This window comes from Sphingomonas faeni (assembly GCF_023195535.1).
Classification (GTDB): Bacteria; Pseudomonadota; Alphaproteobacteria; order Sphingomonadales; family Sphingomonadaceae; genus Sphingomonas; species Sphingomonas faeni_B.
Genome location: NZ_JALPNF010000001.1, coordinates 1 through 57,479 on the forward strand (window position 1 = coordinate 1; position 57,479 = coordinate 57,479).

Here is a 57,479-nt window from a genome sequence, read left to right on the forward strand (position 1 = left end):
CGCTCGTGATCGAAAACCATCCGTACCGCCCGCTCGCGGACTTCGGGCGCAAACTTGTTCGTCGTCTTGCTCGTCATGGCTCCACCTTCTCAGGAGTTGGAGCCTCCGACAAACCCGGCGCGGTTCAAAGGCCTTGGCCAGGAGATCGTGATAGACGCGACATGCACCACAAGTACGGCAGCTTGAAAAGAAACTGATGCGGATCTTCTCTGCGTATGCTTCGGCGCCGAGCGACGTGCGAAGTGCCGCAACCTTGCTGCGTAACCGGTCCACAACCACCGGGTGTGGAAGGGAAGCCTTATAGTTGCTACACCTCCGTAGACGAGGAAGCGGGGCTCGGAGTTGGGTTGGAATACGCGCATAAATGGCGTGGGCTCCGTGACACGGCAAATCCCGACGGAACCTTCGACGAGGTCCCGCATGAAGACAGCCTCACGATTGTAGTGGCAAAGACTTTCTCGCTGACGGGCAACTGATGCTGAGCGGACACCCGCAGCACGATTGAACGCATCAAAATTGTCGGCCAAACAGCCGATTGACCCGCGATTGCGGCGGTGTGGGACTGCCTGCTTTTGGTAAATGACGGCAAAGAACAAGCGGTCCTCAATCGGCAAAAATTCAGTCTCCACGAAGGCTAACTTGGCCGCTTTAGGAAGCCCGGTTTCCGCTAAACCGGCCATTCCCCGGTAAAGGTGACGATCGGCAGGAAAGTCCCAAACCCTGCCGCTCCGACGATCGCTGCCGCAATGTAAACGAGCGGCCGAAGTTGGGAGCTAAAAAGAGCTTCTGAATGTTTGGGATTAGGTCAGTTTTCTAACGGGTGACCACGTTCGGCTTCATTACCGCAAGCTTGGCGAGGAAGGCGTTTTGGGCTGGAAATGTCACACCCTCGTGACGCATGGCGGCCTGAAGGTTTTCAACCAGCGCATTCATGTCTTTGGCCTGGATCCCGAGGTTCTTGTGCGCAGTCGCCATATCGCGACCGGTGTAGTGGCAGCTGCCGTTCAATAGGACGCAAAACTGCTCCTTCAGCGTGCGGCGGAGGCGGATCATGTCCTGCCCCTTGAAGATGTCGCCGATCCGCGGATCGCCTTGGCTCGTCGTTACCAGATCGTCGACGATCCGGTCGATACCGGCCACGCCGTGAAACGCCTCGAGCATGGCAACTCCCTTGAACCGACTGCCGCCGGCATTGGTATCGCTAACTGCATAGGGCGCGACCGGATCCTCGCCCGTCGGCGCGGGTGCCGTCTGGATGAGGAGGAACAGGGCAAGCAGAAGCATGGGAAACGTCCCTTAGAAGGCGGTCTGGAGCGATAGGAAGCCGCCGCGTTGGCGCTCCGCCGTCGCGATCGATCCGAGATCGACATAGGCCGCAGTCGCGGTCACGTTTTTGTTGATCGCATAAGCGGCATAGGCGGTCTTCCACTCATTCTCCTTGGCAAACCCTAGATTGTCGGGTTTCGACCTGTATTCGCCACCGACGATTAGTTGGCGCGAGATCTGATAGCCGAGCGTGCCCTCGACCTGGATGGTGCGGTTTGCGCCGCGATCACCACCGAACCCGAGCAGGCCGTTCTGGTTGGCCTTGGTGTAGCGGATGGTGGTGCCCAGCAGGATGCTCTGCCGCAGGAGGAGCTTGGTGGCAGCCACATAGATATCGGTGCCGCTGGCGTGGCGCCCGCCGACCGCGGCGACAATCTGCGGATCAAGATTGTGCTTGTACTGCACGCCGATCGCGATCTGCGGCAGGTAGGCGCTGCCATAGATTGCATCTCCGGCGACACGCAGCTTGGCACCGAACACGTCCTGATTGAGCGTATAGCCACGGCCGATACCAAGCTTCTCACCGACGTCCCGCGTGTCAAGATTCTGTCGGGCATAACTCAGTTCTAGCCGGTCGCGAATGCCGATAGCCGCGCCATGGCTTTCCCACCGGTAGTCCGGCAGCAGGATGGCGGAGACGTGCGCGGACCCGCCGATCCCATCGACGGTTTCGTTACCGGCGATCACCGCCCAGGTGGAGATGCCGCCGCCCGAACTGCCCTCGATCGAGCTGACGCCGTTGGTCAGCATCAGCTTGCCGCCCGCGCGACCCTCGTGCGCCTCGGTTGGGGTCGCTGTCACGACGGCGGTCGCCACTACGGCCTTGGCGATGTACCCGGCGACGGTCGAAGGCGAAATGCGAATCATCTGGCATCCCATGGAGACCATTGGTTAATTCTCGGTCTCCCATGCCCGGCCATCATCGCGTAGCTTGGTCAAAAATGACGAGGGCGAGCATCGATGACGTTTACGGGTTCGCAATCTTCCGACCGTTAGAGGACGGTCTATGCACGCTTCCGTCTTCCGTCTGATTTCGATGATCGCCGCGCTTGCGTTGCCCATGGCTGCGCATGCCGCCACGGTGGCGATCGATGTCCTTGGCTTCGACGGGAAGCCTCTGATCGGCGCGGTAGTCACGATCGAGACGCCTAAAGCGCCGGGGGTGACGGTGCGCGGGCCTTATCTGATCGAACAGCGCGACATCGCGTTTCAGCCGCATGTGCTGATCGTCCCCGTCGGCGCGACGGTCGGCTTCCCCAACCGCGACCGGGTCCGTCATCACGTCTATTCGTTTTCCAAGACCAAGAAATTCGACCTGAAACTCTACGGGCGGGAGGATGCGCGGACTGTCCTCTTCGATCGTCCGGGCGTTGTCCCGCTCGGCTGCAACATTCATGATTCGATGAGCGGGTTCGTGTTCGTCACAGCCACGCCGTTTGCCGCACTGACCGACCAGGCGGGGCATGTCAGCATTACCGGTATACCCGCGGGGATTGGCACGGTCCGCGTCTGGCACCCTTCGATCCGCGCGCCTGGCAGCACCGCGTCCCAGCCGATCGACGTCGCCGCCACCGGCTTTGCCACGACCTTCGTGCTGCACCGGTGATGAGCCTGCGCCTGCCGCGGTTCCGCCATCTCCGGACCAAGCTGTCGGTGCTGTATGCGAGCCTGTTCGCGGTGACCCTGGTGCTGCTCGCGGGCGTCGCTCAGGCGATGATCTGGACGCACGCGCGTGATTCCGTGCGTCAAGAACTTATTGCCAGCGGCAGCGTCTACGACCGGATCTGGACACTCAGGTCGCAGTCGCTGATCGCGTCGGCCGACCTGTTATCACGAGATTTCGGATTTCGCGCTGCGGTTGCCAGCGGGGATCAGCCGACGATCGCGTCCGCGCTCGTTAATATCTCCCACCGGGCCGAGGTTACCGCCGCGTTCGTGGTCGATCAGGACGGTCAGGTTACCGGCCCCTCAGGCGCACTTGCGGCGACGGTCGCCCGGTTTCCCTTCGCGGTTCCGGACGGACGGCGCGACGCGGTGGTGGTCGTGGCGGGGCAGGTATACCGACTGATCCTGTCACCGGTGATGGCACCGACGCAGGTGGGCTGGGTGGTGTTCGCGGTGCGACTCGACGCCACCGAGATGCACGCGCTCGAACGGCTGTCCGCGATCCCGCTGATCGCGACCATTTTGCGCAGCGATGGTGCAGGGCGCTGGCACGCGGCAGACAGGTCGATCGGATCGGCGTCAGCGATCGACAATTTGGTTGATGCATCGCAATCGACGCGAACGCTTGCCACGCTCAACCTGTCAACCGGCCGCGCGTTCGCTATCGCCAAGCCGCTGGCCGGTCTGACGCGTCGACCGCAGGCGGCGATCCTGATCCGCTATCCGCTCAACGCCGCACTGACCCCGTATCTGCCGTTGCAGGCGGGCATCGCGCTTGCAGGGCTAGCCGGCCTGATCCTCGTCGTGCTCGGCAGCCGGCGTCTGGCAAGGGGGATCGCCGGACCGATCGCCGCGCTGGACGCCGCAGCGCGCGCGCTGGAGGAGGGGAGTCGAGCCAATATCGTCGTGAAAGGTCGCGACGAGATCGGCAGGCTCGCCGCCAGCTTTAATCGGATGTCGGTCGGTATCCTCGAACGTGAGAACCGGATCACGCATCTCGCATTCCACGATGTCCTCACCGGCCTGCCAAACCGGACCTATTTTCGCCAGTCGCTCGACCAGGCAATCCTTCAGGCCGGGCGTACCGGCGGAGGGATAGCGGTGCTGTGTCTCGATCTCGATCGCTTCAAAGGCGTGAACGACACGCTCGGCCATCCGGTCGGCGATGCGTTGCTGAAAGCGATCGGCACGATGCTGAGCGAGGTCGCGCCCGACGGGCTGGTCTCGCGGCTTGGCGGGGACGAATATGCGGTGATCCTGTCGGGCCAGTTTGATGCCGATCGGCCGCGCGTACTAGCGCAGAGCATTCTCGACATGATGCGCCAGCCCGTCGAAGCCGATGGCCACCAGATCGCGACGGCGGTCAGCATCGGCATCGCGATCGGTCCGGTTGACGGCAAGGACGCAGATGAACTGCTCAAGAATGCCGACCTCGCGCTGTATTTTGCGAAGGAAGACGGTCGCGGTGTGTTCCGCTTCTTCGAACCCGCGCTCGACGCCGCGGCGCGCTGGCGTCGGCAAGTCGAACTCGACCTTCGCGAGGCGATCAAGGAAGGCCAGTTCGTCCTCAACTACCAGCCAGTGTTCGACCTGAAAGCGGACCGGATCGGCGGGTTCGAAGCACTGGTGCGCTGGCATCACCCGCAGCGCGGCATCGTTCCTCCCGTCGAATTCATCCCGATCGCCGAGGATACCGGGCTGATCATCGCAATCGGCGAATGGGTCATGCAAGAGGCCTGTCGTCAGGCGATGCACTGGCCCGAGCATGTGCGCGTCGCGGTCAACGTTTCGCCGCTGCAGTTCCGCAACACCGGATTCCAGGCGATCATACTTCAGGCGCTCGCCCATAGTGGCCTGGCGCCCGACCGGCTCGAGATCGAGATCACGGAATCGGTGTTCCTCGACGGCGAGGGGCCGGTGATTGCGTTGCTGCACAAGCTGCGGGCGATGGGGATCCGCGTCGCGCTCGACGATTTCGGCACCGGCTATTCGTCGCTCAGCTACTTGCGCAGCTTCCCGTTCGACAAGATCAAGATCGACCGCTCGTTCATCACCAGCATCGCCAGCGATCCGAGCGCCGCGGCGATCGTCCGCGCGATCGTCGACCTGGCGACCGCGCTGCACATGGAAACGACCGCAGAGGGGGTCGAAGATACCCACCAGCTCGACCTGTTGCGCGGCGAGGGCTGCGGTAACATCCAGGGCTACCTATTTAGCCGGCCAGTTGAGAGTTGCCGTATCGCCGGGCTGCTCGAGAATAGAATCAGCCGGGCAGCCTAGCGGATAGAGAAGCGAGCATCCCATGCAAGCGACGCACGGCACCTGACACTGGTAGAATCGTTGACCACAAGCGATCACGACTTTTTACTACAAGTTTGCAAGCGGGTAAGGGCGCCCAAATTCCCGCAACTGGGTCCATGCGGCCTTTAAGTCGTTCGTCGAGCCATAAACCACGCGTCGGACCTGGCGCCCCTCGGCAGATTTGATGCTGCTACCCCTGTCGAACGCTCACCCTGCGCGATTGGATGACAGGCGGAGCAGTCGCCCGCCAGATCCGTCTTCCAGCAGCCATAGCGCCCCGTCTGGGCCGGCCATGACCGCGCGGATCCGCGCGCCCATCGTCCACCGCTCCGCTTCGCTGGGGACCACGCCGTCGAACGCGATGCGGATTAGCGCTTCAGATGCCAGTCCACCGACGAACGCGGAGCCGCGCCACTGCGGAAACATCGTGCCGTCATAAAAGGCGAGCCCGGCCGGAGCGATGATCGGGGTCCAATACAGCGCCGGCTGCTGGAATTTCGCCTTTCCGACAGGAGAGACGATCGGCGTGTCGTCGTAGTTCTTGCCGTACGACACGACCGGCCACCCATAGTTCTTGCCCGGTTCGATCAGGTTCAACTCGTCACCGCCCTGCGGACCCATTTCGGTCGACCAAAGGCGACCTTTCGCATCGAACGCCAGCCCGTAGGGGTTTCGATGACCGGTCGTCCATGTCTCCGCCTGGGTCAGGTTCGGGCCCGGTATCGTGGCCCTGCGCACCGGCGCGGTCGCGGCGGAACCGGTATTTGCCGGCGGATCGATGATGCCAATCGTCGTGGCGCCAACCTTACCCGCGCCGGGGTTGCCGGGCGCAGGCTTGCCGTCCAGCGTCAGTCGCAGAATCTTCCCAAGCGCCTGGTCGGGGTCCTGCGCCGGGGTAAACCGCTGCCTCTCGCCGGAGGTAAGGAAAAGATAGCGCCCGTCCGGTGAGAACGCGATGTAGCCGCCGAACTGCCCGCCATTGCCGCGGGGCAGTTGCCGCCATAGGACTTGAAGGCCTTTGAGCGTCGGTCGAGCCGCGCCGAGATCGAGCGTTGCCCGGGCAAGCGCCAAGCCATCGCCGCCTTCGCCAGGTTCGGAATATGTAAGATAGATTTGCCGGCTCTGCGCGAAGTTCGGCGCAGTGGCGACGAACAGCAATCCGCCCTGTCCTTCAAAGTGTACGCGCGGCACGCCAGTGATCGGCGTTTTTACGCCCGCCGCGGTGACCAGCCACAACCTGCCGGGTTTTTCGGTAACCAGCATTCTCTGATCCGGCAGAAAGGCCAGCGCCCAAGGCGAATCAAACGAGGCGACGGGATTGATCTTAAAGGGCTTGGATGCGGTGGGGGTCGCCGTCCCGTAGTTGACCGGCAACGCGGATGTGTCGGGGCCGGCTGGCGCCGAGGCGGGGGCCGTCGGCCCACACCCGATCAGCAGCACCAGCGGAGCCATGGATATTCTACGATAGTCAGGCACAGGCGATCCTCTCTCGGTGGGCGGGTCTGTGCCACATGCACTTCCGCGACCCGCAATTATTCGTCGAAGGCGTATTGTGGCGGTTTAATTCGATGCCCGTCCAATCGAGGCCCGCAGATCGCGACCGCCCGGCGTCTCATCGACGGCTGCTCACGATCCGCCGACGTCCGGTTTCACGCGAGGCTGGGGTAATGACCAGTAACGAGACGCCTTGGCGCGGCAGGTCGAACGTCAGCTTGGCGTCACCACTGCGAGCCATAAGCTGCTTGGGTTTGGGGTTCATGGTCGCGAGTTCGGCGGCCTTCAACAGCGCGGCACGCTGTTCGTTCGTCGGGGCGAGCGGCGATCCCATGGCCTGCCAAACGGCGAAACTGTTCGAATGGCTGGCGTCGATCCGGTAGTGGGTCATCACCGCGCCCCTGGCAAAGACGCCCGGCAATCGGTGAAGCCGCAGTTGTACCGCCGCTTTCGGCCCCGGTAGATCATCGTCGTGATAGTGCCAGACGAGGACCGACAGCGCGTCGCCGTCGAGGCTGGCGATGCTGCCGACATCCGCGATGCCGCGCACGCCGTCGCGCATCACGGTGTCCAACGCGACCTGATGGTCGGACACGGCCGGCACGTACCGACCTTTTATTCGCGCGAACATCTTGAACATGTTCATGATCGGCAGGTCGATGCCGTTCGAAGTCAATTGGCGAAAGCGTGCGAACGGTGCCTGATCCTCGAACTCGAAGGCCCATGACAGGATGCCTTCGAGTTTGAGGTGACGGCGCTCGGCAAGCGCAAGCAGCCGCGGGAACGATGCGGCGGTGTAGCTCGAATACATGGTTCCGTTGCGGTAAGCGTTGGCCGGCCCCTGGCACGCCGCGCAGCCTTCAGGATCGGATTCGCCGATGACGATCGGTTTGTCTCTGAATGCCGGGTTGGCGCTGATCGCCGTGAACTCGTGCTCGGCGGCTTTGAGGTGGGTGTTCAAGCCCATGCGGACATGACCGCCAGTCCCATCCTCGACGAGTAGGGGCTGACCCTTTGCATGGAAGGACAGAAAGTCGGTGGGCGTGCCCGACGCCTGTACGTGTGCCATGAATGCCGTAAGAAAATCGTCGCCGGCGCCGGCATTGTCCGGTCCTCCGACGCGCGCCTCCGGCATCGCCCGCCGGACGCCGCGGACCGCGGCATCGTGAAGCCGGAAGAATTCCCCACGCGTACCGCCCCAGTAATATTGCGGCAGATTGGCTTCGTTCCAGGTCTGGAAATACCAGCTCGCGACGTCTTCGCGGCCATAGCGGTCGATGCAGTGACGCACCCACTGATAGATCAATTCCTCCCACCGTCCGTAGTCGCGCGGCGGATAGGCCCAGCCGGTGCGCAACGCGCCGCTGCCCGGCCGCCAATCATGCTGATAGGGGATCGGCTTGGTCGACATCGCCTCGGGCATGAAACCGAGCTCGACATAGGGTTTGACGCCACGCGCGCGGTACGTGTCGAAAATCCGATCTACCACGGTCCAGTTGTAGACTGGGCGGCCGCGCGAATCTTCCGAATAGATACCAGTGGACCCCCATTTCAACGCAGGGGTGCCATCGCCGGAGGTGAAAAGGTTATGGGCGCGGAAATATACGTGTTCGGGCGCGAGTTTGCCTAGCGTCGCCAGCGTCGTTCGCCCGTCCTTCATCGTCGCATAGTTCGGCTCGTCTGCGCCGAAGAACCGCCACACCGGTTCGACGGGCCGTTCTGGGCGACCGGCATCTACCTCTACGACCACGGAAAACGCGTCGGCTGCATGGGTCGGATCGGCTCTTGCGGGCGCGAAAACGGCGATCGCCGCAGCACCGAACATCATCATCCGCATCATGATGCCATCACCTGTTCCTGCGGAAGCAAACACGATGCGGACGATGTCGTCTTCGACCACGCGAACATGTCGACGGCGGACATCATGACCCGAACTGGATACTGGAATGGACAGCGGATTTCACGCGAGTTGCCGAAGTCCGGCAATGCCGGTGCAGTGGTGGAGACGGCAGGGCGCGGCCCGGGATGCTCGGTCCGATCGAGCGGTACCATCTGCACCTCACTTCGCCGTTCGGGGAGCAAGCCAGCCGCCGTCGGCCAGCCAGTCTTGCAGGCGATCCGGCCAATGCAGGATCGAGATTCGATCCGACTCGTCGAGGTTGAACGCATGGCCGCTATCCGCATACATGTGCAATTCTGCCGACACGCCGCTCTTCCGAAGCTGTTCGTAGAGCGCGACCGTGGGTGCCGCACAGCAGGGATCGCGACTGCCGGCGACCAGGAAGGCCGGCGGCGCGTTCTTGACCGCGGCGGCTGGTATCCCACGCGGTCCGGGGAAGACGAGCACCTGGAAATCGGGGCGGGCGGATTGTTTGTCGACGGCATCGACGGCGGTACGTTCCGAAGGCGCCGGATTGTCCGCGATCAGCGACACGAGTTCTCCGCCGGCTGAAAAGCCCATCGCACCGACGCGCGCCGGGTCGATGCCATAGTCAGAGGCATGTGCGCGAACCCAGCGCAGCGCACGCCGCGCATCGTCCGCAGCGTCGCCCTCGACCGAGTATGTCGAGCCAGGCTCGTTCGCGAGCCGGTATTTCAGCACGAACGCGGTAACGCCCATGCGATTTAGCGCGGTCGCGACCTTGGTGCCTTCATTGGTCCACACGAGCAATTTGTGGCCGCCGCCCGGCATGATCACCACCGCCGCCCCGTTGCGATGCGCAGGTGCGGCGGGGAAGGCGATCAGCGACGGATCGTGGATGTTGCGAACCCAATAGTCGCGCGCGATCTCGGCCTCGCCACGGTGCGCAGATGATCCCGGCGCGCCGTTGGGCCAGAGCTTGATCACAGAGTAGTGCGGCGGTTGCTCGGGAGCGGGATCCTGCGCTCCCAGCGGCGCGCTCACCAGCAGCGCAAGTGCGACGAACACGGCCCGTGTCACTTGGCTTCACCCGTTGCGGCCACTGCGGCACGCGCGGTCAGGGTAGAAGCCTGGGTCGCGCTTGCTCCGGGAAGTCTACCCGTACCAATGACGAGCGGGTCGGGCTGCGCCAGGGCGGCGATAGAAACCATGACATGCGCCTGCGCCGGCGCGGGCGAGATCGTGCAAATCGTCAAGGTAGAGAGGTACGAAAAAGGGAGCCCAATCCATCGACCGACGGCTTTCATGCGGGTGCCGAATCCCATAGCCGCTCTCCCACTATTATCGTTTTTTCCATAGATATCGATAGCGCTACCATAGTCCAATGGTTTCTGATCATTTCCGAACGATGATGACTTCACTGTCAACGAATGCCACTTGGGATCTACCGCCCAAGCGGGAGGGCTACCGCGACACGTCCTCAAACGACCGCACTGGCCGCTATCCTCGCAGTCACGATAGTAATGACGGAGAGAGAAGCAGCCAAAAGCATCATGGCGCGAAGATGAACGAGCGTCTGAAGTCGCGAAGCGCGTGAGGGCGTGCGAATGGCCGACTATGGTTCAGCCGTTCCGGCTATCCGGTCAGCGTATGGAGATAACTGTTTTACGGACCTGATCCCGTCGCCGTTAAGAGCAAGAATCCTGTTAGCGGAATTTCGACCATATCGACCGACGTGGCTCCTTCACGTTCAGGATTGAACCGGGCCTCAGCCGAGACGCCGGTTGGCAGTTACCTAGTCGACGCCGATTTGATTCCAATGATCACCGAGCAATTCGTCCAATCGAGGCGGATCGAACGGATCAAGGCCTGAGCCGGGGTAAAATGTCATTTCGCCAAATCGGGGTATGATGCCTGCGTCGTAGAAGTCGACACGGACGAATTCGAACCCGCGTCCCAAGGCTTCTGCCCCCTCGACCATGAGTGGCAAGCTGATCGGCGGCCGGACATCGAGACGATCGGCATCGGTCGACATGCCGCGCCAATCCCGATCGAAGATCACCCATCGGTGGCATGTCTCACGAGCGACGTGAACCTGGATCGCCTCGACCCTGCCGTGAAACACGTAAAGCTTGTAATCGATCGGCAGCGCTGGTCCCTCGCCGACAAAGGGTTCGATCAATATGCCGCGCGGCACATCACGATAGCCCCATTCGTCGAGCCAGAGGCCGTAGGGCCGTCGCATCCATGCCGCTGCCGCCGAGCGGACGGCGTTCCAGTCGTCCGCCGCATCCCGGACGATGCGGCACTGGTTGCAGCCGTGACGCGATTTCACGACGAACGGGCCGGGGAAGGGGATCTGGTCAGGCAGTATTTCGCCCGACCAGAGGGTGGGGGTCACCCAATCCGCGCCAAGCATGGCGGCGACGAATGGCTTTACGGTTATCTTGTCGATCATCTGCGGGATGCGAGGATCGCGATCGACCAATTTGCGTCGCTGTACGAACTCGGTGAACCGTCGCGGTCGGTCGATCGACAATTGCCGCCGGTGCCGCCACCAATAGGTCAGGTGCACGCGGACCCACGCGGCGAGCGCTGGCGCCGGGCGCGCTTTCTCGCCGAAGCCCGCCAGCGAAGACGTTCGCGACCAGGTCACCGCAAGCGGTGCAGTGGTATTGGGGATCACGTCCGTCTGCATCGATGATCAGAGGGCCGGGTCTACGCGTTCGGCCTGCATGGCGGGCGCGCGCTCCCGGACCAACCAACGATACAGGCTCGGCAGCAACAACAGCGTCAGCAGCGTCGACGTGACGATCCCGCCGATCACCACGGTCGCCAACGGGCGCTGTACCTCGGCGCCGGCTCCGCTCGCGATCGCCATCGGGACGATGCCGATCGACGCCACCAACGCGGTCGACAGCACCGGGCGGAGGCGATCGCGTGCACCTTCACGGACCGCGTCGTCGACGGTGCGCGGGTCGCCGTCGCGGCCGTCGCGCAATGAGTTGATGTGGTCGACCAGCACCAGCCCGTTGAGCATCGCGATCCCCGACAGAGCGATGAAGCCGATCGCGGCGGTGATCGAGAACGGCATCCCGCGCAGCCACAGCGCGAGCACGCCGCCGGTCACCGCGAACGGGATGCCGGTATAGACGATCGCCGCTTCCTTCACGCTGCCGAGCGCGGCGTAGACCAGCAGGAAGATCAGCACGAGCGCAGCAGGCACGACGATCGACAGGCGCTTCTGCGCGGCTTCGAGTTGGTGGAACTGGCCGCCGAACTCGATCCGGTAGCCCGGCGGCAGCTTGACCTGGCCGTCGACCGCGGCGCGCGCTTTCGCAACATAGCCGGCGAGATCGCTGGTGTTGAGCGTCACCATCAGCGCGGCGCGACGCTTGCCGCCGTCGTGGAGGATCGGCTCGACCTTTGGCGTCACGCGCAGCCGGGCGACGCGCGACAGCGGCACCATGCCATACTCGCCGACGCGCAACGGCAGAGCGAGGATCGCGGTGGGATCGGCGCGTAGGCTTTCGGGCATGCGGACGACGATCATGTGCCGTGCCTCGCCTTCGGGGATGAAGCCGACTTCGGCACCGGCGATCGCATCGGTGATCGCCGTGTTCACTTCAGCGGTGCCGAGGCCGAGCCGCAGCATCGCCGCGTGATCGAGTTCGACGACTATGCTCTTGGGACGGCCCGCAGTTTCGAACTCGACATGCTCGGTGCCGGGTTGCTTGTCGAGGATCGCCTTGGCTTGCTTGGCGGCGCGTTCGAGCACGTCGTAATCCTCGCCGAAGATCTTCACCGACACGTCGGCGCGCACGCCTTCGAGCATCTCGTTGAAGCGCATCTCGATCGGTTGCGCGAACTCGAAGCTCTGGCCCTTGTAGACCTGCCGGCCGATCTTCTCGATCCCCGCGACGAGTTCGTCCTTGGTCTTCGGCTTGCCGTCGCTCGCCGGCCAGTCCTTTTCGGGTGCGTAGAAGATGTAAAGATCGTTCTCGTTGGGTGGCATCGGATCGGTCGCGACCTCGCTGGTGCCGATCCGCGAGAAAATGTGGCTGACCTGCGGGAATTGGCGGCGGATCCGGCGTTCGGTTTCCTGTTCGATCGCCAGGCTGCGTTCGAGCGACATGCCCACCGGGCGATAGACCATCGCGGTGATCGATCCCTCGTCGAGCTGCGGCGTGAACTGCGATCCGAGCGTCTTGAACACGCCGAACGTCACGGCCAGCATGACCAGCGCGCCGATCACCAGCAGCTTGGGATGCGCGAGCGCGCGCTCCAGCGTCGGCGCATAGCCGCGCTCGGCTAGCCCGATCAGACCCTCGTGGCGGGTGTCGTCCTGCTCGCTCGCGGGGGCGCGGAGCAGCCAGGCGGACAGCGCGGGGACGACGGTGAACGTCCAGACGAGGCCGGCGAAGATCGCCAGCATCACCGCCTGCGCCATCGGCTGGAACAGCTTGCCCTCGACCCCGCCGAGGCTGAGCACGGGCACATAGACCAGCGCGATGATCGCGATGCCGAACATCGTCGGACGCGCGACCATCCGCGCGGCGTCCGCCACGGTTTCGCGGCGTTCGTCGGGCGTGAGGTCCTCGCCCTTGGCGCGGCGGCGTTCGGCGAGCAGCCTCAGGCTGTTCTCGACCACCACGATCGCGCCGTCGACGATCAGCCCGAAATCGAGCGCGCCGAGACTCATCAGGTTTCCCGACACGCCAATCGCATGCATCCCCGACACCGTGACAAGGAAGGCGAGCGGGATGACGATCGTTACGATCAGCGCCGCGCGCCAATTGCCCATCACCAGCAGCAGCACGAGCGCGACGAGCAGCGCGCCTTCGCCGAGATTATGCTCGACCGTCGATATCGTCCTGTCGACCAGATCGGCGCGACTATATTGCTGGTGGACGACCATGCCCTTGGGCAGCGCCGACTGGATATCGGGCAGCGCCTCTTGCACCCGCAGCGCAACCTCGCGGCTGTTCTGCCCGACCAGCATCATCACGGTGCCGAGCACGGTCTCCCGCCCGTTCTGCGTCGCGGCGCCCTGGCGCGGGGCCGATCCGATCACGACGTCGGCGAGATCACGGACCTGGAGCGGGAGGATCCCGCCCGCGAACTTGACCGGGATCGCGCCGATATCGGTCGCGCTGGTCACGCGGCCGTTGGTGAGTACGGTGAAGCGCTCGGCGCCGCGCGCGATAATGCCGCCGCCCGCATTCTCGACGTTCTTGCCGACCGCCTGCGCGAGCTCGGCCGCGGTCACGCCGTGCATCGTGAGGCGGCGCGGATCGGGCTCGACGACGAACTGCTGTTCGAGACCGCCATTGGTGTTGACGTCGGCGACGCCAGTCACTGCCCGCAGCATCGGCCGAACCGTATATTCCTGCGCCTCGTACAGTTCCATCAACTGGCGCTGCGCATCCATGCCCGCGGGCGCGTGCTTCCATTCGAGCGTATAGTAATAGATCTCGCCGAGCCCGGTGGTGATCGGCGCGAGCTGCGGCGAGGCGCCGGGCGGCAACTGGTCGCGGACCGCGTTCAGCCGCTCGGTGACGAGCTGGCGCGCGCGCATCTGGTCGGTGCCGTCCTTGTAGAGCAACGTCACTTGGCTGAGCCCGGTCTTGGTCAACGACCGCGTTTCCTCGAGCCCCGGCTGGCCCGCCATCGCGCGCTCGATCGGCAGCGTCGCGAGCCGCTCGATCTCCTCGGGTGCGAGCGCGGGGACCATGGTGTTGACCTGCACCTGGACCCCGGTGATGTCAGGGATCGCGTCGATCTGGAGATTGGCGAACGACCACAGGCCGACCGCCGCGATCAGCGCGGTCACCACCGCGATCGCCAGCCGGCGCCGCGTGACGAAGTCGAGCAAGCTGGCGATCATCGGGCGAGCGCGGTGCCGCCGTTGAGCGCACGCAGCTGGAGCAGCGCCTCGATCGCCTCGCGCCGCGTGTCGAGCACGGCGTTGGTCGCCTCGATATAGGATTGCTGCATCTGCATGTAGATCGCGAGCGGGATCGCCCCGAGCTGGAAGTTGCGGTTCGCCTCCTCGGCGGCATCGGCAAAGCTGCGCGGCGTGTTGCCATCCCATTTGCCGAGCGCGGATCGCTTCGCCTCATATTGCGCGGCCTGGTCGAACACGTTGCGCGCGATCCGGCGTTCGGCATTGACCAGCGTTGCGTTCGCCTGCGCCTGGCGTCCCTGCTCGACCGCGACCTCGCCGGCCTGCCGGTTCCACAGCGGGATCGTCGTCGAAAGGCGCACGCCGTAGTTGGTCTCGCGGATGTCCGATCGCGCACGGTCGTAATAGGGGCCGATGCCGACGGTCGGGATGCGCGCCTTCCGCGCGAGATCGACGCGCAGGCCTTGCTGCTCGAATTGCGCGCGGAGGGCCTTCAGCTCGAAATTGTTCGCGGTGGCGTTGGCGGCCAAGGTCGTGCCCGAGGGGAGATCGGGGAGCGACATGTCGGGGCGGACGATCCGCAGCCGCGCGGCGAACGGCGCGCCGCGCAACTGGTTGAGTTCGTACAGCGCCGAGTTCGCCTCGGCATCCGCCATCGCCGCGGTCCGCTCCGCACTGATCGCGCCGGCCTGGAGCGAGGCGGCTTCGAGGCGCGGCGCGGGGCCGGCGGGATCGCGCGAGACGATCACGCGCGCCAGTGCCCGCATCCGCGTCGCGACTTCGCGCGCGACACCCGCCTTCTCGTCGGCAGCAAACAGCGCATAGCCCAACGTCCGCGCCCGCGCCGCCAGCGTCGCGTCGAACTGCTGGAGACCCATCTTGGCGAGCTCCACCTGCCGTTCCGCAATCGCCCGGCGCAGCGCGATGCGGCCGCCGAACTCGATCGGCTGGACCACCGAGACGGCATAGGTCAGCCCGTCGCCGAGGGGCATGCCGGTGGTGCGGTCGTCGGCGCGGCGCTGGCCGAACTCGACGACTGTCTCGGGGTCGGCCCAGCGTCCTGCGGCGGAGCGCTCGACGCCCGCGGTCTCGATCTGACGCTGATAGAATTGCCGTTCCGGATTGTTGGCGACGACGTCCTGCGCGAGCCGGTCGAGCGAGATCGCGGTGCCGGCCGGGGTCTGCGCAGACGCGGCGGTCGGCATGACGGCGCCAGCCATGAGGGCCAAGGCAACAATCCGCATTACGTGCTTCTCCAAGGACATATCCCTGGAAAATCGGTAGCGGAGCGGTCGGCGGCGCGTCGATTAAATCCGCGTTCAGAGTCTGAACTGCAATTCAATTGACGGCGCGTCCCCCGGACTGCGAACTGGTCGCATGACGCATATCTTGCTGATCGAGGACGATGCCGGCACCGCGCACGAGATCACGCTCGAGCTGGCGGCGAACGGCTATGCGGTGACGCATCACGCGCTGCTCGCGGACGGTTTCATCGCGGCGCAGGATGACGGCGTCGACCTGTTGATCGTCGATCGCCAGCTTCCCGATGGCGAGGGGCTCGACCTGATCGCGCGGCTGCGCGCCGAGGGCAGGCGGACGCCCGCACTCGTGCTCAGCGCGCTCGGCAGTCTCGACGACCGCGTGCGGGGGTTGCGCGCGGGCGGCGACGACTATCTCCCCAAGCCGTTCGCGCTGGTCGAACTGATCGCGCGCGTCGAGGCGTTGCTGCGGCGGCCCAACGAAACGCGCGACACACGGTTGATCGTTGGCCCGCTCGATCTCGACCTGCTGGCGGGGACCGCGACGCGGTCGGCGCGCGCACTCGACCTGTTGCCGCGCGAACTGAAGCTGCTCGAATATCTGGTGCGCCGCCCCGACCGGATCGTCACGCGGTCGATGCTGTTGCGCGACGTATGGGGCTATACTTTCGAGCCCAACAGCAACGTCGTCGACGTCCATATGGGCCGGCTGCGGCGCAAGATCGACGGCGAGGGCGAGCCGCAACTGATCCGCAACGTCCGCGGGCAGGGGTATGTGTTCGATGTCCCGCTCTAACCCGCGCGCGCGCGCGACATGGCGGTGGGGCGGGGCGATCGCGGCGTTGCTGATCGTCCAGTCGCTGGTCGTCGCTGGGCTGTTCTGGGCGCTCGCCAACGGCAGTCACCGGCGCATGGCCGAACGCGGCTTCGTCCGCGATTGCCGCGGTCTCGCCGCGATGGCCGCGCCCGCGCGACGGTCCGAAGTGCGCGCGATGCTCGGCCGCGATATCCACCGCGATCGCTTCCTCGCGCTGTTTGCCGCCGATGGCACGTTGATCGACGGCAATATCGCGCGCCTGCCCGTGCCGGCGTTCACGCGAGGATCGGTGATCGCCGCCGTCGAGACGACCGAACTGCCGGGCAAGACCCGCGATACCGCGCGGCTGGTCGTGTGCGCGATGCCCGACGGATCGCGGCTGGTCACCGGTGTCGATCTCGACGATGCGGAGGAGGCGTTGCGAGTGGTCGAGCGGTCGCTGGCGATCGCGTTGATCCCCGCGATCCTGCTGGCGATTGGCTTCGGACTCGCGGCCGGGCGGCGCGCGGCGCGTCAGGTCGATGCGGTGCGCAAACTCACCGCACGGATCGTCGCGGGCGATCTGGCGGAGCGCCTGCCGGTCGGGCCCGATCCCGACAGCTTCGGGCTGCTCTGCGCGCACATCAATGCAATGCTCGACCGGCTCCAGCTGCTCGTGACCGAGGTTCGCGGCGTCGGCGACGACATCGCTCACCAATTGCGCACACCACTGACCCGTTTACGCGCACGCGTCGAGCGTGGCCTGCGCGAGGCGCATACCCGTACGCAGTTCGAGGCGGTCGCGGATGCCGCGCTGGCGGAGGTCGACACCCTGCTCGGGATCGTCGCTGCGCTGCTGCGGATCCGCGAGCTGGAGGATCAAGCCCGTCGCAGCCGCTTCGCCGCGGTCGATCTCGCGCGGTTGGCGGAGGATGCGTGCGAGCTTCACCGCCCGACCGCGGAGGATCGCGGGATCGACCTCACCTGCGACATCGCCGGGGCCGCCTCTGTCGAGGGCGATGCGAGCCTGTTGATGGAAGCGGTCTCGAATTTGATCGACAACGCGATGAAGTTCGGCCCCGCGGGCGGTCGTGTCCTGCTGTCGTTGCGGCAGGACGGCAAGCGCGTGGTCATGACCGTGGCCGACGACGGGCCAGGCGTACCGATCGCCGAGCGGTCGCTGGTCACGCAGCGATTCTACCGCGGCCGGCAGGATTGCGACGGCGCCGGACTCGGGCTCAGCCTGGTCAAGGCGATCGCCGACCTGCACGGCTTCACGCTGCGGTTCGCCGATGTCGGCAGCGCGGTCTCGCTGGTGGTATCCTCGCGCTCCTAGCGGCTCGCCAAGAGCGCCGACGGGGCTTGCCGGTGCGCTGATCCGATCAATTGATAGTCGATCATGATACCGACATGGTCCGACAGCATGGCATTTCGCCCGGAATGGCCGAACGGCGCGCTCAGGCTGGTGGGGCGGACTATGACCGCGTTTGCGGGGCGGTACATCAGCCAATCCTTGGCCCGGTGGGTCGACAGCGCGATGTCGGCTGGCTGCGTCACGCGACAGGTGGGCGACGTTCGGCACTGCAGCGAGCCGGCCGTCAATGTCGGTGTTCCGCCAAACATGTGCTGCGCAAAATATGCGCGCCGCTGGATATCATTGCCGACGTTGAAATCGCCCGCGACGAACATTGTCCCGCCGGTGCGCGACAACGACCCGACGAAATCGCTCAGCACGTCGATCTGCCGCATATAGGCATAGAGGGCGCGTGGCTCCGATACGCCGGTTGCCCCGTTCGAGTTCAGGTGCGTGTCGACAACCGTGACCGGGCCGGCAACGCCGGGGATCGCGATCAGCGCCGCCATCGCGCCCTTGTTGGCAAGGCAATCATAGCCCGCGCAGACCGGGTAGCTGATCCGGCGGACGGCGAGGATCGGGTAATCCGAGAAGATGGCGAGGCCGCTGCCGACGTGTTTGCCGACGCCTTCGCCGTACCGCATGCTGCCCGCCGCTACGAACCTCCGATCGCCGGACGTTTCGGGCGACGCCGCCGCGCCGGCCGGCGCCCCGAACGCGACATAGCGATAGCCGGCCGCCGCGCCGATCGCCTTGGCATCGGGTACGAAGGCCTCCTGCACCGCGACGATGCCCGGTTGACGCCCAGCGCTCCGCATCGCGCGCAATTGCGCGGCGATCGCCGACAGCGAAGCGGAACGATCCTCGGCGACCGGCCAGGGCAGCCCGTGGACGTTGTAGGTCAGCACCGAGACGGTGGCCGCCGGGCCCGCGACGGCCGCCGCGCCGGGAACCGATGCTGCGGATCCGACCAGCGCCGCCACGCAGGCCAAGGCGTGGGCGATGGATTGCGACATCGAGATCATCCTGCTTTCGGGGTTGTCCCAAACAGGACGTTGCCGCGCCGGGGGAACCGCATGTCACGTTCGCGGATCGCGGATATTTTGGTGGCGTGCCGACGTCAGCGCTTGAGCGGCGCGAACGAGAACAGCCCGCTGCGATAGTTCATCACCACCGTCGTCGGCGTGATCCCGGCGTGCGCGACGACCCGCGCCTGATCAGCGGCGGGCTTGGCATGACCGAGCCGCGGATTGCTGCCAAAGCCGATGCCGTCGTGGAGCAGGCTGAAGCCATGTCCGCCGCTGCGCGCGTGGACGACGCTGAGTGCGTAGGCCCCAACGGAAGGGACCCGCAAACACAGCTGCGCCGGACCGGTCGGGGGGACCGGGATTACGGTACGGCGGAACGTCTTGCCCTGCGCCACGAGCACATTGTCGTCGGCAAGGAAGTCCCCTTCGACCGCCGGATAGACTTCCGCGCGCAGGTTTCCCGTGCGATCCTTCAGGCCCTCGACAGTCACGAGGATCGCGGGGCCCGGCTCGTGCGGGCGGCATCGCGCCGCCTCGATCCCGAGCGCCGGTGTGGAGGGCAGCGTGGCGGCGAACAGCACTAGCGGAAGGATCACTGGACGGGCTCCGGGTTCAGCAGTTCGACGGCGGTCAGCACCGCGCCGAGCATGAGATGCGTGACCAGCCAGAGCGCGGCGATCATCGTCAGCAGCGCGGCCATGTGGAACGCGCTGCCGACCGTGAACGCGACCAGCCCTGCGAACACGATGTCCTTGTTGGGCAACAGCGGCAGCCGCGACACGAGCAGCCGCAACGTCGCGAGCACCAGCCACCACGCGAGCGGCGCGGCCGGCAATGCGACCGCCCACAACGCCGCCGACAGGACCGTCGTCGTGACGATGCGCAACAGGTGGATCACCGCGATCCGGCTCAGTTCCGGACGCGGCAGCGTGAACAGCCGCTTGCGCATTACCAGCGCGATGATCGACGGGATCGCGATGCTGGCCGCCGAAACGATGATCATCTTGGCATCCGTGCCGAGATGCAGCGCCGCGAGCGACGGCCAGCTGACCAACGCGAGCGCCAGCGTACAGGCGTTGGCGACGACTGCGGACAGGATCGACACATCCTTGATCGTCCCGAAGGGGCTGCCCACCAGCGACGCATGCTTGCGCGCCCAGGCATAGAAATATAGCTCGCCCGAATAGCCCGCGACGATCTCGTTGCTGATCCGCTTGCGCAGCAACGCGAGGAAACCGCGCGGCGGCAGCGCCCAGAGGCGGCGATAGATCACCCATTCGCTTGCCGGCAGCGCGAGATAGCCAGCCGCGAACAACAGCCAGAACAGCGGCGCCCGCGGCACCATGGCGATCACCGCGCGCACGTCGAGATGACGCAATTGCCACAAGGCCGCGATAAGGATCGCCGCGGATAACAATGGGGTCAGGGCGCGCGACGCGAACCCCCTGCTCATTGTGATCGGCTTGAGCTGCAGCGTCGAGACGGGCGAGACCGTGTGCTGGGCCGCGCGCTGAAAAGCGTCGCTCACGCGGCCCCGTTCGGGGTCGAAATCCTGGTGACGGGGCACGGCAAGGCTGTGACGGCGAGGGAGCCGAGGTCTTTCATGCCTCTGGGACGCCACCAGATCACAGCATCAGCAGCCTCGATCGACGGACCGCGCAAAAGAATGGTCGGGAACACGCGGAAAAAATCGGACGGGGCTGAGGTTCGGCGGGGTCGGTGCCGTCTCCGGGGCATGCAGCTACGCTCCCGAAATACTATGACGACGACCGCATCCGGGCCTCTGGCAGGCGATCGCAGCCCCGCCGATCGTCGCCTGGTGGTGTCGATCCACGACGTGTCGCCAATGTTCGCGGACCCGGTCGAGCGTCTTGCCGACAGGATCGGCGGCATTCTCGGCGGCCCGCGCTTTGCTATGCTGGTCGTCCCGGATCATTGGGGCGCTGCACCGCTCGACCGCGCGCCCACCTTCGCCCGGCGGCTGCGCGCATGGGCGGATGCGGGCGTCGAGATGTTCCTGCACGGCTGGGTCCACCGCGACACGAGCGATCACCGGACCGCCGCCGCCGGTTTGAAGGCGCGTTACATGACCGCAGGCGAAGGCGAGTTCCTCGGGTTGAGCGCGGACGAGGCCGAGCACCGCATGCGACGCGGTCGCGACATGGTCGAGGACGCGATCGGCCGCCCAGTTGCGGGCTTCATCGCCCCGGCATGGCTCTACGGACCGGGCGCGATGGCCGCGCTGAAATCCTGCGACTTCGCGCTGGCAGAGGATCATTTCCGCGTCTGGCGACCGGCGACGGGTGAGATCGTTGCGCGCGGACCGGTCGTGACCTGGGCGAGCCGGTCGGCGGCACGCACCGCGAGTTCGCTCGCGGTCGCCGCAGCCGCGCGCGCGCTGCCGGATTGGCTGCCGACCCTCAGGGTCGCAGTGCATCCCGGCGACGTCACGAAGGAGTCGTTGATGACCAGTATCGATCGGACGATTCGGTCGCTGTCGGCGCGTCGCACGGTGGCGCGCTATTCCGACTTGCGGCCGGAGCAGGGGGCGTCGTCATGAAGATCGTCGATGTCTGCGCCTTTTATACGCCCAGCGGTGGCGGCGTGCGAACCTATGTCGACCGCAAGCTCGTCGCCTTCGCCGAACGTGGCCACGAAATGGTGGTGGTCGCACCCGGCGAGCGCGACGGCATCGAACGGCGGGGGCTGAATGCGACGATCCGCTGGGTGCGGTCGCCGCGATTCCCGCTCGACCGCGCCTATCGGTATTTCTCCGATCGTGCCGCGCTGCACCAGGTGCTCGACGAAGAGGATCCGGATCTCGTCGAGGTATCGTCCCCGTGGCGCAGCGCATCGATCGTCGCCGACTGGCGCAGCGGACGACGCGCCCGCGCGCGGCTGTCGCTGATCGCGCATGCAGATCCGCTTTCGGCCTATGCCTATCGCTGGTTCGAAGGGGTCGCCACTACGCAGACGATCGATCTCGCGTTCGACTGGTATTGGCGGCATTTGCGCCGGCTGGACCAACGCTTCGACATGGTGGTCAGCGCGAGCCACAGCCTGACCGGGCGGTTGCGCGACGGCGGACTGCAGAAAGTGTTGACCGATCCGATGGGGGTCGAGCCGGGCCAGTTTTCGCCCGCACTGCGCGATGCGACGGTGCGCCGCGAGATGCTCGCTCTGTGCGGATTGCCGGAAGATGCGCTGCTGCTTATCGGCGTCGGACGCCATGCGCCCGAGAAGCGCTGGCCGATGATCGCGCAGGCGGCAACGATCGCGGGTACGCGCACGCCGGTCGGGCTGGTGATCGTCGGCGGTGGATCGCGGCAGCGGCCGATGATCGACGCGATCGCTGGCAATCCGCATGTCCGCCTGCTCGAACCGACCACCGATCGCCCCGCGCTGGCGCGGATGATGGCCAGCGCCGACGCGCTGATCCACGGCTGCGAAGCTGAGACCTTCTGCTTCGTCGCCGCCGAAGCGCTGGCGTCCGGATTGCCCCTGATCGCGCCCGATCGCGGCGGCGCGGCAGACCTCGCGCGAGCCGGCGACGGGATATTGTACCGATCGGGCAACGCGCAGGCTGCCGCCGACGCGATCCTGAACGTTGCCCGGACCCGTTCCGCGCCGCGCGCGGTGCGCCCGGTCCGGACGATGGATCATCATTTCGACGATCTGCTGGCGTTTTACGAACAGGGTGCCCCCTCGAGCAGAGAAGGATCATGTCGATGACCGCGATCAGCCTCGACTTTGCGGATCAGAGCGCCGCCGCCGCGCCGATGTTGCAACCAACCGTGGACCGTGGTGGCTGCGACTTCAGCGGCGACGGGCGTATCGTCGATGGTATCGCGGCGGACCGATCTGCGCTGGCCTGTCCTAGCTTTTATGTCGCCATTCTGGCTTGCGCGGTGCTGGTCGTCGCGGTCGCCGTCATCGAGTGTTTCCGCATGGTTTCGAGACGATCGGGGCGCATATCGTGACCGTCGGCGACCGCAAGGCGCTCGCGAAGGTCCCGGCCGTCACACTCCTGTTCTGGATCATCAAGATCCTCGCGACGACACTGGGCGAGACGGCGGGCGATACCGTCAGCATGTCGATGAACCTCGGCTATCTCGTCGGTACCGCGATATTCGTGGCGATCCTAGTCGTGCTGGTCTGGCTGCAGGTCGCCGCCGAGCGATACCGTCCCTTCCTGTACTGGGCGACGATCATCGCCTCGACGACGGCGGGGACCACGCTGGCGGACTTCGCCACCCGCTCGCTCGGGATCGGTTATCCAGGCGGTACGCTGATCCTGTTTGCGTGCGTCGCCGCGTCATTGTGGCTCTGGCACCGGATGCTCGGATCAGTGTCGGTCGCGACCGTCCATGAGCCTAGCGCGGAACTGTTCTACTGGGTCACGATCACTTTCTCGCAGACGCTGGGCACCGCGTTGGGGGACTGGACCGTCGATACCGGCGGCCTGGGCTATGGCGGCGCGGCAATCATATTCGGCGCGGTGCTGGCCGTCATTGCGGCGCTGCATATCTGGACGTCCGTCGACCGCGTGCTGCTGTTCTAGAGCGCGTTCATCCTGACGCGACCGCTCGGCGCGGCTGTCGGCGACCTGCTCGACAAGCCGATCGATCGCGGCGGCTTCGCCTTTAGCCGCCCGCATGCCTCAGGCGTGCTGGTCGCCGCGATCGTCGTGCTCGTGCTCGTCTGGCCGCTTTACCCATCAGGCGAATCGATGCGCGACATTTCCCCCGCGACCTGATCTCGGTAAGGCACTAGAACGGGACCGCCGCACGTGACGTGCGGCGCCCGACCACGGAGCAGTTGTCGTAGCCGACACCGACACGACCCCTCCCGCCGGCCTGTCGGCGGTCCTCGCGGCAAACCGCGCGCAGCTCGTCCGGTTCTTCACCGGGCGGACAGGTAGCGCTGCGGAAGCCGAAGACGTCGTCCAGGAAATCTGGCTGCATATTGCCCAGCCCGACGGGAACTCTTCTACGGTGCCTGCCACCGGGCTGACCATTGGACCGATCGCCAACCCGCTCGCCTATCTGCACCGAGTCGGCATGAACATCGTGCTCGACCGGGTGCGCGCCCGCGGCCGTCGCGAGCGTCGTGATGCCGGGTATGTCGAGACCATGACCGCGGTCCTGGGTGCCGAGGCGATCGACGATTCCCCCTCGGCGTTCGATGCGGCCGTCGGGCGGGAACGGGTGGCGCGTTTCGCCGCCGTTCTAGCGGGGCCACCCGAAGGCGCCATGCGTGTCTTTCGACGACACCGGATCGACGGGGCGTCGCACGCGGAAATCGCCGCGGAGCTCGGGATCACGCGCAGCGCGGTCGAAAAACACATCGCGGTGGCGCTGAAGCATCTTCGGAGGGCGCTCGATGATTGATCGCATAGCGGGACTGCGGTTCGCCATCGGCGGCGGCGTCTATCAATCAGGCGCCTTTCAAACGGGCGCCTTTCAAACGGGTGGGGGGCATCCGCCGGATGGGAGGGCATCATGACGTACGCACGCACGACGATCGATGCCGCTGCCGCCTGGCATGCACAGCTCGAATCGCCCGACATGGCGTGGGACGCGTTCGGCGATTGGCTCGACGCGGATCCTTCGCACCGTGACGCGTATGACGCGATCGCGGTGCTGGATGCCGAGATCGGCGAAACCGGACCGGCGATCGCGAAATTGCTTCCGGCCAATGATGATGACCAGCACGGCGACCATGCCGAAGACCTGACCGTTATTGGACCGCCTTCGAATACGCGGTGGCGCTGGGTCGGCCTGGGGATCGGCGGGGCGCTAGCGGCAGGGCTGGCGGTGATGGTCGTCGCGCCGTCCAGCGAAGGGGCTGCACAGGTCTATGTCACAGGCCGCGGCGAGACCCGCGCGGTTGCCCTTGCCGATGGCAGCCGGATGCAGATCGATCGCGGGTCCCGCGTGTCGGTGTCGGGCGGGCGCGCACCGGTGATCGAGATCGCGCAGGGCGCCGCGAGCTTTGCCGTGCGCCACGATCCGGCACGCGTGCTGATGGTGCGCGCGGGCGGATATGAGATACGCGACCTCGGCACCCGGTTCGACGTCGTCAGCGCCCGCGGGCGAGTCGCGGTCACCGTCGCGCAAGGGACGGTCAGCGTGACCCCGACCGGCGGCGCGGCGGCCGACGCGACCGTGTTGAAGGCGGGGCAGGGGCTGGACATCGTTCCCGGCAAGCAGATCGCCCAGCGCCGTGATATCGATCCCGGCCGCGTCGCCGACTGGACCGATGGTCGTCTGGATTATGATGGTGCGCCGTTGGCGCTGGTTGCCGCCGATATCTCGCGGTATGCCGATAGCTCGCTGGTGGTCGATCCATCCGCGGCGAACCTGCGCTTTTCCGGGGTATTGACGATTGGTGATGGATCGCGGCTCGTCGATCAGCTTCGGGCGGTACTGCCGATACGCGTTCGCCGCGTCGATGGCGTCGTGCATCTGGGCGGCACCGGCGCACGCTGATCGATCGGCATCCGCCGGCCAGACGATAACGATACCGACCGGCAGCTTGCGGAGTTCGCTCGATGCACTGGCGCGCCAGACCGGGATCTCGATCGGCATGGCGGGCGCGCTGCCGGATCTCCGCGTCCGGCGGGTCGATCGTGCGAGAGACGTCACGGAAGCGTTGCGCCGGATGTTGGCGGGCAGTCGCCTCCGCGCCGTCCGCGTCGATACAAGGACATGGCGCATCGAACAGGCGCCGGTTCCTGTCCGCGCACGCGCACCCGAACACGCCGGTTCGCCGGTCCCCGAACTTGCCGCTGGCGATATCGTCGTCATCGCGAGCAAGCGCGACGAACGCCTGTCCGATCTGCCCGCATCGATCAGCATCGCCGGCAATGCCGCACTCGGCCGGCTCGCGGGGCACCGGGGGCTGGTCGACGTCATGGCAACTACCGACAGCGCCTTCTCAACCAATCTCGGCCCCGGGCGCGACCGCATTTTCCTGCGAGGGATCGCCGACAGTGCGTTCAACGGCACAAGCCAGTCGCTCGTCAGCCTGTACCTCGACGACGCACGGATCGGCTACGCCTCGCCGGATCCCGACCTGCGCCTCGTCGACGTCGATCGGGTCGAGGTGCTGCGAGGGCCGCAGGGCACGCTCTACGGGACCGGCGCGCTGGGGGGCGTGGTGCGGATCGTCACGACCGCGCCCGATCTGGAGACATTCGCCGCGAGCGCTGCGGTCGAGGGGACCGGGATCGCCAATGGCGCACAGGGCGGTGCCGTCGACGCCACGCTCAACGTGCCGATCGTCGCCGATACGCTGGGCTTGCGCGCGTCCGCTTGGGTCGAGACGATGCCGGGCTGGATCGACGATACCGGCCGCGATCGGCGCGACGTCAACCGGACGCGTCGGATCGGTGGTCGTGCCGCGATGCGCTGGGCGATCGGCGACGGCTGGTCGGCGACGCTGAGCGGGGTCGCGCAACGGATCGACGCGCGCGACAGCCAATATGCAACCAGCGGCCTGTCGCGCGCGACCCGGATCGCCGAACCCCAGGACAATGACTTCACGTCAGGGTCGCTGACGATCAAGGGTCCGGTCGGGAAGTTCGAGGTGCAGGCGACGACCGCCTATGTCGACCAGGAATTCGGCAGCAGCTATGATGCCAGCATCCTGGCGCCATCGCTAGCCGTGTCCGCCCCGCTCGCCTATATCGAGGATCGGTCGGCGAGCCTGGTGTCGCAGGAAGTGCGGGTCAGCGATCCGACCGCGCGACACCCTTGGATCTTGGGTGCGACGATCCTGCATTCGACAAGCCGCCTCGATGGCCGTTTCATCCCCATCGGCGGTACCGCGACGATCGCCGCGCGCCGCGACGAGGAGGACGTGACCGATATCGCGGTATTCGCCGAGGGCACGCAGCGACTGAGCGACGCGCTCGATTTCAAACTCGGCCTGCGCGGCTTCTCGACCGTCAGCCATCTCGAACAGCGTGGTTCGAACAGCGACCGTGAAAACGCCAATCGCATCGGCGTCACGCCGAGCGCCACGCTGAGCTGGCATCGCGACGATCTCGGCCTGATCTGGTTGCGCTATGCCAGCGCGGTCCGCCCCGCCGGGATCAGCAGGACCGCGGTACGGACCGATCGGCGTATACCCGGCGACGAACTGCAAAGCGTGGAACTCGGGTGGCGCGTCAGTCTTCTTGGGACCCGCCTTAAGCTGCAAGGCGCGCTGTTCGGATCGACCTGGGAGCATCTGCGCAGCGACACGGTGGGCGAGGACGGGCTGCTCGGCACCGTCGATGCAGGCAACGCGATCAATTTTGGCATCGAACTCGGCGGCCGTATGACACTGGCCTCGGTATCGCTCGACTTCGGGACCACGCTGCAGCGCGCGCGGTTGACGTCGTCCTCCTCGACGACAGGGCTGGACCGAGACGATCGCCGCCTGCCCGTGGTACCCGACATATCCGCGCGTCTGACGGCATCGAAAAATTTCAACGCGTTCCGGCTGCCCTCGACCCTCTACGCCACCGCGCGCTATTCGGGCCGAACGCGGTTGAGTTTCGATCCTTTCCTCGACCGTCCCGCGGGCAATTACGCGACGATAGATGCCGGCGCATCGATCGATCGCGGTGCAGCACGATGGTCGATCGACGTTACGAATATCCTAGAGAGTCGTGGCAACAGCTTCGGGTTCGGGAATCCGTTCACGCTAGCCGCCGCCACCCAGACCGTGCCGATCCGGCCGAGAGCTGCGACGCTGCGGCTGGCAATCGGCTTTTGAGCGTCAGAACTGCATCGCCACGTCGATGCCGCCACCGCCCGATCCTGCCCAGGGCGTGAGGCGGACGCGGTCGTCGCGCCGCGAAGTCAGCAGAAACCCGCTCGCGCCGCCGATCACCGCGCCGGCGAGGACGTCGTGGACATAATGCTTGTCGGCGCGGATGCGCGCGACGCCGACGAACGACGCGACCAGCAAAGCGGGCAGTCCCGCCTCCCAGCCATAGCGCTTCTCGAGCGAGGCGGCCGCGGCGAACGAGATCGAGGTGTGGCCCGACGGAAAGCTCTTGTCGTCGCTGCGATCCGGGCGGCGCTCGTGGATCAGTTCCTTCAGCGCGAACGTCGTACCGCCCGCGACGAGCATGCTGGCCCCCGCTTCGAGATCGCCGCGCCAGTCGGCCTGGATCGCCGGCACGCCCAGCGCCGCGCCGACGAGAAGGTCGCGACCGACATCGCTGGCAGTGGCCCAGCCTTTCGGATCCGCCGTCGCGGGGGATGCCCATGCTACCGGGGCGAGGACAGCCATTAGGGCAATCGTGATCTTCATTCCGTTCGGTCCTTCATGAGCGGTGGTTTCTCCAGCGTTGCGAGCAGGCCGGCAACGCCGAACCCCGCATCGACGGTCGCGATCATCGCGGTGGGTCCGAGCATCGCGCGGAGATCGGCCTCGTCGAACAGCCGGTGGGTGCCACTGTCGCCGAGCCCAATGCGACGGAGTGAGCCTGCGGTCGTGACGTAGAGCGCGAGCCGTCCGCTGGGCCGCAACACCCGCATGAGTTCGGCGAGCACCGCGCGGTCGTCGTGCCAGAAATAGGCGACGTTTGCGGCCAGGATCCGGTCGACGCTCGCCTCGGGAAGCGGGATTTCGGTGAACGATGCGCGGAAGACGGTCGCAGCCGGGTGACGCCGGCCGGCTGCGTCGAGCATGTCCGGCGAATGGTCGAGGCCGTACACGTGGCCGCAGCCCGCAGCCGCCGACAGCGCACGGATCGCGTCGCCGGTGCCGCAGCCGAGATCGAGCGCGACGTCGCCCTTCCGGACGCCGAGCGCGTCGATCGCGAGCCGGGTCGGGCGACGGTTCGCGACGCGCATCGCCTGCCCGACGATCCGGCCACCCAAACCGCTCGGACTCGCGAGCTGTCGCCCGAGCGCCGCGGCGAACGCGGTCACGCCGTCTTGAGCTTCGCGTTGATCTTGCCCAGCAACGCGCGCATTTCCGCGCGACGTCCCGCATCCCAGACCGGCCGCGCGCTGTTCAAGGGTGCCTGGAGACCGCGCAGGACATATTGCTTCGCCTGCGCCGGATGTCCCTCGTCGTTGAGGAAGTCGGCGTAGAAGAAGTTGTTGTCGAGCCCGTTCGGATCCTGCTTCAGCGCCGCCTCGAGCAGTGCGCGTGCCTTTGCGGTATTGCCGAACCCGATCGGGAAGCCGGGCACACGGTAATAGAGGACGCCGAGGCTCATCTTGACGCCGCCATCGGCCACGTTCGGATCGATGCTCTGCGCCTTTTCGAGGATGTCGCGGGCGGATCGGGCGAAGCCGAGCTGTCGCAGAACGCTCGCCCGGGCCGCCTCCTCGCTGACCACGATGCCCTGCCACAGCAGCGGTTCGGCATGGCCGGGATAGCGTGCGGAGACCTGTGCGGCCTGGCCGGCGAGCACGTCCAGCTGGCGATATTGCTCGTTCCGGTCGGCGACCTGGTAGCGGATATGTGCCCATTGATCGTTGATCCGGCGCACCGCGGCATCCATCGCCGGGTTGTTGCTGGCACTGGCCGAGCCCGCGAGAGCCAGCGCGGCGAAAGCGAGAAAATAGCGGACGGTCATGAAAGGGCTCCTGAAGGATTGTCCTGGAATAGGCCGCGCGCCGTCAGCACTTGGCCTGCGAGGCCGCGGTCGACGAGGCGCGGCACCATCGCGTTGAGCTGGGTAAAGACGCGTTCGGGCAGGCCGATCGATACGTCGCGCTCGCGCCGCTCGATCGCGCGGAGGATGCGGTCGACGACGGTTGCGGGATCGTCCGCGGTCATCTTGGTTAGCGTCATGAAACGCTCGATCGTCGCGGTGTTGAAGCCGGTCCTGACCGCGCGCGGCGCAACGTGCGTGACCGCGATGCCGCGTCCGCCGAGTTCGCGGCGCAGCGCCTGGCTGAGCCCCTTCAGCCCGGCCTTCGCGCTCGAATAGGCGGTGAAATAGGGGTAGGGGACCGCGCCCATTACCGAGCCGATATTGACGATCTGGCCGTCGCCGCGTGCGACCATCTGCGGCACGACGGCGCTGGCGAGGACCGCCGGCGCGACAAGGTTGACGGCGTAGCCGAGCGCGATACCGGTCGCACCCTGCCGCTCGAACGGGCCGAAATGTTGCAGACCTGCGACGTTGGCGAGGATGTCGATGTGACGGTCGCCGAGGTGCGTGGCGAGATCGGCAAGGGCTTCCGGATCGGCGAGGTTCGCAACGATATGATCGTCGCACGCATCGGACGGGACGCGGTCTACTCCCGTGACATGTGCGCCGCACAGGCGCAGCCGTGCCGCGAGCAGGCCGCCAATCCCGCCCGCCGCGCCGGTCAGAACGATGCGGCGACCCTCAAGCGGTGACACACGTGGCCTCCAGTTCGATTCCGGCGAACAGCGCACCGAACAGGCCGAACATCGCGTTGGCCATCGCGACGATCGCACGCTGGTCGTCGGCATCGTCGATCCGGTTCATCAGCTTTTCGAAGAAGACCATGTGCTCTTGGTCGAGCGCACCGTGCGAGGTCAGGTAATGGAACGCGTCGTCGGGCAGGCCGAGCGCCGCCTGGACCGCGCCTGCGCCATGGCTCGCCATCGCGATGCTGGTGCCCTCAAGGACATAGACCATGCCGAAGAACGCGGCCGGCTTGCCGTTGCGGACCGTGTCGTAGGCGTATTCGACCATCGCGCGCGTCGCTGGCGAGGGCGCGCGGCTGGCGGCGAGGCTGTCGCCGCCAGCCGCCTCGATATCCTCGAGGATCCAGAATTCGTGGCCGGTCTCCTCCTCGATATACTCGTCGAGCGCGGCAACGAGGATAGGGCGGTGCGCCAGTCGGGCGCGTGCCTCTTCCATCAACGGAACGGTGTGGCGGACGTGGTGGAACGCCTCAGTGAGGTAGGCGATATAGTCGGCGCGCGTGATCCGGCCGGTCATCCCGGCGACGAGCTGCGGCGTCATCGCAAAGCGCGCCTGGGCCTCGCGAGTTTCGGCGACGAGGCGGTTGAAGAAGGGCTGTTCGGACGAAGCGTGATCCATCGAAATCTCCTGGGCGGGATAGGCTGTGTCGATCGCGGCGCGGCGCAGGCGGCCGTTGCCGGTGAGAAGTCCCGTCGCGGGGGTGAACGGGGGGACGACCTGCCAGTCCGCGATACGCGCATAGGCAGGGAGCGCGTGGTTGGCGGCAGCGACTGCGGCTGCGACATCCGCGCCCGGCGCCGACGGGACGAGCAAGGCGTCGAGCGTCGCGCGCCCATCGCCGCGCACCATCGCCTGAAGGATCGCGGGCTGGCGCGTCAGTCTCCCCTCGACCCATTCGGGCGAGATGTTGCGACCGTGGCTGATCACGATCAGCGCCGACTTGCGCCCCTCGATCCAGAGCCGTCCGGCGTCGTCGATCCGTCCAAGATCGCCGGTCGCGAGCGGGCCGGGAGCGCGCGGTGCGCCGACCGTGCCGAGGAACAGCGGCCCGTCGATCAGGATCTCGCCGTCGTCGGCCAGCTGGAGGGTATTGGCGCCTATGCTCCGGCCGACGCTGCCGCGCGATGCCGGATCGCCGTCGTCGAGGGCGACGACCGAGGCGCATTCAGTGAGGCCGTAGCCCTGGCGTACCGGCAGTCCCAGGTCCGCCGCGGCGTTGAGCAGCAGCGGATCGATCCGCGCACCGCCGACGGCGACTAACGTCAGGCGCGGCAACCTGATGCCGGTCGCGCGCATCGCCGCGACGAGGCCGGCGAGATATTCGGGCACGAGAATCAGCGACGTGATCGCCTCACGATCGATCGTGCCGAGGATCGCCATGACGTCCGGGCGGAACGGATCGGCCATGCCGACCGCGGACTGCGGCAGCGCGACATAGGTGCCGCCCGCCAGCATCGTCGCGTGCAAGCCGGCAACGGTTTCGAGCAGGATGCCCGGCGGCAATATCGGCAAATGCCGCCCGGCATGATGCATGCCGAGCGTCCCGACCACCGCCTGCGCGACCCCGAAGAGATGGTCGCGCGACAGGCAGATGCCCTTAGGATCACCGGTCGATCCCGAGGTGAAGGTAATGCGGGCAGTGCCCTCGGGCAGGCTGCGATCGGGCCGGCCGGAGTGGTTCTCGCGCATTTCAAGGCTCGGTTCGGCATCGAGCGACAGTATCGCCGGCCCCGAGAACAGCATCTCCGCACCCGCTGCATCGAGTGCGTGATTGGTCTGCGCGGGCGTGAAGAACGGCGGTAGCGGGATCGTGGCTATGCCCGCTTCGAGCAGCGCGAGATCGAGGACGGATTCGCCGACGCCCTGATCGAGCTGGATCGCGACCGGGCGGCCATCGCCGAACCGCGTCGCCAAGTCCTCCGCCAGCAGCGGGAGGACGCGTGCGAGCGTCGCCCAGGTCATCGGCGTCGCGCCGTCGATGGCGATCGCACCGGGCCGGCGTTCGGCATGGCCGCGGATCGCGTCGAGCAGCCGGGTCATGCGCGTGCACCCCGGTCCAGCCGCGCTCGGCACGCGGCGATGTCGCCCGCACACACCACCGGGTCGGTCTGGTAATAGCGTCCCCAGGTCGAGCTCGCGTCGCCAAGCGCCTCGATCCGCGCGGGGGCGAGTTCGATCAACTCGAGACCCAGGCGCGCGAACATCGACCGCAACGGCCGGGTCAGCACCGCGACCGCGACATCCGCCTGACCGGCGAGTGCCGCTGCCGCCTCGTGCCACAGGGTCATCGTCGCGCCGGGGCGTTGCGAAGCATGGTCGCCGAGCTCGACGATCCGCGCACGGGGTACTGGTCGCCCGAACCGTTCGGTCAACAGCACCTCGATCGGGCGGTCGAGATACCCCTCGAGAAACAGCGCGCCGACATCGGCGAGGCGGTAGCCCAAGGTCGCCTGCGGCAAATCGGGCGCACCGACGGTCAGATAGGTCGGATAATCGCTTGCAGGGATGGCCCCGTGCACGGCAGCGTAACGGTCATGGATCAGCGCGATCAGCGCGGCGTCGTGCATATGCATCCTCCCAGATGCAGGTGGGACGCCGCCCGCGTGTCACGTCCTCAGTCCAGCCTGCCGAAAAGATATTATTTATTGCAGACTTGATGGAGGACAGCGCCGGCGATCGACGATTTCGTCGTCCCTTTCACAGAGGCCGGACGAACAATTGATACTCATTATCAATTTTGCGTGCGTAGATCGGTACCATGAACTTGAGTTTAGGTAACGGACGATGGCGCAAGGATTGCCGATAGCTTAGATATGGGCAGTGGGCACAGTAACGGGCGCTGCAATCGCGCCTGTTCGTGCTGGACCATCCGACGACCTCGCGTTCCTGCCGAAAGCCCTTCCGATGATACCGTTCTTGACCTCGAGGCCAGTCGTAGCGGTAGCACTCGCCTTGCTCGTCTCGGCCTGTGCGGGCTCTCCACCCGTGGCCAACACTACCGGTGTCGCGCCGCGCTTCGTCGCCGAGCGCTTCTTCGCAGGTCGCCTAGACGGGGACGGCACACTCAAGATCGTGCTGCACGCGCCGACTACGACGCACGTGACCAGTGTCGGTCGTGTCGGCGCCGATGGGATACTGCGGCTCGACCAGCATATCGAACAGCAGGGCAAGCCCGCACGCGACCGGCAGTGGCAGATCCGTTCGCTCCGCGACGGGCGCTATGCGGGTACGCTGACCGATGCCTCGGGTCCGGTGACGGGGGAGGTCGAGGGCAATCGGCTGCACCTCGGTTTTCCGATGAAGGGCGGCAAGCGCGTCGACCAGTGGCTGACGCTGTCGGCCGACGGGCAGGTCGCGCAAAACCATTTGATCGTCTGCAAGCTGGGCGTCATCGTCGCGACGCTCGAGGAAACCATCAGGAAGCTGCCATGAGCAGCCCTAGCGAACGCCATCTCGTCTCGCGGACCGGCTGGTTGCGTGCGGCGGTGCTCGGGGCGAACGACGGCATCGTCTCGACCGCCAGCCTGATCGCGGGCGTCGCGGCGTCGGGCGCGACGACCGGCGCGGTGCTGGTCGCGGGGTCGGCGGCGATGGTCGCGGGCGCGATGTCGATGGCGGCGGGCGAGTATGTCTCGGTCAGCTCGCAGGCGGACAGCGAAGCCGCCGACTTGGCGCGCGAACACGCCGAGCTCGCCAGCGACTGGGCGCACGAGCATGACGAACTCGCACAGATCTACGTCGCGCGCGGGCTAGATCTTACGCTCGCGCATCAGGTGGCCGAGCAGTTGATGGCGCATGACGCGATCGGGGCGCACGCGCGTGACGAGCTGGGCATTTCCGAAATCGTCATGGCCCGCCCGGTCCAGGCGGCGTTCGCGTCGGCGGTCAGCTTCGTCACCGGCGCGGTCGTGCCGCTCGCGGTCGTGGCACTCGCACCGACCTCGCACCGGCTGGTCGTAGTGATCGGCGCGACGCTGGTCTGTCTCGCGATCCTCGGCGTGGTGGGCGCGAGGGCAGGGGGCGCCCGGCCGCTGCGCCCAGCGATCCGCGTGCTGCTGTGGGGCGCGGCGGCGATGGCGGCGACCGCCGGGATCGGGCATCTCGTCGGGACCGCGGTATGAGCGTCATGCCCTATGCCGAGGCCAGCCACCGGAGACCGCGATGAAAGCCCAGACGATGCGCCGTGTGCGCCAGTATCACTTCTACCTCGGCATGTTCTTCGCGCCGGCGATCCTGCTGTTCGCGCTGAGCGGTGCGCTCCAGACGTTCCGGTTGCAGGAGACCAAGGGCTATGGCGGTACGCCGCCCGGCTGGATCGTCTGGATGGCCAGCGTCCATAAGGACCAGTCGCTTCCTCGCGAGAACCACACCACGCTGCAAGCGATTAAGCCATCTGCATTGGTCGCTCAAGTGCCCCGCAGTGGGCAAGATCGACCGTTCACGCTGATCTCGCCGCTGCCTCTGAAGATCTTCGTTGCTTTGATGTCGCTCGGGCTGCTGGCGTCGGCAATCCTCGGGATTGTCATCGCGCTCACCAACCGAACGATGCGACGACGGTCCATGATCGTTCTTGTAGCGGGAGTAGCGTTGCCACTTCTCCTGCTGCTTAGCTGAAACTGTTCCGGCTGCGTCGGCGCACGGACGACGCGGCATGAATAAAGGTCTGAAGCTGGGGACCGCAAAACGGCCTGTGAATGTCTGGAAATGGGTCTACGCGGGCGTCGTGCGATCGGTAATCATAGGATCCGCTCACCGGCATGGATCAGCTCAGCGATAGTGCCAAACCAGGGCAATCACCGTTAGGCGCTTTTGATTTCTGTGATCTCGCCGTTTGAAAGTCCCGGGCCTTCCTCGTGCAGGAACCGCAAGAGTTCGACGACTTCCTCCGAACCAAACTGCAAGTCGAGGCTATCCATTCGAATCGAAATCGCTTTTCTGCGATCTGCGGACAGACCGGCGACAATATCAGCGCAGTCTTCGAGCGTTCCTCGTCCCAAAACGTCTGAGGTCACTTCACCAGAGGCGTCGACCGAGTAGATCGTGGCCGGTTCGCTTAACGGGTATGTCGTCATCGTGTATCCTTACTATTCGTCGTCGATAGGAGAACGCACCGACGTGCATATTGGGCACGCTGACATCTCGCTGCTACGACTTTCCTAGCCGAAGCAGCCTGGCGACAGGAAGGGCTCATCATAGAACGCGTGGCGAGCACCGCCATTAGCGACCGCCGCGTCCGCCTCGATCTTTGCGGGTGACCGCGGCGGCGGATCGGCTAAGCTAGCTTGCAACAGGAGATCCGCGTACCGTGAAGCACACATATATCACTCTTGCCTTCTGCCTGTTGGCCGCGCAGCTTTCGGCCCAGAGCGTGCCGCCGCCAGTGAACAGGCCGGTCGAGCAGACGCAGGGGCCGGAGGACAAGGCGACCGCGCCGGTCCCGGAGCAGACCGGCACGTTGCCCCCGCCAACGACGCCGCCCGTCGCGCCCCTCGCGCCCGTCGTGGTCGCCACGCCGAAGAAGCCGCCTGTCTGGGACGTCAGCAATCCACGTGGCCTGAAGACGCGCGAAGTTCCGATCCGGGTCGACGAAGGCAGCTGGATGAACGTCGACGTCTCGCCCGACGGCGGCATGCTCGCCTTCGATCTGCTTGGCGACATCTATACGATGCCGATCGCGGGTGGCACGCCGAAGCGTATCGCCGACGGCCTGGCGTTCGAGCATCAGCCGCGCTTCTCGCCCGACGGGCGGCGGATCGCCTTCACCTCGGATCGCGGCGGCGGCGACAATATCTGGGTGATGAACGCCGATGGCAGCGACAAGCGTCAGGTGACCAAGGAAGATTTCCGTCTCCTTAATCAGCCAAGCTGGAGTGCGGACGGGCGCTTCATTGCCGCCAAGAAGCATTTCACTACCGGGCGGTCGCTCGGCACCGGCGAAATCTGGTTGTATCACGTGTCGGGCGGCGGCGGTGTTCAGCTTGTCAAGCGCGCCAGCGAAGTGCTGCAAAAGGAGCTGGGGGAGCCGATCTACGCCCGCGACGGCAAGAGCATCTATTACACGCGCAACGTGTCGCCCGGCCCGATCTTCGAATATGCGCAGAATTCGCGCACCGATCTGTTCGATATCGAGCGTTACGACGTGGATTCGGGCGAGGTGACCAGCGTTATCTCCGGCGTCGGCGGATCGGTACGCCCCACGCCAAGCCGCGACGGCAAACGGATCGCGTTCGTACGGCGCGATAACAACGTCACCAAATTGTGGGTCAAGGATCTAGCCAGCGGCGTCGAGCGTATCGTGTACGGCCCGCTCGATCGCGACGTGCAGGAAACCTGGGCGGTGACCGGCGTATATCCCGAGATGGCCTGGACGTCCGGCGATAAGGAGATCGTGTTCTGGGCCGGCGGCAAATTGCGCCACGTGAACCCCGACGACGGCAGCGGCGCGGTGATCCCGTTCCGCATCGACGATACGCGCGTTATCGTCGATGCGGTGCACCCGCAGATCGAGGTCGCACCCGATACGTTCGCGACCAAAATGCCACGTTGGGCCAGCGTCTCGCCCGACGGCCGCACCGTGGTGTTCGAAACGCTCGGTAAATTGTGGACCAGGCCGATAGCGGGCGGCACGCCGACCCGGCTGACGCGCGGGCAGGAGGAAATGGAGCTGTTCCCGAGCTGGTCGCGCGATGGGCGCCAGATCGTGTTCGTCGGCTGGAGCGATGCGGGGCTCGGCCAGGTCCGCACCGTCGCGGCCAGCGGCGGAGCGCCCCGTACCGTCACAACGGCCGCCGGGCATTACCGCATCCCGCGTTTCTCGCCCGACGGCCGGACGATCGTGTTCGAACAGGGCGAAGGCGGCCGGCTGACGTCCGCGCGTGGCAATCCTGGCGTCGGGGCGTACCGCGTCGCGACGACCGGCGGCGCGCCGGTACGCATCGCCAAGGACGCCGCGTCGCCACAATTCGGTGCGAGCGGCGACCGCGTGTTCTTGATCGTCAGCGAAAAGGACAAGCGACAGCTGATCAGCACCGGGCTCGACGGGCAGGATCGCCGCGTTCATGCCGAGGGCGAGCTGGTTAACGACTATCAAGTGTCACCCGCGGGCGACTACATTGCCTTTCGGCAGAATTACGAAGCGTTCGTGATGCCGCTGATGCCGGGCAAGCAGGCAGTGACGGCCGACGGATCAGCCAAGTCCGGGGCGTTGCCGATCACCCGCGTCAGCGGCGACGGCGCCGACTTCATCAATTGGTCGAACGACGGCAAGGCGATGCACTGGAGCGCCGGTCCGACGCTATACACCGCGCAGACCAGCGCCCTGTTCCGCGATGCGCCGGCGGGCGAGGATGCGCCGAAGTTCGCCGCACCCCGCACCGGCGTATCGCTGTCGATGCCGGTGACTGCTGCCAAGGCCACGGGCACGGTCGCCCTTACCGGTGCGCGCGTCATCACGATGGCCTCAAAGGATGGCGGGATAATCGACGACGCTACGATCCTGATCCGGGGCGACCGCGTCGCCGCGATCGGCCCTCGCGGCTCGGTCGCGGTGCCCGCAGGCGCCAAGACCGTTGAACTCGCCGGCAAGACGATCATCCCGGGGCTCGTCGATGCGCACGCGCATGGACCGCAGGGTGAAGACGAACTGGTGCCGCAGCAGAACTGGTCGGCGATGGCCAATCTCGCACTCGGCACGACGACAATTCATGATCCCTCGTCCCGCTCGGCCGAAGTGTTCCCGGCGGCGGAAATGCAGCAGTCCGGTATGCTGCTCGCGCCGCGTACCTTCTCGACCGGGGAGATCATCTACGGTGCCAAGGCACCCGACGTGTACGCGCAGATCGAAACGTACGAGGATGCGCTCGCCGTCGTCCGTCGCCTCAAGGCGCAAGGCGCGCACAGTGTGAAGAACTACAACCAGCCGCGCCGCGAACAGCGTCAGATGGTCGTCGCCGCCGCTCAGGCCGAGAATATGGAGGTCGTTCCCGAGGGCGGATCGCTGTTCACGTTGGACATGAGCCTGGTGCAGGACGGCAATTCCACCGTTGAGCACAACGTGCCGCTGGAGCATTTCTACGCCGATGTCGTGAGTTTATGGTCGCAATCGACCGTCGGCTACACGCCCACCTTGGTCGTCGCCTATGGCGGGCCGGCGGGCGATCCCTACTGGCGGGCGCATAGTGACGTCTGGCGGCATCCCTTGCTCAGCCGCCACGCGCCGCCAGCTTTGCTCGCCGCGCAGAACGCACGGCGCGAAATTGCGCCGGAGGAGGATTATGTTGACGGCGCGACCGCACGCGAAGCGAAGAAGCTTGCCGACAAGGGCGTGCCAGTGGCGATCGGCGCGCACGGGCAGCAGCCGGGGCTTGGCGCCCATTGGGAACTATGGAGCTTCGTGCGCGGCGGCTTCACGCCGCTCGAGGCGCTCCGTGCCGGCACGATCGAATCGGCGCGCTCGCTGGGGTACAACAAGGATGTCGGCTCCCTTGAAGTAGGCAAGCTCGCCGATCTAGTCGTTCTCGATGCCGATCCAAGCGTCGATATCCGCAACAGCGACAAGGTGTCGCAAGTGATGCTTGGCGGGCGGCTGTACGATGCGGCGACGCTGAATGAGGTCGTCACCGGCGCGCGTAAGCGTTTACCCTATTGGTGGGAAGGCGCGGGTGCGGGCACGGACACCGGCGTGAAGATCACTGTCGGCCATGGCTTCGGCGACGTTGACTGAGCGGCGATCCGCCATACCCGTAAACTTCACGCCTCTCGGCCTTAAGCGTTCTTTCCCTCTCCCATCGGGAGAGGGAAGACATGTCGTATGCCAACGGCGGCAATGTCCGAACCCCAGTCGTTCCGAGCGGCTGGCTGAGCTTCTCGGGCAGTCTATATCCAGATGATCGATCGGCTGATTCCGGGAAGCGTCCAAGCGACGTTTAGCGTTCACTTGTGGGTCTGGCCGCCGCTGCGGCTACGGCGAAAGTCGACCAAAACTAGGCATTCCCAGATGACGTGGAACGACCGTGTTTTCCAAGACCAGCCATCGCTAGGCAAACGGATCGCCTTTCGGTTCTGCGACAATAGCGGACATTCGCACCTATGGTTGCCGATACCGTAAACGCACATCGTGACGCAGGTCGCTGACACCTGGGGTGCCGCGCAAGACCGTGGCACGGCCAGCAGCATTAAGATCGACCTGTCTGACACCAGCGGCTTACTTGAAATGAATCCAGGGTTGGGAGTTGAGCCGAGGGAGCTACCCAATGGTAAATGCGCGCAAATCGGCGGCGTAGGTGCGCCCGACCGGCAGGGTTGTTCCTCCGGAGAGTTTGGCCACGCGACCGCCCGGTCCGGGCCGAGTGCCGGACAAATGCCGGACATTGATGGCGTGGCTGCGATGAATACGGATGAAATCCGAGGGCAGAAGCGCCAAGGCGGTCTTGAGCGTCATGGTCACCATGATCTCCCGTCCATCAGTCAGATAGATGGTGCAGTAATCGTCATCCGCCTTCAGGAAGGTAATCTTCGAAGGAAGTATGATGTGGTGGCGCGCGCCATCGCGCAGGGTGACGGTTGGCTCACTGGCAGGAACAGGAGAGTCGCTCGCCTCGGCCGGCCGCAGTACCGCTGCTAGACTGAGCGCAATCGCGGCTCCGGCAGCCGTAACGTAGTAGACGGTATCGAGAAAGTCAGGGCCGGCGCGATAGGCCCATACGGCAAGCGACACGGCCGCAATGAACAGCGCCGCCGCCCTGCGATCGCGTCGCATAGTTGCCGGTGCTGCTCCTGCCGCGGCGGCAAGCAGCGCGACAACGAACACAGCCAGTGCCTGACGATCGAGACCAGGTAAGATCAGACAAGCGACCGCCATCGCCACCGCTGCGCCGCTGCTCATCGCCCGGGACCGGGACGGCAGGAAGGCGCGACAGGTCAGGATGACAAGAAGCAGGCCCACGCCCGCTGTCAGGCCGGTCAGGGCGGTCAGGCGTGCGAGATGCCACGGGTAGGTGTAGGGGACCGCGATCTTGCTGACTTCGATCAGTCCCTGCACGACGATCAGCGCTAGGATCGTCATGGCCGGCAGTACCATCCTGCCGATCCGCCCTAGGAACAGCAACGCCCCCAATAGTAGGAGCGCGCACGCAGGCACGACGAGCGTCGTCAACGTGGGTAGGTAATGGCGTAGTGTGTAAGCGTCTGCATCACGCGGCTGACCAATCATCAGCCGGTGGATCGGCTGGCCGACCGGAAACCAGAGGTGATGCGCCGATAGGATGATCGTCACGCGGTTGTCACCGGCACGGACGAGGCGTGGGGGGACAGGTATGCTGACGGTGTAAAGGCCCGGTGCCTCCGATGCCCGGTCTACGCCAGGTACTCCGTTGCGGCCGATCAATATTCCATTCCAGCGCACTTCGGCGCTCGCCATCGCATCGATATCGACGGCAAGCGGCGCATCGGCCTCATCAGGCGAGATAAACACGACTGTAGACAGAGTCGTGACCGGCATCGTCGGCGTCATATGCTCCGGCACGACTGGATGGCAGAGCGAGGGCCGGCCGGGATTGCACTGCTCCCATCGTACGGCAGGCATCGCCCAAGCTGGCAGCGCGACAGACATGGCCATAAGCAGGCAAAGGATACGAAACGCCGTCATCCCGCCGGGCTACCATGAAAGCGGCGGTCGTTCACCGATCAGGCTCGGCGTTCACCGATTGACGGTTCCGCCGCAGGGGCCGCGGACGGTAGCTTGAGCCGGTCACCCATCCTTGCGAGTATCCTTCACCATGTCCTCATTCCGCCGTCTTGTCCTGATCCTATCTGCGTGCGCTCCGATTCTGGTCGTGCCTGTGGCGGCAGCCGAAACCTGGATCGTCCGCACCGACCTGTGGGGCAATCCCGCCTTTTCGACACTCATGCTGGAACACGGCGACAAGGGTGTGACCGGCGATATCGACGGCGACAGGATCGAGGGGGGCATGACCCGCGACGGGATGACACTGACCGCCATCGACGGGCAGGGCCGCTCATCCACCTATGCGGTGCGACTGCGGGGGAGCGAGCTTACTGGCACGGCCGACCTGCCGGACACCAATGATCCCGCCGCCCGAGCGGCGCATGCGGTAACGGGATGGCGTGTACCGGATAGCAGCGGTGGACCGCGCACGATCGATTTCATCCCGACCGACTATTCCAACACCTGGAACGCCGATCGTCGCCCGGTCCTCGTCGTGCGGCCGGGCGACACGATCCACACGACCACGATCGACTCCGGCGGCGTGGACGAGCATGGCAAGACCCGCGCGCTGTTCGGCAATCCACAGACTGGACCGTTTTTCATCGCGGGCGCGCAGCAGGGGGACACGCTGGTCGTACATATCCGCCGGTTGAAGCTTAACCGCGACTGGGCAGACAGTTTGGATACGGTGGTCGGGCGTGCCTTGGGCAGTTCGCTGGTTTCGGAAGCGACCAACCTCGGCAAGCCAGTCAAATGGCTGCTCGACCGCAAGGCCGGTTGTGCGCGCCCGGTAGAGGCCGAGGGGGCACTTGCCGGCTATTCGGTGCCGGTAAAGCCGATGCTTGGTGGCCTGGCGGTCGCTCCCGGGTTCGGGATGCCGGCGATCTCGACCGGCGACACCGGACGGTTCGGCGGCAATATGGATTTCAACGAGGTCGTGGAGGGCAGCACCGTCTATCTGCCCGTCCAGCAACCGGGCGCATTGCTCTATTTCGGCGATGCGCATGCGCTTCAGGGCGACGGCGAGACCACGCAATACGCGCTTGAGACATCGATGGACGTGACCATCACGGTCGATGTCATCAAGGGCCACGCCGTGCCGATGCCGCGCGTCGAATCCCCGACGCAGATCATGGTGCTGGGACAGGCCGGCTCTCTCGACGAGGCACTTAAGCTTGCCAGCACCGGTATGATCCAGTGGTTGCAGGAGGACTACGGCCTGACGCTGTCGCAAACGGCGCAGGTGCTTGGCACGGCGATGCACTATAGCGTTCCCAACCTTGCCGGGCGCAGCGTCGGTGTCGCCGCCCGGATCGACAAGGGGCTGTTGCCGGCAAAGCGATGATCGATCGACTCGTTCCGAGGAAATTGGTTCAGATGTCGGAGCCAGAGCCAGCAGCTTTCTGCGATGAGCGCGCGGTCGTTCTCGTCGACGACGACCATCGCGACGGTTGGGAGCGGCGAGTATTCCTCCGGGAACGAGAAGTGGAGGACGGTCCGGTTCGAGCGGCGGATCCAGTCGAGTTTAGCAGGTCGAGCATGTCGATGGAGCTGCCGACTATGATCGCGAGGGTGCGATTGCGCTCGTCCGCTCGTCCGGGCTGGGCGATGAGAAGGTAAGCGGCCAGTTGCTGCGAGGTACGTTCGGTCAGCGAACGGGTGGGCTGTGATCCCTTGAAGATCGATACGCTGTACGGTGCCCGTCGTTTCGAACTCGGTCCGACCGAGCTGTTCGGCGCGGTGGATCGCTCGAACCTTGTCTCTCTAGGCGTCGGCGTGAAGGCATCGCCCACCAAGCGGCTGTCGCTGATGAGCGACTATTGGCTGTTCCGGTTGGCAAGCGCCTTCGATCGGTTCAGCAACAGCGACGTTCAGGACGAAGCCGGTCGCGCCGGGCGCCGTGCGGGGCAGCAGGTGCAGGCCCAGCTCGAATACGACCTCTTCCCGCAGTCGTCGCGCTGGACATCGGCTCTGCGCGACTGTTCAAGGGGCGCTTCTTCCGCGACGCGCCGAGTGCATCGCCATGCCTCGATGATGTCCTCGTTCTGACGGGGCTTGGCCTGGGAATCCTTGTCCGTATCGCGCCGTGCGTCAGTCCGGGATCAGCGCGTAGCCGCGCAATTGCAGAGTGGCCAAGGTGGTCAGCGCGGAATCATCGACGACGACGTCCTTGACGATCTGCTCCGGGGTTATGCTGTTTCCGATCATCGCCTGGCTGCAGACTTGGACCGAAACGCCCGCAGTCTGCAGGGCGGCGATGAGCGCGATATTCGGATTCTCGGCGACCTTGGTCCGCGCGGCATAGGGGGCGTTCTGAAGGATCAGTGGGGTCGCAGGGCCGTGGATGATCGCGACGATGTCACCCCGCGCAGGACGAACCTTGTCGGCCCCTAGCAGATTGACGAACCGCGCGACCTTCTCGAGGCTCGGGTTGAGCTTGTCCGGCGATGGGGCCGCCTTGGTGATGTTGAACAACACCCGGTAGCGCAGTTTGGGATCAGGGCGCTCGGCCGCATCCGGCATGGGAACGATCCCGCCGAAGCGCGGAATGACCGGATAAACGGGAGCGGTGGAAGCCCCAGCTACGCCGGCGGTCATCATTGCCGTCGCAGCCAGCAGCAAGGCACATACGGTTCTCGGCATGATCGGTCTCCATCTGGATCAATGGGCATGGCATAGTCCGACGCGAGTGGCCGCACGGTCTTGCCCGAAGTTGGTGAACGGCGATTGCGCCAGCTTAGCCGACACGCGCGAACACGGCCGCGACACTCGGCTTGGGAGCAGGTGTCGGTGACGGCTCGGTCGCCCCGGTGACGCGTTCCAAGGCGGTCGCCACGGACTCGCCACTGCCAAACATCGCCTCAATCGCGCGGACGCAAAGCGTCACGTCGTCATCGGCCAGTCGGTAGAAAACCTGTTTCGCCGCGCGGCGCATCACGACGAGATCTGCCTTTCGCAATTCGGCAAGCTGCTGGCTGAGGGCCGGCTGGACGATCCCCGTCGAACGTTCGAGCTCGGCGACGATCTGCTCGCCGTCGAGCAGGCGGGACAGGATCATGAGCCGCTGCGGCTGCGCATAGGTTTTGAGGCGGTCGGCCGCGGCATTGGCACGCTCGCGGGACTGATAGATCGCCGTCATCGATCGGGCTGGGTCTGATGAAACCAGCCCGCGGGAGCATCGTCGCCGATCGCCGTCTCCGCGGTCTGGGCAGGGGGGACCAGCACATCGTCGCCAGGTTGCCAGCCGGCAGGGGTGAGGACGCTGCCGTCGGCGGCGCGCTTCAGCGCGGCGAGCATGCGGACCATCTCGTCGATCGAGCGGCCGATTGTCATCGGATACCAGGTGACGCCGCGGATGACGCCTTCGGGGTCGATGAAGTATGTTGCGCGCACCGCGGACGCATCGGCGGCATCGTCGTCGATCATGCCATAAGCGCGACCGACCGCCATCGATGGGTCCTCGATGACCGGGAAGCGGATTTCGACGCCGAACAGCTCTCGGATCGCGCGCAGCCATGCGATGTGCGAATACAGGCTGTCCACCGAAAGCCCGAGCAGGACAGCGTCCAGTGCCTCGAACTGCGGCATCGCCTTGGCCAGCGCGATGAATTCGCTCGTGCAGACCGGCGTGAAGTCGGCCGGATGCGAGAAGAACACCACCCAGCGACCGCGATACTGGTCGAGGCTCACCTCGCCACGCGTCGTGCGGGCGTGAAAGTTCGGCGCGGTGTCGCCGATCCGCAGCGGTCGCGGTCCCGTAGCGCCAGCAAGCGCTGCTTCTGCGTTTTGTATCATCGCCATCTGATTGCCTCGACACGCTTTCACACGCAACGTACATACGTAAATACCGATGTATTGTAAGTCTGAAAGTATAACTGTATATGAGCGTCATGACCGACCCGATTCTCGCCGCTGCCGCATCGCAAGTGTCCATCGCTCAGGCGGGGCCCAAACTCGTCGTTCGCAGCTTCTTCGACGAGCCCACCAACACCGCGAGCTACGTCGCGCACGATCCGACGACGCTGCGTGCGGCGATCATCGACAGCGTGCTCGATTTCGATGCGGCCGCGGGCCGGACGGATACCGCCTCCGCCGACGCCATCATCGCGTATGTGCGAGGGGAGGGGCTGACGATCGACTGGCTGCTCGAGACACACGCCCATGCCGACCATCTTTCGGCGGCACCCTATCTGCAAAAGGCGCTGGGCGGCACGCTCGCCATCGGCCGCGACATCCTGCGGGTGCAGGACGTGTTCGGCAAGATCTTCAACGCCGGTACCGAATTCGCCCGCGACGGCTCGGAGTTCGACCGGCTGTTCGACGACGGCGATGCATTCGCGATCGGTTCGATACCGGCGATCGCGCTCCACGTACCTGGGCACACCCCGGCCGACATGGCCTATGTCATCGGCGAGGCGGTGTTCACCGGCGATACGCTGTTCATGCCCGACTATGGGTCGGCACGCGCCGATTTTCCGGGCGGCGATGCGCGGCAGCTCTACCGCTCGATCCGGCGGCTGCTGACCCTTCCTGCCGAAACACGACTGTTCCTGTGCCACGACTACAAAGCGCCTGGACGTGACCGCTATGTCTGGGAGACCACTGTCGGTGCGCAGCGTATCGGCAACGTCCATGTTCATGACGGTGTCGAAGAGGACGCGTTCGTCGCGATGCGGACGGCTCGCGACGCGACCTTGGGGATGCCGAAGCTGATCCTGCCGTCGATCCAGGTCAACATGCGCGGCGGCCACTTGCCCGAGCCCGAGGCGAACGGCACGCGCTACCTCCAGATCCCGCTGAACGTCCTGTGATGAACTGGACGGGCGCCATGCCGCTTGCCGGGTTGACCGGCGGCCTGCTGATCGGCCTTGCCGGCGCGATCATACTGCTGGGACTGGGCCGGATCGCCGGGGTCAGCGGCATGGTCGCGCGCGCGACGGGTATCGCATCCGGCGGGACGCCATGGCCGATCGCCAGTGCGTTCATCCTCGGTTTGCCACTCGGAGCCTTGCTGGTGGCATTTGCCTTCGGACCGATAGCCACCCGGTTTCCGACGTCCGTCACGGCCCTCGTGCTTGGCGGCCTGATCGTGGGGTTCGGCACGCGTATGGGTAGCGGATGCACCAGCGGTCACGGTGTCTGCGGCCTGTCGCGCCTCTCGCCGCGGTCGATCGTGGCGACCGCCAGCTTCATGGCCGCAGGGTTTGCCACGGTGGCGGCGATGCGCGCGTTGGGGGTGACGTCGTGATGCGCCGCGTCCTGATCGCTCTGCTGGCCGGGGTGCTGTTCGGTGCGGGCCTCGCGCATTCGGGCATGTCCGACCCCGCTCGGGTCCGCGCGTTCCTCGACCTGTTCGGCGGCGCGTGGGACCCGACCCTGGCTTTCGTAATGGTCGGCGCCATCCTGCCGATGGCGGTCGCGTGGAGGATCCGTCGGCGGCTCGACGCGCCGATCGCCGACACATCCTTCGTCCTGCCAGCCACGACCGGGATCACGCGCTCCCTTATCGGCGGGTCGGTGTTGTTCGGCATCGGCTGGGGCATCGCCGGGCTTTGCCCCGGGCCCGCCATCGCCGACCTCGTCATCGCCCCCGTTCCGGCAGCGATCTTCGTCGCCGCAATGCTCGGCGGCATGATCCTGCACCGCCTGCTGCTTGCCCCCCCGGCAAAGCAGCCTCACCTGGAGACGCCTCATGTCTGATACATTTACGGTCGGCCTGCCGCGCATCAATGCGCCCGCACCGGGCTTCTCCGCCAAGACGACGCACGGCGATCGCACGCTCGCCGATTACAAGGGCAAGTGGCTCGTACTGTTCTCGCACCCGTCGGACTTCACGCCCGTCTGCACCACCGAGTTCATCGGTTTCGCCGGGGTCGCGGCCGAGCTGAAGGCGAGGAATTGCGAGCTGCTCGGGCTCTCGATCGACAGCATATATTCGCATATCGCCTGGACCCGGAACATCGCAGAGAAGTTCGGCGTCGAAATCCCCTTTCCGATCATCGAAGACCTGAAAATGGAAGTCGCGCGGGCCTATGGCATGATCCACGAGGGCGCGAGCGACACGTCGGCCGTGCGCGCGACCTTCGTGATCGACCCCGAAGGCGTGCTGCGCGCGATGCTCTATTATCCGATGAGCAACGGTCGCTCGATCCCCGAGATCGTCCGCCTTGTTACCGCGATGCAGGCAAGCGATGCCAACGGCGTCGCGACGCCCGCCGGATGGCAGCCGGGCGAGGACGCCATCGTGCCGCCGCCCAAGACGATCGCCGCAGCCGCCGGCCGCGAGGGCGAAGGCTTCGCGTACACCGACTGGTATTTCTCGAAGCGCCCGCTCGCCGCCTGACTTCGTCTCCGGCGCGCGCGTTGCGTTCCGGAGCGCCCCCTCGAGGACGATCCGCATGACCATCAAGCCGCTTACCCTCGCATTGTCGGTATCGCCCCAGCTGACCGAGGCGGATATCGCCCAGGCAGCGCGGGACGGGATTCGCGCCATCATCGACAACCGGCCGGATGGCGAGGAGCCGGGGCAAGTATCCGCCGACGCCATGGAACGGCTTGCAGCGGCGCACGGCATGGCGTTTGCGCATGTGCCGGTCGTGCCGGGAAAGATCGGCGATGAGGATGTCGCGCGCATGGCCGATGCGCTGTCGCGGCTCGACGCTCCGGTCCTCGCCTATTGCCGCACCGGCACGCGCTCGGCGTCGCTTTGGGCGCTCTCGCAAGCCGGGGCGCTGCCTGCGGATACGATCCTCAGGACGGCGAGCGACGCCGGCTATGACCTGACGGCGCTTCGTCCCCGACTTGAAACAACCGTGGCAATTCCGGAAGGAGCGGGACCGTCGCGGGCCGATGTCGTCATCGTCGGCGGTGGCTCGGCAGGGCTGGCGACGGCGGCATCGCTGCGCGAGCGTAACCGCTCGCTCGACATCGTCGTCATCGAGCCGCGCACCGAGCATGACTATCAGCCGGGCTGGACGATGGTCGGCGGCGGCGTGTTCGATGCCAAGGATACGCGGCGGCCCGAGGCGAGCGTCATGCCCGCCGGCGTGCGCTGGATCAAAGGCGCGGTCGCCAGCTTCGAGCCCGAGCGCAATACCGTGACACTGGAAGACGGCTCCACCGTCGGATACCGCGCGCTCGTCGTCGCACCGGGGATCGCACTCGACTGGGCCGGGGTGGATGGGCTCGTCGAGACGCTCGGGCGCAACGGCGTCACGTCCAACTATAGTTACGAAACCGCACCCTATACGTGGGAACTGGTTCAGTCCCTGAGGGGCGGTACCGCGCTGTTCTCCCAGCCGCCGATGCCGATCAAGTGCGCCGGCGCGCCACAGAAGGCGATGTACCTGTCGTGCGATCATTGGCAGCGGCAGGGCGTGCTCAAGGACATCGACGTGCAGTTTCACAACGCCGGGGGCGTATTGTTCGGCGTAAAGGAGTTCGTCCCGCCGCTGATGGCCTATGTCGACCGCTACGGTATCGACCTCCAGTTCGAGTCCACCCTGGTTGCGGTCGACGGATCTGACCGAACCGCCACCTTCAGCGAGAAGGGCGGAGAGATCACCAGGTCGTTCGACATGATCCACGTCACGCCGCCCCAGAAGGCACCGGCATTCATCGCGCACAGCCCTCTCGCCAACGACGCGGGGTATGTGGATGTCGATCAGACGACCCTGCAACACATTCGCTACGCCAACGTGTTCGGTCTGGGTGATGGCGGATCGACGCCCAACGCGAAGACCATGGCCGCCGCGCGCAAGCAGGCGCCGATCGTTGCCGAAAATCTGCTGTCGATGCTCGCCGGCAAGGCGCCGATGGCGCTCTATGACGGCTATGGCTCATGTCCGCTGACGGTCGAGCGCGGCAAGATCCTGCTCGCCGAGTTCGGTTACGGCGGAAAGCTGCTGCCGAGTTTTCCGACGTGGATCATCGAGGGCACCAAGCCGCAGCGGCTGTCCTGGCTGCTGAAGTCCGAAGGCCTGCCATGGATCTACTGGAACGGCATGCTCAAGGGCCGCGAGTGGATGGCGCATCCCGAGCATCGCCAAGCCGCCTGAGCCAACTCCGCCGACCAAGGTCCGTTTTCATGCTCGATACCATCCAATACCTGCTGGGCGCAGTGTCCGGCGGCCTGGTCGGCTTCACGCTTGGCCTCGTCGGCGGGGGCGGCTCGATCCTCGCCGTGCCGCTGATGGTCTATCTCGTCGGCGTCACCAATCCGCACGTGGCGATCGGGACGAGCGCGCTCGCGGTCGCAGCGAATGCGGCGACGGGCCTGCTCAGCCATGCGCGGGCCGGCACCGTCAAATGGCGCTGCGGGCTGATGTATGCGGGGGCAGGCGTGCTCGGGGCCTTTGCGGGATCGTCGGCGGGCAAGGCCGTCGATGGCCAGCATCTGCTGTTCCTATTCGCCATCGTCATGGTCGCGGTCGGCATCCTGATGCTGCGCGGCCGGCGCAACCTCGGTGTCGAGGGCGCTGCCTGCAATCGCGCAAACGCCCCGAAAGTGCTAGGCTTCGGGCTTGGTACAGGAATTTTCTCGGGCTTTTTCGGCATCGGCGGCGGATTTCTGATCGTGCCCGGACTGATCGCATCGACCAGGATGCCGATGATCAACGCGGTCGGAACATCGCTGGTCGCCGTCGCGGCGTTCGGGCTGGCGACTGCGACCAACTATGCGCTATCCGGTCTCGTCGACTGGCCGCTCGCGGGTGTCTTCATCGCTGGTGGTGTCGTCGGCGGCATGGTCGGGACGGTCGTTGCCAAGCGCCTCTCCGGCCGCGGGACGCTCACGACCGTCTTCGCGATCCTGATCTTCGTCGTTGCAGCCTATATGCTGTGGAAGAGCGCGGCCGCGCTGTGACGATCGGCAATACCGTCGCCCTCGGTCCGCTGGTGCTGTCGACCGACCGATTGCTCGCGCTGCTCGCGATCGCGGTTTTTATCGGCCTGGTGTCGTTTCTGACGCGAAAATCGTCCCGGCCGACGTCGAACGCGGCCACGGCGGCGGTCGTGGCGGGCTTGGTCATGGGACGCATTGGCTATGTCGCCATGCACATCCCTAGCTACAGCGATGATCCGCTGTCGGCGCTCGCGATCTGGCAGGGTGGATTTTCCGTGATTGCGGGCATCGTCGGGGCGGCGTTGGTTCTCGTCGCCACGCTCCGCCGTTCCGCCGCGCTCTATCGATCGCTGGCGAGCCTGGGTATCGCCGTCATGGTCTGGGCAGCGGCTGCGCATCTGCTTGTCGAAGATACCGCCATCCCTCTGCCCAAGGGGCTTGTCGCGTACACAATCGATGGACAGCCGGTTGCTATCGATAGCTTTCGGGGAAAGCCGTTCGTCATCAATATGTGGGCGACCTGGTGCGGACCGTGCCAGCGCGAGATGCCGATGCTGGTGCGGGCCGCGGCGGCACGTCCCGCAGTGCCGGTTCTGTTCATCGATCAAGGCGAGACGCCGGACGTCGTAAAGGCTTTCCTGGCCACGAAGCGACTGACATCGCCGCATCTGCTGGTCGATCGTAGCCAGGATTTCAGCCGCGCTGCTGGTTCGGGAGCCCTGCCGACCACCCTGTTCGTCGCCGGGGACGGCATGATACGCGAGAGCCATGCCGGAGAGATTTCGCGTGCTGCACTCGAAGACGGTATCGACGACATTCTGGAGACCAATCAATGAACTGCATTCGCCCCTCCGTGGCGACGCTCGCAGTGCTCGCGATCACCGGCCTCGGCATAGGGGCCACGGACGCGCTGACCCCACCGGCGGTCGCCGCAACGATCATCAAGTCGGCGATCCTGGAAGATCCGGTTGCCCCAAAAGTCGCGCCCAAAGGCTATGACATCACGATCGTCCAGTTCGCGGACTATAATTGCGGCTATTGCCGGCGCATGCATTCCGTGGTTGCGGCCCTGATCTCCTCTGATCCGAAAATCCGGCTGGTCTATCGGGACTGGCCAATTTTTTGGGCCCGTGTCGGTCGAAGCCGCGCGCGCCGCCATCGCCAGCCAATGGCAGGGCAAGCACGAAGCCTTCAACGCAGCACTGTATGCAGGGGCAGGAAAACTAGATTCTTCCGCGATCAGGACCGCCGCAAATCGGGCAGGCGTGAACTGGCCCCGGCTGCAAGCCGATCTTGTAAAACACAAGGCTGAAATCGACGCCCTGCTCGCGCGGACCAACGAGCAGGCCCCGGCAATCGGCCTGCAAGGCACCCCGGCGTTCATCATCGGCGCCTATCTCGCGCCCGGCGCGCTCGACCTTGCGACCCTGCGCAAGGCTGTCGCGGAAGCACGCCGTAATCCGGATGGTCCGGCCAAGGCGCCATGATCCACGGCAACAACCCGCTCTCGCAAACGGCCCGGTTTGGAAAAGAGTGATAAAGGCAGAATCTCCCTTCGTATTCTTGATTCTCCTAGATCTGCATCATCGAAAAGCTGCAACTCTCTTTCAGTTCGCGGCTCGCACCTGGTGTCGGGGACGTCGATTTCCATACGACCAAAAGGTCATATCGCGCATCGGTCTGCCGGGTGGAAAGAGGGGCGTGCCGGACAACGACGTGGCGCGGCGACTTCCGATCCCAGGCTCCGAACCGAGGCCGCGGCGGATCGTGGCGCGGGTCGGAAGCTTGGCAAACGCGCTATTTTTTGCTCTGATCTAGGATCGAAAAGATGACCGATACCAAGCATGATATTGTTGATACCGCCGTCGCTGCGGGTTCGTTCACGACGCTCGTTGCCGCGGTCGGCGCCGCAGGGCTGGTCGACACACTGAAGGGCGCGGGGCCATTCACGGTCTTCGCGCCGTCCGACGCCGCGTTCGCAGCACTTCCGGGCGGCACTGTCGACGATCTGGTCAAGCCTGAGAACAAGGACAAGCTGACGAAGATCCTCCTCCTCCACGTACTGCCAGGTACGGTGATGGCGGCGGACGTGACCGGCAAAGTGCTCGACCCGGCAACCGCGGGCGGCGCCAATGTCCACGTCGATGGCACTGACGGCGTGACTGTGAACGGCGCCAAGGTGGTGACTTCCGACATCGCCTGCACCAACGGCGTTATCCACGTGATTGACACGGTGCTGCTGCCGACCGGCTAAGGCCTTTGAAATCCGACACCGGGGCGGCATCGTCCCGGTGCCGTCGGTTGAAGATAAGCCTGCGGGCTGTGACCGACGGTGACGTAACCGACCCGATCAACTTTCCCCGTTTGCCTGCTGACCTCGGCCAGTGGGTGAATGGGGATTGCTCGCTTTTTGCTTTTCCCGCCGGTAGTTACCGGCCAACTTTCAGCGATAACGACGCTAGTTCACCATCGCGATCATTGCGAACCGGCTTCATCAGGCCGTCCTTCACGCTCGCCTGCGCGCCTTGCTCGGCACATGCGTTTCCAACGAGAACGATCGCGCCAGCGCCCTCATCGAAGCCTGCTTTGGCGACGGATTGAACACTTGGGTCGTGATCATCAACCTGGGTATGGAACTGAGGTTCAATCCGGCACACTTCGCGATCGTCCTCGGCCAAGAGGCTAGGTTCGGTTTGTCCGGAAATCGGTGCTGGCGCATCATGCTGGGGCGTTACAGCCTGCTGGTCTGACGGTCGAGGGTTGGGCTTACTCTCCATAGTGCAGCCCATACCCAAGTGATTTGGGCGTGCTCCATGTCCCTTCAGCGCCCATGGCGACGATTATGAGCGATGTTGACCGCCGCCGGGAGGCATGCCGCCGCTCGCTGAGGAAGAACGACTGAGGAGTATTTGAGAACGGCGACCCCCGATAGCGCGATGAAGCCGACCGCGGACGAGCCCGAGAACGGCATGCCGCGCAGCACGAGTGCGAGTACGCCGCCGACCAGCGCGAGCGGTACGCCGGTGAAGACGATCACCGCGTCGCGCAACGAGCCGAGCGCGCCGTACAGCAGCAGCATGATGACCGCGAAGCAGACCGGTACGACGAGGAACAGCCGATCGTTCGCGGACGCCAGGGTCTCGAACTGCCCGCCCCATTCGACATAAATGCCGGGCGGCATCTTCACCTGCGCGTCGATCGCGGCGCGCGCGTCGGCGACGACACTGGCGACGTCGCGGTCGCGCACGTTGGCCTGGACGACAACGCGCCGCTTGCGGTTCTCGCGGCTGATCTGGTTGGGGCGGTCGACTACCGCGATATCGGCGACCGTCGATAGCGGCGCGAAGCCGCCGGCGGACGTCGGCACGGGTACCTGCGCCACTTGGGTCAGGTCGGACCGCGCCGCTTCGGACAGGCGGATTACGACGGGGAAGCGGCGGTCGCCCTCGAAGATCAGACCGGCTTCGCGCCCGCCGATCGCGGCGGCCACCATGTCCTGCACGTCGCCGGCTGTGACGCCGATCCGCGACATCGCCATGCGGTTCGGGTGGATGTCGAGCATCGGCAGGCCCTCCGTCTGCTCGACGCGAACGTCGACGGCGCCGCGTGTATTGCCCAGGATCTTGGCGATGCGGTCGGCGGCGGCGTTCATGCCCCCGAAGTCGTCGCCGAGCACTTTGACGGCAACGTCGCCGCGCACGTCGGCTAAAGCGCATCTGGATCGGCTGGGTGATCTCGTACTCATGCCGGGCATCGAAGCCGGCTTTGGCACGCGCGAGGCGTTTCCGGCCGACCCGGCGCGCGATACAAAGCCGCGCATGATCGAGCCGCTCCGCAACATGGCCCCGCGAGGCAGATGATTATGTCGTCACCCATGGCATGATCGCCCCGCAGGCGGCCGGCTATCTGCGCGTCCGCGGCGCCAGCACCAGTGACGGCGAACCCGTCATTGCTATGCCGGGGGAGGACTCGTGGCAGGACCTGTGGTTCTGTCCGAACCCGATTTATAGTCGCGACTTACGGGCAGCGTCATCGGGATTGCACGGGATTGTCACGAAACCGTACCCTAGAGCCCCTAACCGCCACGCTATGAACGCACGGGAAGTTGCAGGTTGCGTGGGAGGGCTGGGCGGGGGCTGGTCGCGGCTGCGCGAGCAGATTGCCCGCATGACCAGGCGGGACGATGCCGAGGATCTGCTGCACGATGCCTGGATCGGCCTGGCAGAGCGCAAGACGGTCGCGGAGAATGCCCCGGCGATGCTCGCCAGGGCCGCGGCCAATCGCGGCATTGACGCCTATCGTCGCGAGCGGCGGCGGGGGGTGTCGGTTTCGCTGACGCTCGTCGAAGCCGTGATCGCCGATGCCACGCCGCTGCAGGACGAAGCGCTGATAGCGCGGCATCGGCTAGAACGGGTGCGGGGCGGCGTCGCACAGCTAAGCCCTCGGACCCGAGAGATTTTCTTGATGCACAGGCTCGACGGTCGTAAGTATCGAGAGATCGCGTCCGAACTCGGCATCAGCCCGAGCGCCGTCGAGAAGCATATCGCGCGGGCCATGGCGCATCTGACCGACTGGGTGGAGGATTGGTGACGTGAGCTTCGACCGCATGCCGGAAAATGCAAACCGGCAGGCGGCAGAATGGCTGGCGCGATTACATGCCGATGACCGCACGCCCGATGACGAGGCGGCCTTTCGTGCCTGGCGGAACGCGAATCCGCATCATGCCGACGCATTCGAGCGGGCGTCCACAATCTGGGAATCGGTGGGGGGGCTGGGCCCGTTGCCGGCGACCAGCCCCCCGCAGATGTCGCGTCGCGCTGTGCTGGCTGGTGCTGCCGCCGTCGTAGCGGCGGGTGGCATGGTGTTTGGCTGGCAGGAGGCCATCGCCGGCGTCTATCGGACCAATGTGGGCGAGCAGCGTCGTCTTTTGCTGGAAGACGGCACGCGGGTGATGCTCGACACCGCGACCCGCTTTCGCTTCCACCCCGAGACCGACGCCCGCATCCTGTCGCTCAGCGCCGGGCGCATCAATCTGAACGTCGCGAAGGATGCCCGCCCCTTCGTGATCGAGGCGGGCGCGCAGCGTGCGTCGTTGCCGGCGGGGCGTGTCGACATACGGCGCGATGGCGAATCCGTCGCCTTCACCGCGATCGAGGGCACGCCGCGGATTCTGCGCGACGGGACGGCGCTTGCGCTGGCGCCCGGTCACCGGATGATGATGACCGCCGGACATGCCGAGCGGGTGGACCGGCCTGATCTGCGGGATGTGATCGCCTGGCAGGACGGCCGCCTGGCGTTTCGCGACGAGACGCTGTCGCAGGCCGTCGCCGAGATGAACCGCTACACGAACCGCCCGCTGATCGTTGCCGATCCGCGGGTCGGCGGGTTGCGGTTGAGCGGCATGTACCGCGTCGGCGACCCGGAAGCCTTTGCCCGGTCCATCGCCATCCTGCTGCCCGTTCGTGTTCAGGCGGATGCCAACGCCGTACGGATTTTCCCGACCGCCTGATTTATTTTCAGCACGCAGGTGAGGAAACCCGCTCGCCCGTCGTCGGGGTGGGGGGCGCTCGCGGGGAGCGCGAAACGGGGACCTTTCATGACGAACCTGAAACGGCAGCTTTACCGGTCGGCGGCGCTTGCGCTCGTGCTGGCCGCGTGGTCGGTATCGACCGTTGCCGCGGCGCAGAACGGCGCGAGGCGCGCCCGGATCGATATCGTCGCACAGCCCATGGGCCGCGCGCTGGAGCAGATTGCGCGGCTGAGCGGCACCGACATCCTGTTCACGTCGGCCGCCGTGGCGGGACTGACCGCGCCCGCATTGTCAGGCGAATTCGACACCGAAACGGCCGTGCGTCGCCTGATCGAAGGCACGTCGCTGATCGTCACCCGCGATGCGGCGGGTGCACTGATCGTTCGCCCTCGGTCGGCGGCGGCCGGTCAGACGCCAACGGCATTCGCCGACACCGCGCCCGCGGGTGAAGAGATCGTCGTCACCGCAAAGTTTTCGAATGGGGTCGAACGCGCGTTGGACCTGAAGCGCAATGCGGATTCGATCTCCGACTCGATCGTCGCCGCGGATATCGGCAAGCTGCCCGCCTTCAACGTGGCCGAAGCCCTGCAGCGTGTGCCCGGCGTCACGATCGTGCGCGAAGCCGGCGAGGGCCAGTTCATCAGCGTGCGCGGCCTGGGCCCCAATTTCCAGGCCGTGACGTTCGACGGCATGCCGCTGGCCTATAACGAGAATATCCGCAATTCGGGCCAGTCGGGGCGACAGTTCCGGCTGCAGGTTCTGCCGGCAACGCTGATCGACAGCATCGTCGTCACCAAGTCGCCGACCGCCGACCTGGTCGAGAACGGCATCGGCTCGACCGTCGACATCCGCCTGATAAAGCCGCTGAACCGCGACTCGTTCGTCGCCGCCACCGCCTTTGGCGGGTATGAGGAGCGGACCGACACGGTCAATCCGAACGGCAGCCTGTCGGGCAGCTGGCGCAACGCCGACAAGACGTTCGGCATTCTCGCTGGCGTTTCCTATTCGAAGCGCGAAGTGCAGTTCGATCGCGTCCGCGGCTATTGGCAGGATCTCGCGATTCCGGGGCTGGGCACGGTCAAGGCGCCGGGCGATTTCCAGCCGTATCTCGAGCAGGAAAAGCGCGAGCGGATCAGCGGTGTGATCGGTGTCCAGTGGCGCCCCGTCCCCAATCTCGAATTCGACATCGACGGGCTATATTCGAAATTCAACAACGAAACCTATGAGCGGCGGCTGACCTATTACATCCCTGGTCAGATCGCACGCCTCGATCTTGCGACGGCGGTGGTCGAGGACGGCCGGCTGGTGGCGGGCACGATCCGCGGTGCTCGGATCCGCAACTACAGCGAATATCTCGACCAGTCGCACGAGAACATGCAGCTGAACGGCACGATCCGGCTCGATCTCGACGGCTGGCGAATCGAGCCGCGCATCAGCTACGCGCGGGCGCGCAGCGACCTCGATACGCCGATTCAGCGCGTGCAATATCGCACCGCCGACGGCGCCGGCGGTGACCTGAGTTTCGATTTCCGCGGTGTCCGCGACGATGCGCGCATCAAGATGCTGCAGACCACCCTCGACCTGACCGATCCGTCGAAGATGCGCTATGAAAGCTTCGCGGTGCGGCCGATCAATTCGGAGGATCAGGACAAGACGGGGGTGCTCAACGTCTCGCGCGACGTCGATCTGGGCGGGGAGGGCTTCCGCTTCACCCGCATCGCTTATGGTGGCCAGTATTCGGATCGCTCGCGCGATTATCAGCGTCGCGATCGCAGCACGACCCAGCTCCGTCCCGGCATGACGCAGACGGGCGCATTCCTTGGCTTTCCGGTGCCGTCCAATGGCTTCGACCAGTCGATCGCGCAGTTTCAGCGCTGGACCAATGTCGACTGGAATCTGTTCAATGGGGCCTATGTGCTCAACGGCGAGTTTGACGGGGTGAACCCGAGCGCCGGCGACCTCACCCCGACCGCGGC

52 protein-coding genes and 2 pseudogenes (1 of these 54 running past the window's edge) are annotated in these 57,479 nt (G+C 65.6%); 30 read left to right on the forward strand and 24 right to left on the reverse strand.

All coding sequences use genetic code 11. The features are described from left to right. Positions 1-197 (forward strand): hypothetical protein (locus SPHN_RS00005; RefSeq protein ID WP_248520415.1); only part of this gene is annotated, 197 nt, incomplete at its 5' end. Between the two features lie 616 nt (positions 198-813). On the opposite strand, the gene SPHN_RS00010 is transcribed toward SPHN_RS00005, so the two are convergent. After that, positions 814-1,284 carry a group I truncated hemoglobin gene (locus tag SPHN_RS00010; RefSeq protein WP_248520416.1) on the reverse strand — a complete coding sequence of 157 codons (471 nt, stop codon included), beginning with the start codon at positions 1,282-1,284 and terminating at the stop codon, positions 814-816. A 12-nt stretch (positions 1,285-1,296) separates the two neighbouring features. Further along, positions 1,297-2,193, reverse strand: a complete 897-nt coding sequence (locus SPHN_RS00015) for a DUF3034 family protein (protein WP_248520418.1) — start codon at positions 2,191-2,193, stop codon at positions 1,297-1,299. Positions 2,194-2,332: 139 nt separating this feature from the next. Here SPHN_RS00015 and SPHN_RS00020 point away from each other — a divergent pair, with 139 nt between their 5' ends. Both SPHN_RS00020 and SPHN_RS00025 read left to right on the forward strand, forming a co-directional pair. Beyond that, positions 2,333-2,932: a methylamine utilization protein gene (locus SPHN_RS00020; RefSeq protein WP_248520420.1), complete on the forward strand. Its 600-nt coding sequence runs from the start codon at positions 2,333-2,335 to the stop codon at positions 2,930-2,932. Beyond that, a complete protein-coding gene (locus tag SPHN_RS00025) occupies positions 2,932-5,271 on the forward strand; it encodes a putative bifunctional diguanylate cyclase/phosphodiesterase (RefSeq protein WP_248520422.1) in 2,340 nt (779 codons plus the stop codon). The genes SPHN_RS00020 and SPHN_RS00025 overlap by 1 nt, the downstream gene beginning before the upstream one ends. Before the next feature lie 228 nt (positions 5,272-5,499). Here the strand turns inward: SPHN_RS00025 and SPHN_RS00030 are convergent, their stop codons facing one another. The 6 genes from SPHN_RS00030 to SPHN_RS00055 all read right to left on the reverse strand — a co-directional run bounded on the left by SPHN_RS00030 (position 5,500) and on the right by SPHN_RS00055 (position 15,811). Beyond that, the gene (locus SPHN_RS00030) at positions 5,500-6,744 is read right to left on the reverse strand and encodes a PQQ-dependent sugar dehydrogenase (protein ID WP_282580365.1); all 1,245 of its coding nucleotides are present in this window, start codon (positions 6,742-6,744) and stop codon (positions 5,500-5,502) included. Positions 6,745-6,904: 160 nt separating this feature from the next. Further along, positions 6,905-8,626, reverse strand: coding sequence for a GH39 family glycosyl hydrolase (locus SPHN_RS00035; RefSeq protein WP_248520424.1), 1,722 nt, complete (start codon positions 8,624-8,626; stop codon positions 6,905-6,907). 219 nt (positions 8,627-8,845) lie between these two features. Continuing rightward, a complete protein-coding gene (locus tag SPHN_RS00040; RefSeq protein WP_248520426.1) occupies positions 8,846-9,715 on the reverse strand; it encodes an alpha/beta hydrolase in 870 nt (289 codons plus the stop codon). Positions 9,716-10,442: 727 nt separating this feature from the next. Further along, complete coding sequence (locus tag SPHN_RS00045; RefSeq protein WP_349238457.1) at positions 10,443-11,222, reverse strand: ATP-grasp fold amidoligase family protein; 780 nt, start codon at positions 11,220-11,222, stop codon at positions 10,443-10,445. Between the two features lie 129 nt (positions 11,223-11,351). Then, on the reverse strand, positions 11,352-14,534 hold the full coding sequence (locus SPHN_RS00050; protein WP_248520429.1) for an efflux RND transporter permease subunit: 3,183 nt from the start codon (positions 14,532-14,534) through the stop codon (positions 11,352-11,354). Beyond that, positions 14,531-15,811, reverse strand: coding sequence for a TolC family protein (locus tag SPHN_RS00055; RefSeq protein WP_432715033.1), 1,281 nt, complete (start codon positions 15,809-15,811; stop codon positions 14,531-14,533). The genes SPHN_RS00050 and SPHN_RS00055 overlap by 4 nt, the downstream gene beginning before the upstream one ends. Positions 15,812-15,929: 118 nt before the next feature. Here SPHN_RS00055 and SPHN_RS00060 point away from each other — a divergent pair, with 118 nt between their 5' ends. Beyond that, positions 15,930-16,607 carry a response regulator transcription factor gene (locus tag SPHN_RS00060; protein WP_248520430.1) on the forward strand — a complete coding sequence of 226 codons (678 nt, stop codon included), beginning with the start codon at positions 15,930-15,932 and terminating at the stop codon, positions 16,605-16,607. Continuing rightward, the gene (locus SPHN_RS00065) at positions 16,594-17,943 is read left to right on the forward strand and encodes a sensor histidine kinase (protein WP_248520432.1); all 1,350 of its coding nucleotides are present in this window, start codon (positions 16,594-16,596) and stop codon (positions 17,941-17,943) included. Before SPHN_RS00060 ends, SPHN_RS00065 begins: the two co-directional genes overlap by 14 nt. Here the strand turns inward: SPHN_RS00065 and SPHN_RS00070 are convergent. The 3 genes from SPHN_RS00070 to SPHN_RS00080 all read right to left on the reverse strand — a co-directional run bounded on the left by SPHN_RS00070 (position 17,940) and on the right by SPHN_RS00080 (position 20,517). Next, positions 17,940-18,977 carry an endonuclease/exonuclease/phosphatase family protein gene (locus SPHN_RS00070; protein ID WP_248520433.1) on the reverse strand — a complete coding sequence of 346 codons (1,038 nt, stop codon included), beginning with the start codon at positions 18,975-18,977 and terminating at the stop codon, positions 17,940-17,942. The two genes, SPHN_RS00065 and SPHN_RS00070, sit on opposite strands and share 4 nt — an antisense overlap. Before the next feature lie 104 nt (positions 18,978-19,081). Then, positions 19,082-19,585 (reverse strand): DUF2141 domain-containing protein, encoded by a 504-nt coding sequence (locus SPHN_RS00075; protein ID WP_248520435.1) that lies wholly within the window; start codon positions 19,583-19,585, stop codon positions 19,082-19,084. After that, positions 19,582-20,517 carry a hypothetical protein gene (locus SPHN_RS00080; protein WP_248520436.1) on the reverse strand — a complete coding sequence of 312 codons (936 nt, stop codon included), beginning with the start codon at positions 20,515-20,517 and terminating at the stop codon, positions 19,582-19,584. Before SPHN_RS00080 ends, SPHN_RS00075 begins: the two co-directional genes overlap by 4 nt. Positions 20,518-20,748: 231 nt before the next feature. Between SPHN_RS00080 and SPHN_RS00085 the strand changes: the two genes are divergently transcribed. The 7 genes and pseudogenes from SPHN_RS00085 to SPHN_RS00115 all read left to right on the forward strand — a co-directional run bounded on the left by SPHN_RS00085 (position 20,749) and on the right by SPHN_RS00115 (position 27,755). Continuing rightward, positions 20,749-21,549, forward strand: coding sequence for a DUF2334 domain-containing protein (locus SPHN_RS00085; RefSeq protein WP_248520437.1), 801 nt, complete (start codon positions 20,749-20,751; stop codon positions 21,547-21,549). Continuing rightward, complete coding sequence (locus SPHN_RS00090; RefSeq protein WP_248520439.1) at positions 21,546-22,721, forward strand: glycosyltransferase; 1,176 nt, start codon at positions 21,546-21,548, stop codon at positions 22,719-22,721. The genes SPHN_RS00085 and SPHN_RS00090 overlap by 4 nt, the downstream gene beginning before the upstream one ends. Then, complete coding sequence (locus SPHN_RS00095) at positions 22,718-22,969, forward strand: hypothetical protein (protein WP_248520440.1); 252 nt, start codon at positions 22,718-22,720, stop codon at positions 22,967-22,969. Before SPHN_RS00090 ends, SPHN_RS00095 begins: the two co-directional genes overlap by 4 nt. Beyond that, positions 22,966-23,745: pseudogene (locus SPHN_RS00100) on the forward strand (COG4705 family protein). The gene SPHN_RS00095 and the pseudogene SPHN_RS00100 overlap by 4 nt, the downstream one beginning before the upstream one ends. Before the next feature lie 100 nt (positions 23,746-23,845). Then, positions 23,846-24,379: an RNA polymerase sigma factor gene (locus SPHN_RS00105; RefSeq protein ID WP_248521416.1), complete on the forward strand. Its 534-nt coding sequence runs from the start codon at positions 23,846-23,848 to the stop codon at positions 24,377-24,379. A 111-nt stretch (positions 24,380-24,490) separates the two neighbouring features. After that, entirely contained in the window at positions 24,491-25,480 is a 990-nt protein-coding gene (locus tag SPHN_RS00110; protein WP_248520442.1) for a FecR family protein, read from the forward strand. Then, positions 25,383-27,755, forward strand: a complete 2,373-nt coding sequence (locus SPHN_RS00115; protein ID WP_248520444.1) for a TonB-dependent receptor — start codon at positions 25,383-25,385, stop codon at positions 27,753-27,755. Before SPHN_RS00110 ends, SPHN_RS00115 begins: the two co-directional genes overlap by 98 nt. A gap of 3 nt (positions 27,756-27,758) precedes the next feature. Here the strand turns inward: SPHN_RS00115 and SPHN_RS00120 are convergent, their stop codons facing one another. The 6 genes from SPHN_RS00120 to SPHN_RS00145 are packed head-to-tail and all read right to left on the reverse strand — an operon-like array spanning position 27,759 to position 32,972. Continuing rightward, entirely contained in the window at positions 27,759-28,298 is a 540-nt protein-coding gene (locus tag SPHN_RS00120) for a phosphatase PAP2 family protein (RefSeq protein WP_248520445.1), read from the reverse strand. Then, positions 28,295-28,921: a class I SAM-dependent methyltransferase gene (locus tag SPHN_RS00125; protein ID WP_248520447.1), complete on the reverse strand. Its 627-nt coding sequence runs from the start codon at positions 28,919-28,921 to the stop codon at positions 28,295-28,297. The genes SPHN_RS00120 and SPHN_RS00125 overlap by 4 nt, the downstream gene beginning before the upstream one ends. After that, a complete protein-coding gene (locus SPHN_RS00130) occupies positions 28,918-29,577 on the reverse strand; it encodes a tetratricopeptide repeat protein (protein WP_248520448.1) in 660 nt (219 codons plus the stop codon). The genes SPHN_RS00125 and SPHN_RS00130 overlap by 4 nt, the downstream gene beginning before the upstream one ends. Next, the gene (locus tag SPHN_RS00135) at positions 29,574-30,353 is read right to left on the reverse strand and encodes an SDR family NAD(P)-dependent oxidoreductase (protein WP_248520450.1); all 780 of its coding nucleotides are present in this window, start codon (positions 30,351-30,353) and stop codon (positions 29,574-29,576) included. Before SPHN_RS00135 ends, SPHN_RS00130 begins: the two co-directional genes overlap by 4 nt. Beyond that, positions 30,340-32,445 carry an AMP-binding protein gene (locus SPHN_RS00140; RefSeq protein WP_248520451.1) on the reverse strand — a complete coding sequence of 702 codons (2,106 nt, stop codon included), beginning with the start codon at positions 32,443-32,445 and terminating at the stop codon, positions 30,340-30,342. The genes SPHN_RS00135 and SPHN_RS00140 overlap by 14 nt, the downstream gene beginning before the upstream one ends. After that, positions 32,442-32,972, reverse strand: a complete 531-nt coding sequence (locus SPHN_RS00145) for a thermostable hemolysin (RefSeq protein ID WP_248520453.1) — start codon at positions 32,970-32,972, stop codon at positions 32,442-32,444. Before SPHN_RS00145 ends, SPHN_RS00140 begins: the two co-directional genes overlap by 4 nt. Before the next feature lie 418 nt (positions 32,973-33,390). Here SPHN_RS00145 and SPHN_RS00150 point away from each other — a divergent pair, with 418 nt between their 5' ends. Genes SPHN_RS00150 through SPHN_RS00160 form a run of 3 tightly spaced genes read left to right on the forward strand, consistent with a single transcriptional unit; the run spans position 33,391 to position 35,019 of the window. Further along, positions 33,391-33,837 carry a DUF3833 family protein gene (locus tag SPHN_RS00150; protein ID WP_248520455.1) on the forward strand — a complete coding sequence of 149 codons (447 nt, stop codon included), beginning with the start codon at positions 33,391-33,393 and terminating at the stop codon, positions 33,835-33,837. Beyond that, complete coding sequence (locus SPHN_RS00155) at positions 33,834-34,526, forward strand: VIT1/CCC1 transporter family protein (RefSeq protein ID WP_248520456.1); 693 nt, start codon at positions 33,834-33,836, stop codon at positions 34,524-34,526. The genes SPHN_RS00150 and SPHN_RS00155 overlap by 4 nt, the downstream gene beginning before the upstream one ends. Before the next feature lie 40 nt (positions 34,527-34,566). Continuing rightward, positions 34,567-35,019, forward strand: a complete 453-nt coding sequence (locus SPHN_RS00160) for a hypothetical protein (RefSeq protein WP_248520457.1) — start codon at positions 34,567-34,569, stop codon at positions 35,017-35,019. A 185-nt stretch (positions 35,020-35,204) separates the two neighbouring features. Here SPHN_RS00160 and SPHN_RS00165 read toward each other — a convergent pair whose 3' ends face one another. Further along, positions 35,205-35,477, reverse strand: coding sequence for a hypothetical protein (locus SPHN_RS00165; RefSeq protein WP_248520459.1), 273 nt, complete (start codon positions 35,475-35,477; stop codon positions 35,205-35,207). Between the two features lie 233 nt (positions 35,478-35,710). Here SPHN_RS00165 and SPHN_RS00170 point away from each other — a divergent pair, with 233 nt between their 5' ends. After that, positions 35,711-39,127 carry an amidohydrolase family protein gene (locus SPHN_RS00170; RefSeq protein WP_248520462.1) on the forward strand — a complete coding sequence of 1,139 codons (3,417 nt, stop codon included), beginning with the start codon at positions 35,711-35,713 and terminating at the stop codon, positions 39,125-39,127. Between the two features lie 522 nt (positions 39,128-39,649). Here SPHN_RS00170 and SPHN_RS00175 read toward each other — a convergent pair. Further along, a complete protein-coding gene (locus tag SPHN_RS00175) occupies positions 39,650-40,915 on the reverse strand; it encodes a LytR/AlgR family response regulator transcription factor (RefSeq protein ID WP_248520463.1) in 1,266 nt (421 codons plus the stop codon). Between the two features lie 328 nt (positions 40,916-41,243). Here SPHN_RS00175 and SPHN_RS00180 point away from each other — a divergent pair, with 328 nt between their 5' ends. Together SPHN_RS00180 and SPHN_RS00185 are read left to right on the forward strand one after the other, a co-directional pair. Beyond that, a complete protein-coding gene (locus SPHN_RS00180) occupies positions 41,244-42,476 on the forward strand; it encodes an acetamidase/formamidase family protein (protein ID WP_248520464.1) in 1,233 nt (410 codons plus the stop codon). 329 nt (positions 42,477-42,805) lie between these two features. Then, positions 42,806-43,180, forward strand: coding sequence for an alginate export family protein (locus SPHN_RS00185; protein WP_248520465.1), 375 nt, complete (start codon positions 42,806-42,808; stop codon positions 43,178-43,180). A gap of 42 nt (positions 43,181-43,222) precedes the next feature. On the opposite strand, the gene SPHN_RS00190 is transcribed toward SPHN_RS00185, so the two are convergent. From SPHN_RS00190 to SPHN_RS00200, 3 genes are all read right to left on the reverse strand, one after another. Then, on the reverse strand, positions 43,223-43,774 hold the full coding sequence (locus SPHN_RS00190) for a DsrE family protein (RefSeq protein ID WP_432715034.1): 552 nt from the start codon (positions 43,772-43,774) through the stop codon (positions 43,223-43,225). A 94-nt stretch (positions 43,775-43,868) separates the two neighbouring features. Further along, the gene (locus SPHN_RS00195; protein ID WP_248520466.1) at positions 43,869-44,270 is read right to left on the reverse strand and encodes an ArsR/SmtB family transcription factor; all 402 of its coding nucleotides are present in this window, start codon (positions 44,268-44,270) and stop codon (positions 43,869-43,871) included. Beyond that, entirely contained in the window at positions 44,267-44,932 is a 666-nt protein-coding gene (locus SPHN_RS00200) for a peroxiredoxin (RefSeq protein WP_248520467.1), read from the reverse strand. The genes SPHN_RS00195 and SPHN_RS00200 overlap by 4 nt, the downstream gene beginning before the upstream one ends. Before the next feature lie 89 nt (positions 44,933-45,021). On the opposite strand from SPHN_RS00200, the gene SPHN_RS00205 reads away from it, so the two are divergent. The 9 genes from SPHN_RS00205 to SPHN_RS00250 all read left to right on the forward strand — a co-directional run bounded on the left by SPHN_RS00205 (position 45,022) and on the right by SPHN_RS00250 (position 52,227). Continuing rightward, on the forward strand, positions 45,022-45,942 hold the full coding sequence (locus SPHN_RS00205; protein WP_248520468.1) for an MBL fold metallo-hydrolase: 921 nt from the start codon (positions 45,022-45,024) through the stop codon (positions 45,940-45,942). Further along, on the forward strand, positions 45,942-46,379 hold the full coding sequence (locus SPHN_RS00210; RefSeq protein WP_248520469.1) for a YeeE/YedE family protein: 438 nt from the start codon (positions 45,942-45,944) through the stop codon (positions 46,377-46,379). The genes SPHN_RS00205 and SPHN_RS00210 overlap by 1 nt, the downstream gene beginning before the upstream one ends. Next, positions 46,379-46,831 (forward strand): DUF6691 family protein, encoded by a 453-nt coding sequence (locus SPHN_RS00215; protein WP_248521420.1) that lies wholly within the window; start codon positions 46,379-46,381, stop codon positions 46,829-46,831. The genes SPHN_RS00210 and SPHN_RS00215 overlap by 1 nt, the downstream gene beginning before the upstream one ends. Continuing rightward, positions 46,824-47,474 (forward strand): peroxiredoxin, encoded by a 651-nt coding sequence (locus SPHN_RS00220; RefSeq protein ID WP_248520470.1) that lies wholly within the window; start codon positions 46,824-46,826, stop codon positions 47,472-47,474. Before SPHN_RS00215 ends, SPHN_RS00220 begins: the two co-directional genes overlap by 8 nt. A 55-nt stretch (positions 47,475-47,529) precedes the next feature. Then, positions 47,530-49,188, forward strand: coding sequence for a bifunctional protein tyrosine phosphatase family protein/NAD(P)/FAD-dependent oxidoreductase (locus tag SPHN_RS00225; protein ID WP_248520471.1), 1,659 nt, complete (start codon positions 47,530-47,532; stop codon positions 49,186-49,188). Positions 49,189-49,217: 29 nt separating this feature from the next. Next, positions 49,218-49,994 carry a sulfite exporter TauE/SafE family protein gene (locus SPHN_RS00230; protein WP_248520472.1) on the forward strand — a complete coding sequence of 259 codons (777 nt, stop codon included), beginning with the start codon at positions 49,218-49,220 and terminating at the stop codon, positions 49,992-49,994. Beyond that, positions 49,991-50,809, forward strand: a complete 819-nt coding sequence (locus SPHN_RS00235; RefSeq protein WP_248520473.1) for a prolipoprotein diacylglyceryl transferase family protein — start codon at positions 49,991-49,993, stop codon at positions 50,807-50,809. The genes SPHN_RS00230 and SPHN_RS00235 overlap by 4 nt, the downstream gene beginning before the upstream one ends. A gap of 294 nt (positions 50,810-51,103) precedes the next feature. Further along, positions 51,104-51,460: a DsbA family protein gene (locus SPHN_RS00245; RefSeq protein ID WP_248520474.1), complete on the forward strand. Its 357-nt coding sequence runs from the start codon at positions 51,104-51,106 to the stop codon at positions 51,458-51,460. Between the two features lie 341 nt (positions 51,461-51,801). After that, positions 51,802-52,227, forward strand: a complete 426-nt coding sequence (locus tag SPHN_RS00250) for a fasciclin domain-containing protein (RefSeq protein WP_248520475.1) — start codon at positions 51,802-51,804, stop codon at positions 52,225-52,227. A gap of 175 nt (positions 52,228-52,402) precedes the next feature. Here the strand turns inward: SPHN_RS00250 and SPHN_RS00255 are convergent, their stop codons facing one another. Both SPHN_RS00255 and SPHN_RS00260 read right to left on the reverse strand, forming a co-directional pair. Further along, a complete protein-coding gene (locus tag SPHN_RS00255; protein WP_248520476.1) occupies positions 52,403-52,651 on the reverse strand; it encodes a hypothetical protein in 249 nt (82 codons plus the stop codon). A gap of 233 nt (positions 52,652-52,884) precedes the next feature. After that, positions 52,885-53,713: pseudogene (locus tag SPHN_RS00260) on the reverse strand (efflux RND transporter permease subunit); the annotation flags it as partial. A gap of 349 nt (positions 53,714-54,062) precedes the next feature. Here SPHN_RS00260 and SPHN_RS00265 point away from each other — a divergent pair. The 3 genes from SPHN_RS00265 to SPHN_RS00275 form a co-directional block, all read left to right on the forward strand. Beyond that, positions 54,063-54,563 carry an RNA polymerase sigma factor gene (locus SPHN_RS00265; RefSeq protein WP_248520477.1) on the forward strand — a complete coding sequence of 167 codons (501 nt, stop codon included), beginning with the start codon at positions 54,063-54,065 and terminating at the stop codon, positions 54,561-54,563. A gap of 1 nt (position 54,564) precedes the next feature. Then, positions 54,565-55,482, forward strand: a complete 918-nt coding sequence (locus SPHN_RS00270; protein ID WP_248520478.1) for a FecR family protein — start codon at positions 54,565-54,567, stop codon at positions 55,480-55,482. Positions 55,483-55,569: 87 nt separating this feature from the next. Beyond that, positions 55,570-57,479, forward strand: partial view of a TonB-dependent receptor gene (locus tag SPHN_RS00275; protein WP_248520479.1) — the 5' portion only. It continues 1,120 nt past the right edge of the window; 1,910 of the gene's 3,030 nt are visible here — the first part of the coding sequence; the start codon lies at positions 55,570-55,572; its stop codon lies off the right edge, out of view.

Coding starts and splice junctions, on each gene's coding strand:
- SPHN_RS00070 (WP_248520433.1), bottom strand. CDS start 18,977: ATGTCGCAATCCATCGCCCACGCCTTGGCCTGCGTGGCGGCGCTGGTC.
- SPHN_RS00195 (WP_248520466.1), bottom strand. CDS start 44,270: ATGACGGCGATCTATCAGTCCCGCGAGCGTGCCAATGCCGCGGCCGAC.
- SPHN_RS00095 (WP_248520440.1), top strand. CDS start 22,718: ATGACCGCGATCAGCCTCGACTTTGCGGATCAGAGCGCCGCCGCCGCG.
- SPHN_RS00250 (WP_248520475.1), top strand. CDS start 51,802: ATGACCGATACCAAGCATGATATTGTTGATACCGCCGTCGCTGCGGGT.
- SPHN_RS00175 (WP_248520463.1), bottom strand. CDS start 40,915: ATGACGCCGACGATGCCGGTCACGACTCTGTCTACAGTCGTGTTTATC.
- SPHN_RS00220 (WP_248520470.1), top strand. CDS start 46,824: ATGTCTGATACATTTACGGTCGGCCTGCCGCGCATCAATGCGCCCGCA.
- SPHN_RS00130 (WP_248520448.1), bottom strand. CDS start 29,577: ATGACCGTCCGCTATTTTCTCGCTTTCGCCGCGCTGGCTCTCGCGGGC.
- SPHN_RS00025 (WP_248520422.1), top strand. CDS start 2,932: ATGAGCCTGCGCCTGCCGCGGTTCCGCCATCTCCGGACCAAGCTGTCG.
- SPHN_RS00065 (WP_248520432.1), top strand. CDS start 16,594: ATGTCCCGCTCTAACCCGCGCGCGCGCGCGACATGGCGGTGGGGCGGG.
- SPHN_RS00230 (WP_248520472.1), top strand. CDS start 49,218: ATGCTCGATACCATCCAATACCTGCTGGGCGCAGTGTCCGGCGGCCTG.
- SPHN_RS00090 (WP_248520439.1), top strand. CDS start 21,546: ATGAAGATCGTCGATGTCTGCGCCTTTTATACGCCCAGCGGTGGCGGC.
- SPHN_RS00165 (WP_248520459.1), bottom strand. CDS start 35,477: ATGACGACATACCCGTTAAGCGAACCGGCCACGATCTACTCGGTCGAC.
- SPHN_RS00215 (WP_248521420.1), top strand. CDS start 46,379: ATGCGCCGCGTCCTGATCGCTCTGCTGGCCGGGGTGCTGTTCGGTGCG.
- SPHN_RS00210 (WP_248520469.1), top strand. CDS start 45,942: ATGAACTGGACGGGCGCCATGCCGCTTGCCGGGTTGACCGGCGGCCTG.
- SPHN_RS00120 (WP_248520445.1), bottom strand. CDS start 28,298: ATGAAGATCACGATTGCCCTAATGGCTGTCCTCGCCCCGGTAGCATGG.
- SPHN_RS00155 (WP_248520456.1), top strand. CDS start 33,834: ATGAGCAGCCCTAGCGAACGCCATCTCGTCTCGCGGACCGGCTGGTTG.
- SPHN_RS00050 (WP_248520429.1), bottom strand. CDS start 14,534: ATGATCGCCAGCTTGCTCGACTTCGTCACGCGGCGCCGGCTGGCGATC.
- SPHN_RS00160 (WP_248520457.1), top strand. CDS start 34,567: ATGAAAGCCCAGACGATGCGCCGTGTGCGCCAGTATCACTTCTACCTC.
- SPHN_RS00110 (WP_248520442.1), top strand. CDS start 24,491: ATGACGTACGCACGCACGACGATCGATGCCGCTGCCGCCTGGCATGCA.
- SPHN_RS00060 (WP_248520430.1), top strand. CDS start 15,930: ATGACGCATATCTTGCTGATCGAGGACGATGCCGGCACCGCGCACGAG.
- SPHN_RS00085 (WP_248520437.1), top strand. CDS start 20,749: ATGACGACGACCGCATCCGGGCCTCTGGCAGGCGATCGCAGCCCCGCC.
- SPHN_RS00225 (WP_248520471.1), top strand. CDS start 47,530: ATGACCATCAAGCCGCTTACCCTCGCATTGTCGGTATCGCCCCAGCTG.
- SPHN_RS00145 (WP_248520453.1), bottom strand. CDS start 32,972: ATGCACGACGCCGCGCTGATCGCGCTGATCCATGACCGTTACGCTGCC.
- SPHN_RS00010 (WP_248520416.1), bottom strand. CDS start 1,284: ATGCTTCTGCTTGCCCTGTTCCTCCTCATCCAGACGGCACCCGCGCCG.
- SPHN_RS00015 (WP_248520418.1), bottom strand. CDS start 2,193: ATGATTCGCATTTCGCCTTCGACCGTCGCCGGGTACATCGCCAAGGCC.
- SPHN_RS00205 (WP_248520468.1), top strand. CDS start 45,022: ATGACCGACCCGATTCTCGCCGCTGCCGCATCGCAAGTGTCCATCGCT.
- SPHN_RS00035 (WP_248520424.1), bottom strand. CDS start 8,626: ATGATGCGGATGATGATGTTCGGTGCTGCGGCGATCGCCGTTTTCGCG.
- SPHN_RS00020 (WP_248520420.1), top strand. CDS start 2,333: ATGCACGCTTCCGTCTTCCGTCTGATTTCGATGATCGCCGCGCTTGCG.
- SPHN_RS00030 (WP_282580365.1), bottom strand. CDS start 6,744: ATGGCTCCGCTGGTGCTGCTGATCGGGTGTGGGCCGACGGCCCCCGCC.
- SPHN_RS00140 (WP_248520451.1), bottom strand. CDS start 32,445: ATGACCCGGCTGCTCGACGCGATCCGCGGCCATGCCGAACGCCGGCCC.
- SPHN_RS00190 (WP_432715034.1), bottom strand. CDS start 43,774: ATGCCGAGAACCGTATGTGCCTTGCTGCTGGCTGCGACGGCAATGATG.
- SPHN_RS00115 (WP_248520444.1), top strand. CDS start 25,383: ATGGATCGCGGCTCGTCGATCAGCTTCGGGCGGTACTGCCGATACGCG.
- SPHN_RS00265 (WP_248520477.1), top strand. CDS start 54,063: ATGAACGCACGGGAAGTTGCAGGTTGCGTGGGAGGGCTGGGCGGGGGC.
- SPHN_RS00200 (WP_248520467.1), bottom strand. CDS start 44,932: ATGGCGATGATACAAAACGCAGAAGCAGCGCTTGCTGGCGCTACGGGA.